The 46,505-nt window shown below is 64.6% G+C and carries 42 protein-coding genes and 2 pseudogenes (1 of these 44 running past the window's edge); 28 read left to right on the top strand and 16 right to left on the bottom strand.

Annotated elements, in window-relative coordinates:
* Positions 1-10 precede the first annotated feature (10 nt).
* A complete protein-coding gene (locus tag AC07VS_RS21370; protein WP_494751921.1) occupies positions 11-8,293 on the top strand; it encodes an Ig-like domain-containing protein in 8,283 nt (2,760 codons plus the stop codon).
* Here the strand turns inward: AC07VS_RS21370 and AC07VS_RS21365 are convergent.
* Positions 8,205-9,545: a diguanylate cyclase gene (locus tag AC07VS_RS21365; protein WP_494751920.1), complete on the bottom strand. Its 1,341-nt coding sequence runs from the start codon at positions 9,543-9,545 to the stop codon at positions 8,205-8,207. The genes AC07VS_RS21370 and AC07VS_RS21365 overlap by 89 nt on opposite strands.
* Before the next feature lie 212 nt (positions 9,546-9,757).
* On the opposite strand from AC07VS_RS21365, the gene AC07VS_RS21360 reads away from it, so the two are divergent.
* Complete coding sequence (locus tag AC07VS_RS21360) at positions 9,758-10,582, top strand: undecaprenyl-diphosphate phosphatase (RefSeq protein ID WP_494658216.1); 825 nt, start codon at positions 9,758-9,760, stop codon at positions 10,580-10,582.
* Between the two features lie 194 nt (positions 10,583-10,776).
* Here the strand turns inward: AC07VS_RS21360 and AC07VS_RS21355 are convergent, their stop codons facing one another.
* The 8 genes from AC07VS_RS21355 to xisR form a co-directional block, all read right to left on the bottom strand.
* Positions 10,777-11,067: a type II toxin-antitoxin system RelE/ParE family toxin gene (locus AC07VS_RS21355; protein WP_494751919.1), complete on the bottom strand. Its 291-nt coding sequence runs from the start codon at positions 11,065-11,067 to the stop codon at positions 10,777-10,779.
* The gene (locus AC07VS_RS21350) at positions 11,055-11,345 is read right to left on the bottom strand and encodes a CopG family ribbon-helix-helix protein (protein ID WP_494658214.1); all 291 of its coding nucleotides are present in this window, start codon (positions 11,343-11,345) and stop codon (positions 11,055-11,057) included. The genes AC07VS_RS21355 and AC07VS_RS21350 overlap by 13 nt, the downstream gene beginning before the upstream one ends.
* Before the next feature lie 110 nt (positions 11,346-11,455).
* Positions 11,456-12,292, bottom strand: a complete 837-nt coding sequence (locus AC07VS_RS21345; protein ID WP_492348060.1) for an alpha/beta fold hydrolase — start codon at positions 12,290-12,292, stop codon at positions 11,456-11,458.
* A gap of 28 nt (positions 12,293-12,320) precedes the next feature.
* Positions 12,321-13,148: a proteasome-type protease gene (locus tag AC07VS_RS21340; RefSeq protein ID WP_492348061.1), complete on the bottom strand. Its 828-nt coding sequence runs from the start codon at positions 13,146-13,148 to the stop codon at positions 12,321-12,323.
* On the bottom strand, positions 13,145-15,754 hold the full coding sequence (mutS, locus tag AC07VS_RS21335; protein WP_494751918.1) for a DNA mismatch repair protein MutS: 2,610 nt from the start codon (positions 15,752-15,754) through the stop codon (positions 13,145-13,147). The genes AC07VS_RS21340 and mutS overlap by 4 nt, the downstream gene beginning before the upstream one ends.
* Positions 15,755-15,774: 20 nt before the next feature.
* The gene (locus AC07VS_RS21330) at positions 15,775-17,022 is read right to left on the bottom strand and encodes a tyrosine-type recombinase/integrase (RefSeq protein WP_494751917.1); all 1,248 of its coding nucleotides are present in this window, start codon (positions 17,020-17,022) and stop codon (positions 15,775-15,777) included.
* A gap of 16 nt (positions 17,023-17,038) precedes the next feature.
* Positions 17,039-17,257, bottom strand: a complete 219-nt coding sequence (locus AC07VS_RS21325; RefSeq protein ID WP_494751916.1) for an XRE family transcriptional regulator — start codon at positions 17,255-17,257, stop codon at positions 17,039-17,041.
* 124 nt (positions 17,258-17,381) lie between these two features.
* Positions 17,382-17,585 (bottom strand): excisionase family protein, encoded by a 204-nt coding sequence (xisR, locus tag AC07VS_RS21320; protein WP_494751915.1) that lies wholly within the window; start codon positions 17,583-17,585, stop codon positions 17,382-17,384.
* Positions 17,586-17,891: 306 nt separating this feature from the next.
* Here xisR and AC07VS_RS21315 point away from each other — a divergent pair.
* The 3 genes and pseudogenes from AC07VS_RS21315 to AC07VS_RS21305 form a co-directional block, all read left to right on the top strand.
* Positions 17,892-18,050 (top strand): annotated as a pseudogene (locus tag AC07VS_RS21315) (restriction endonuclease); the annotation flags it as partial.
* A gap of 149 nt (positions 18,051-18,199) precedes the next feature.
* Positions 18,200-19,162 (top strand): YaaC family protein, encoded by a 963-nt coding sequence (locus tag AC07VS_RS21310; protein WP_494751914.1) that lies wholly within the window; start codon positions 18,200-18,202, stop codon positions 19,160-19,162.
* A gap of 13 nt (positions 19,163-19,175) precedes the next feature.
* Entirely contained in the window at positions 19,176-19,709 is a 534-nt protein-coding gene (locus AC07VS_RS21305) for a hypothetical protein (RefSeq protein WP_494751913.1), read from the top strand.
* 216 nt (positions 19,710-19,925) lie between these two features.
* Here the strand turns inward: AC07VS_RS21305 and AC07VS_RS21300 are convergent, their stop codons facing one another.
* A complete protein-coding gene (locus tag AC07VS_RS21300) occupies positions 19,926-20,684 on the bottom strand; it encodes a hypothetical protein (RefSeq protein WP_494751912.1) in 759 nt (252 codons plus the stop codon).
* Between the two features lie 94 nt (positions 20,685-20,778).
* Here AC07VS_RS21300 and AC07VS_RS21295 point away from each other — a divergent pair, with 94 nt between their 5' ends.
* Positions 20,779-21,090, top strand: coding sequence for an HU family DNA-binding protein (locus AC07VS_RS21295; RefSeq protein ID WP_494751911.1), 312 nt, complete (start codon positions 20,779-20,781; stop codon positions 21,088-21,090).
* Between the two features lie 104 nt (positions 21,091-21,194).
* Positions 21,195-21,647 (top strand): helix-turn-helix domain-containing protein, encoded by a 453-nt coding sequence (locus tag AC07VS_RS21290; protein ID WP_494751910.1) that lies wholly within the window; start codon positions 21,195-21,197, stop codon positions 21,645-21,647.
* A gap of 51 nt (positions 21,648-21,698) precedes the next feature.
* Here the strand turns inward: AC07VS_RS21290 and AC07VS_RS21285 are convergent, their stop codons facing one another.
* Complete coding sequence (locus tag AC07VS_RS21285; protein WP_494751909.1) at positions 21,699-23,150, bottom strand: hypothetical protein; 1,452 nt, start codon at positions 23,148-23,150, stop codon at positions 21,699-21,701.
* 130 nt (positions 23,151-23,280) lie between these two features.
* On the opposite strand from AC07VS_RS21285, the pseudogene AC07VS_RS21280 reads away from it, so the two are divergent.
* Positions 23,281-23,411: pseudogene (locus tag AC07VS_RS21280) on the top strand (DUF3363 domain-containing protein); the annotation flags it as partial.
* 204 nt (positions 23,412-23,615) lie between these two features.
* A complete protein-coding gene (locus tag AC07VS_RS21275) occupies positions 23,616-24,851 on the top strand; it encodes a GDSL-type esterase/lipase family protein (RefSeq protein WP_494751908.1) in 1,236 nt (411 codons plus the stop codon).
* Between the two features lie 525 nt (positions 24,852-25,376).
* On the opposite strand, the gene AC07VS_RS21270 is transcribed toward AC07VS_RS21275, so the two are convergent.
* On the bottom strand, positions 25,377-25,826 hold the full coding sequence (locus AC07VS_RS21270) for a MarR family winged helix-turn-helix transcriptional regulator (RefSeq protein WP_494751907.1): 450 nt from the start codon (positions 25,824-25,826) through the stop codon (positions 25,377-25,379).
* 67 nt (positions 25,827-25,893) lie between these two features.
* Between AC07VS_RS21270 and AC07VS_RS21265 the strand changes: the two genes are divergently transcribed.
* Genes AC07VS_RS21265 through AC07VS_RS21255 form a run of 3 tightly spaced genes read left to right on the top strand, consistent with a single transcriptional unit; the run spans position 25,894 to position 27,619 of the window.
* Positions 25,894-26,265 (top strand): VOC family protein, encoded by a 372-nt coding sequence (locus tag AC07VS_RS21265; RefSeq protein ID WP_494751906.1) that lies wholly within the window; start codon positions 25,894-25,896, stop codon positions 26,263-26,265.
* A 23-nt stretch (positions 26,266-26,288) separates the two neighbouring features.
* Positions 26,289-27,185: an SDR family oxidoreductase gene (locus tag AC07VS_RS21260; RefSeq protein ID WP_494751905.1), complete on the top strand. Its 897-nt coding sequence runs from the start codon at positions 26,289-26,291 to the stop codon at positions 27,183-27,185.
* Positions 27,182-27,619: an EVE domain-containing protein gene (locus AC07VS_RS21255; RefSeq protein WP_494751904.1), complete on the top strand. Its 438-nt coding sequence runs from the start codon at positions 27,182-27,184 to the stop codon at positions 27,617-27,619. The genes AC07VS_RS21260 and AC07VS_RS21255 overlap by 4 nt, the downstream gene beginning before the upstream one ends.
* A gap of 31 nt (positions 27,620-27,650) precedes the next feature.
* Here the strand turns inward: AC07VS_RS21255 and AC07VS_RS21250 are convergent, their stop codons facing one another.
* A complete protein-coding gene (locus tag AC07VS_RS21250; RefSeq protein ID WP_494751903.1) occupies positions 27,651-28,952 on the bottom strand; it encodes a hypothetical protein in 1,302 nt (433 codons plus the stop codon).
* A 396-nt stretch (positions 28,953-29,348) separates the two neighbouring features.
* Here AC07VS_RS21250 and AC07VS_RS21245 point away from each other — a divergent pair, with 396 nt between their 5' ends.
* The 5 genes from AC07VS_RS21245 (at position 29,349) to AC07VS_RS21225 (ending at position 34,840) form a co-directional block, all read left to right on the top strand.
* A complete protein-coding gene (locus tag AC07VS_RS21245; RefSeq protein ID WP_494751902.1) occupies positions 29,349-29,738 on the top strand; it encodes an ATPase in 390 nt (129 codons plus the stop codon).
* Positions 29,739-30,303: 565 nt separating this feature from the next.
* Positions 30,304-31,134 (top strand): DUF932 domain-containing protein, encoded by an 831-nt coding sequence (locus tag AC07VS_RS21240; protein ID WP_494751901.1) that lies wholly within the window; start codon positions 30,304-30,306, stop codon positions 31,132-31,134.
* A gap of 98 nt (positions 31,135-31,232) precedes the next feature.
* Positions 31,233-33,275 (top strand): ParB/RepB/Spo0J family partition protein, encoded by a 2,043-nt coding sequence (locus AC07VS_RS21235; RefSeq protein WP_494751900.1) that lies wholly within the window; start codon positions 31,233-31,235, stop codon positions 33,273-33,275.
* 221 nt (positions 33,276-33,496) lie between these two features.
* The gene (locus AC07VS_RS21230; RefSeq protein WP_494751899.1) at positions 33,497-33,946 is read left to right on the top strand and encodes a thioesterase family protein; all 450 of its coding nucleotides are present in this window, start codon (positions 33,497-33,499) and stop codon (positions 33,944-33,946) included.
* Between the two features lie 588 nt (positions 33,947-34,534).
* Positions 34,535-34,840, top strand: a complete 306-nt coding sequence (locus tag AC07VS_RS21225; RefSeq protein ID WP_494751898.1) for a DUF736 domain-containing protein — start codon at positions 34,535-34,537, stop codon at positions 34,838-34,840.
* Positions 34,841-35,307: 467 nt separating this feature from the next.
* On the opposite strand, the gene AC07VS_RS21220 is transcribed toward AC07VS_RS21225, so the two are convergent.
* On the bottom strand, positions 35,308-36,282 hold the full coding sequence (locus tag AC07VS_RS21220) for a hypothetical protein (RefSeq protein WP_494751897.1): 975 nt from the start codon (positions 36,280-36,282) through the stop codon (positions 35,308-35,310).
* Positions 36,283-36,402: 120 nt separating this feature from the next.
* Here AC07VS_RS21220 and AC07VS_RS21215 point away from each other — a divergent pair, with 120 nt between their 5' ends.
* Complete coding sequence (locus AC07VS_RS21215; protein ID WP_494751927.1) at positions 36,403-36,576, top strand: DUF2958 domain-containing protein; 174 nt, start codon at positions 36,403-36,405, stop codon at positions 36,574-36,576.
* Positions 36,577-36,608: 32 nt separating this feature from the next.
* Here AC07VS_RS21215 and AC07VS_RS21210 read toward each other — a convergent pair whose 3' ends face one another.
* The gene (locus AC07VS_RS21210) at positions 36,609-36,896 is read right to left on the bottom strand and encodes a helix-turn-helix domain-containing protein (protein ID WP_494751926.1); all 288 of its coding nucleotides are present in this window, start codon (positions 36,894-36,896) and stop codon (positions 36,609-36,611) included.
* A gap of 241 nt (positions 36,897-37,137) precedes the next feature.
* Between AC07VS_RS21210 and AC07VS_RS21205 the strand changes: the two genes are divergently transcribed.
* The 9 genes from AC07VS_RS21205 to AC07VS_RS21165 all read left to right on the top strand — a co-directional run bounded on the left by AC07VS_RS21205 (position 37,138) and on the right by AC07VS_RS21165 (position 44,445).
* Positions 37,138-37,485: a DUF2958 domain-containing protein gene (locus tag AC07VS_RS21205; protein WP_494751896.1), complete on the top strand. Its 348-nt coding sequence runs from the start codon at positions 37,138-37,140 to the stop codon at positions 37,483-37,485.
* 228 nt (positions 37,486-37,713) lie between these two features.
* On the top strand, positions 37,714-38,526 hold the full coding sequence (locus AC07VS_RS21200) for a DUF2285 domain-containing protein (protein ID WP_494751895.1): 813 nt from the start codon (positions 37,714-37,716) through the stop codon (positions 38,524-38,526).
* Positions 38,527-38,626: 100 nt separating this feature from the next.
* Complete coding sequence (locus AC07VS_RS21195) at positions 38,627-38,947, top strand: helix-turn-helix transcriptional regulator (protein WP_494751894.1); 321 nt, start codon at positions 38,627-38,629, stop codon at positions 38,945-38,947.
* 21 nt (positions 38,948-38,968) lie between these two features.
* Positions 38,969-39,850 carry a replication initiator protein A gene (locus AC07VS_RS21190; protein WP_494751893.1) on the top strand — a complete coding sequence of 294 codons (882 nt, stop codon included), beginning with the start codon at positions 38,969-38,971 and terminating at the stop codon, positions 39,848-39,850.
* A 280-nt stretch (positions 39,851-40,130) separates the two neighbouring features.
* Complete coding sequence (parA, locus tag AC07VS_RS21185) at positions 40,131-40,772, top strand: ParA family partition ATPase (RefSeq protein WP_494751892.1); 642 nt, start codon at positions 40,131-40,133, stop codon at positions 40,770-40,772.
* The gene (locus AC07VS_RS21180) at positions 40,769-41,023 is read left to right on the top strand and encodes a chromosome partitioning protein ParB (RefSeq protein ID WP_494751891.1); all 255 of its coding nucleotides are present in this window, start codon (positions 40,769-40,771) and stop codon (positions 41,021-41,023) included. Before parA ends, AC07VS_RS21180 begins: the two co-directional genes overlap by 4 nt.
* A complete protein-coding gene (locus AC07VS_RS21175; protein WP_494751890.1) occupies positions 41,020-41,604 on the top strand; it encodes a DUF2840 domain-containing protein in 585 nt (194 codons plus the stop codon). Before AC07VS_RS21180 ends, AC07VS_RS21175 begins: the two co-directional genes overlap by 4 nt.
* Positions 41,601-42,137, top strand: a complete 537-nt coding sequence (locus tag AC07VS_RS21170; RefSeq protein WP_494751889.1) for a S26 family signal peptidase — start codon at positions 41,601-41,603, stop codon at positions 42,135-42,137. Before AC07VS_RS21175 ends, AC07VS_RS21170 begins: the two co-directional genes overlap by 4 nt.
* Before the next feature lie 328 nt (positions 42,138-42,465).
* The gene (locus AC07VS_RS21165) at positions 42,466-44,445 is read left to right on the top strand and encodes a DUF3363 domain-containing protein (protein WP_494751888.1); all 1,980 of its coding nucleotides are present in this window, start codon (positions 42,466-42,468) and stop codon (positions 44,443-44,445) included.
* Positions 44,446-44,507: 62 nt separating this feature from the next.
* On the opposite strand, the gene AC07VS_RS21160 is transcribed toward AC07VS_RS21165, so the two are convergent.
* Positions 44,508-45,419 (bottom strand): LysR substrate-binding domain-containing protein, encoded by a 912-nt coding sequence (locus AC07VS_RS21160; protein WP_494751887.1) that lies wholly within the window; start codon positions 45,417-45,419, stop codon positions 44,508-44,510.
* Positions 45,420-45,930: 511 nt separating this feature from the next.
* Here AC07VS_RS21160 and AC07VS_RS21155 point away from each other — a divergent pair.
* A protein-coding gene (locus tag AC07VS_RS21155) for a M24 family metallopeptidase (protein ID WP_494751886.1) crosses the window boundary here: on the top strand, positions 45,931-46,505 show its 5' portion. 568 nt of this gene lie beyond the right edge of the window; only the first 575 of its 1,143 coding nucleotides appear in the window; it begins with the start codon at positions 45,931-45,933; the stop codon falls past the right edge of the window.

Raw genomic sequence — 46,505 nt, 5'->3', positions numbered from 1 at the left:
CAGCAACCCGGTGCAGGCCCGCTTTGAGCCGGGTGAACCGGTGGCCAGTGCGTCGCGGGTCAGCATCAGCGCGGGCCCCAAGCTGGCCAATGGGGTGGACAGCTACACGATCACGGCCAGTGCCTACGACCCCCAGGGCAATCTGGGCAACACCACGGCGACCACCTTCAACTTCAGCCCGGCACCCGCCGGCGCCAGCCTCAGCGCCAGCAGCTGTGTGAGCGCCGCCAGCGGCCCCGGCGCGGGCACCTGCTCGGTCACGCTCACCGCCACGGTGGCGGGCAGCTACGCCATCACGGCCAGCCTGGGCGGCACGGCGGTGGGCGGGACCAACCCGGTCACGGGCGTGTTTGTGGCCGGTGCGGCCACGGCGGCCAGCTCACGGGTGGCGATCAGCGCCGGCCCCAAGACCGCCAACGGGGTGGACGCCTACACCCTGACCGTGAGTGCCCTGGACGCCAACGGCAACCTCAGCAGTGGCAGCAACACCTTCACCTTCAGTGCCCCGGCGGCCGGGGCCAGCCTGAGCGCCAGCAGTTGCAGCACCACCGCGGGCGTGTGCTCGGTCACGCTGACAGCCACGGTGGCCAGCACGTATGCCATCACGGCCAGCCTGGGGGGCACGGCGGTGGGCGGCAGCAACCCGGTCAGCGGGGTGTTTGGGGCGGGACTGCCCACGGCGGCCCATTCACGGGTGGTGATCAGTGCCGGGCCCAAGACGGCCAATGGCAGCGACAGCTACACCCTGACCGCCACGGCCCTGGATGCGTACGACAACCTCAGCAGCGGTGGCAGCAGCACCTTCACGTTCAGCAGCCCCGGCGCGGGGGCGGCACTCAGTGCCAGCAGTTGCACCACCACGGCGGGCACCTGCTCGGTCACATTGAGCGCCACGGTGGCCGGCAGCTATGCCATCACAGCCAGCCTCGGCGGCACGGCCGTGGGGGGCGTGAACCCGGTCACGGGGGTGTTTGTGGCCGGTGCCGCCACGGCAGCGGCCTCGCGCATCAGCCTCAGCACCGGGCCCTTGCCGGCCAATGGCAGCACGGCTTACACGCTGAGCGTGACCGCCTACGACGCCCAGGGCAACCTGGCTGTGGGCAGCAGCACCTTCACCTTCAGCAACCCCGGCACAGGGGCGGCACTCAGCGCCAGCAGTTGCAGCACCACGGCCGGCACTTGTACGGTCACGCTGACGGCCACCGTGGCGGGCAGCTATGCCATCACGGCCAGCCTGGGGGGCACGGCCGTGGGCGGCAGCAACCCGGTCACGGCGGTGTTTGTGGCCGGTGTGCCCGCGGCCAGTGCCTCACTGCTGGCCATTGATCCGGGGCCCAAGACGGCCAATGGCAGCGACAGCTACACCCTCACCATCACGGCCAACGATGCCCAGGGCAACCTGAGTGCGGGCAGCGCCACGACCTTCAGCTTTGACACCCCCCAGCCCGCCAGCGGAGCCTCGTTGAGCGCAGGCACGTGCACGACGGCCACCAGCGGGCCGGACGCAGGCCGTTGCAGCGTGAGCCTGAAGGCCACCACGGCAGGCAGTTACAGCGTGCAGGCGCGGCTGGATGGCCGTCTGGTCGGAGGCAGCAATCCTGCCACGGCAGTTTTTGTGGCCGGCAGCCCCGGTGCGGCGGCGTCCAGGGTGGACATCAGTGCCGGCCCCCGGGTGGCCAATGGCCTGGACAGCTACACCCTGACCGTCCGTGCGCTGGATGCCAATGGCAACCTCAGTACCGCCGGCAGCAGCAGCTTCACCTTCAGCGCGCCTGCGGCCGGGGCCAGCCTGAGTGCCGGCAGTTGCAGCACCACGGCGGGCACTTGTTCGGTGACGCTGAGCGCCACGGTGGCCGGCAGTTACGCCATCACGGCCAGCCTGGGCGGCACCCCCGTGGGCGGCGGCAACCCGGTGACCGCGCTGTTTGTGGCCGGGGCGCCCACGGCCGCCAGCGCCCGGGTGGCCCTGAGTGCCGGGCCCAAGCTGGCCGACGGGGTGGATGCCTACACCCTGATCGCCAGTGCCCTCGATGCCAATGGCAACCTCAATGGCGCCAGCGCCATCACGGTCAGTTTCAGTGCCCCAGGGGCCGGGGCGAGCCTGAGCGCAGGCAGTTGCACCACGGCCACCAGCGGCGCAGCCGCCGGCACCTGCACGGTGAGCCTCACGGCGACGACCGCAGGCAGCTACCCCGTCACGGCCAGCCTCGGTGGTACCCCCCTGGGGGGCAGCAACCCGGTCACCGCCGTGTTTGTGCCCGGACCGGTGTCGGCCGCGGGCTCGCTTGTGAGCATGGACCCGCCTGGGCCTTTGACGGCCGATGGTGTGGCGGCCTACACCCTCACGGTGCGGGCGCAAGACGCCCGGGGCAACCTCAACAGCAGCGCGGCCGTCACCTTCGCGTTCAGTGATCCGGGCCCGGGCGCCGTGCTGAGTGCCAGCACTTGCAGCACGCCCACCACCGGCGCCGCGGCAGGGTCTTGCTCGGTGAGCTTGCGCGCCACGCTGGCTAGCGTCTACAGCGTGAGCGCCAGCCTGGGGGGGGCCGCAGTCGGCGGTAGCAACCCCGTGAATGCCCGCTTTGTGGCCGACGTGGCCGTGGCCGCCAGCGCGCGCGCCAGCATCGATGCCGGCCCCAAGCTGGCCAACGGCAGCGATGCCTACACCCTCACGGCCAGCGCCACCGATGCGTTTGGCAACCTGGACAGCAGTCAGCCCTACACCTTCAGCTTCAGCCCGCCGGGGGCGGGGGGCGCCCTCAGTGCCTCCACCTGCACCACGGCCACCAGTGGGGCGGCGGCCGGCACTTGTTCGGTCAGCTTGAGCTCGACGGTGGCGGGTGCCCAGTCCATCCGGGTGAGCCTGGGCGGCCAGGCCCTGGGGGGCACCAACCCCTTGGTGGGCACTTTTGTGGCCGGGCCGGTGACCCCAGCCAGCGCCCGCGTCAGCCTGAGCAGCGGCCCGCGCACGGCCAACGGCAGCGACGCTTACACCCTCACCGCCCAGGCGCTGGATGCCTACGGCAACCTCAACACCGGCGCCAGCCTCAGCTTCAGTTTCAGCAACCCGGGCGCGGGGGCCAGCCTGAGCGCCAGCAGCTGCACCACCAGCGCCGGCACTTGCTCGGTCACGCTCACGGCCACGGTGGCTGCCAGCTACAACATCACGGCCAGCCTGGGGGGCAACGCGGTGGGGGGAACCAATCCGCTCACGGCGCTGTTCGTGCCGGGACCGGTGTCTGCCGCCAGTTCAACCCTGGCCATCGACGCCGGCCCCAAGACGGCCAACGGCAGCGACGCCTACACCCTGAGCGTGAGCGCCCGCGATGCCCAGGGCAACCTGGTGAGCACGGGTAGCCAGACCTTCAGTTTCAGCGTGACCGGCAGCGGGGCCAGCCTGAGTGCCAGCAGTTGCAGCAGCAGTGGCGGCCAGTGCAGTGTCACGCTTCGTGCCACCGTGGCGGGCAGCTACAGCGTCACGGCGAGTCTGGCGGGCACGTCGCTGGGCCTTGGCAACCCGGCACAGGCGGTGTTTGTGGCCGGTCCCGCCACGCCAGGCAGCTCGCGCATCAGCATCACCCCGGATGGCCCCAAAGCCGCCAACGGACTCGATTCCTATGGCATCACGGTCAGTGCCCTGGATGCCCAGGGCAACCTGGTGACGGGCACGGCCAGTACCTTCACCTTCAGCAATCCGGGCCCTGGTGCGGCACTCAGTGCCAGCAGTTGCAGCACCTTGTCGGGCAGTTGCCAGATCCAGATCACGGCCACCGTGGCCGGCGCCTACCTGGTGGGGGCCAGCCTGGGGGGCACGCCGGTGGACGGCGGGCATCAGGTGAGTGCCAGCTTCCAGGCGGGTGCCGTGACAGCGGGGGTTTCCAAGGCCTTGATCAGCGCTGGGCCCAAGATTGCCAATGGGCTGGACGCCTACACCGTGAGCGCCGAAGCCTATGACGCGCTGGGCAACCGGGTCACGCTGAACCCCGTCAGTTTCACCTTTGCGTTGGAGGGGGCACCCAACGCCGCCACCCTGGGCGCGGCCAGTTGCGTGACCCCCACCACCGGAGCAGACGCGGGTCGCTGTGGGGTGAGCCTGGTCGCCACCCGTGCCGATGCCTACCTGGTGCATGTGCGGCTGGACGGCGAGGGCCTGGGCAACCCGGTGGCACACAGCCCGGTCACGGCGGTGTTTGTGGCCGACAGCCCCAGCGCCGGGGCGTCCCGGGTCAGCCTCAGTGCGGGGCCCAAAACCGCCAACGGCAGTGACGCCTACACCCTCACCGCCACCGCCTACGACAGCCAGGGCAACCTGAACAGCGCCAGTACCACCGTTTTCAATTTCGGTGCCCCGGGGGCGGGGGCCAGCCTGAGTGCCAGCAGTTGCAGCACCACGGCGGGCGTGTGCTCGGTCACGTTGACGGCCACGGTGGCGGGCAGCTATGCCGTCACGACCAGCACCGGCGGGGTGCCGGTGGGCGGCAGCAACCCGGTCACCGGGGTGTTTGTGGCGGGACTGCCCACGGCGGCCCAATCACGGGTGGCCATCACCACCGGCCCCAAGCTGGCCAATGGGGTGGACAGCTACACACTCACGGCCACGGCCTACGATGCCCAGGGCAATCTGAACACGGGCAATGCCACCGTCTTCAATTTCAGTGCGCCTGCGGTCGGAGGCAACCTCAGTGCCAGCAGTTGCAGCACGGTGGCCGGGGCGTGCTCGGTCACGCTGACGGCCACCGTGGCGGGCAGCTATGCCATCACGGCCAGCACGGGCGGCAGTCCTTTGGGCGGTAGCAACCCCGTCAGCGCGGTGTTCGTGGCCGGTTCACCCACCGCCGGGGGCTCTCGGGTGGTGATCAGCGCCGGCCCCAAGACGGCCAACGGCACCGATGCCTACACGATCACGGCCAGCGCCTACGACGCCCAGGGCAACCTGAACACGGCCAGTGTCAGCAGCTTCAGTTTCAGTGCCCCAGGCGCGGGGGCCAGCCTGAGCGCCAGCACTTGCAGCACCACGGCGGGCGTGTGCTCGGTCACGCTGACGGCGACAGTGGCCGGCAGCTACGCGATCACGGCCAGCCTGGGTGGCACGGCGGTGGGCGGTAGCAACCCGGTCACCGGGGTGTTCGTGGCGGGGTTGCCCACGGCGGCCCAATCACGGGTGGCCATCAGCGCGGGGCCCAAGCTGGCCAATGGGGTGGATGCCTACACGATCATGGCCACGGCCTATGATGCCCAGGGCAACCTGAGCAGCTTCAACAGCACCACTTTCAGCTTCAGCGCGCCGGGCACGGGGGCCGGCTTGAGTGCTGCCGATTGTGTGACTGCGCTCACAGGCCCTGGTGCGGGCACCTGCTCGGTCACGCTGAGCGCCACCGTGGCCGGCAGCTATGCGGTGAGTGCTGACCTGGCGGGCCAGGCCCTGGGCGGGAGCAACCCGGTCACGGGTGTGTTTGTGGCTGGCGCGGCCACGGCAGGCAGTTCGAAGGTGGCGATCAGCGCGGGCCCCAAGACGGCCAACGGCACGGATGCGTACACGATCACGGCCAGTGCCTACGACAGCCAGGGAAACTTGAACAATGCCAGTACCACCGTTTTCACTTTCAGTGCCCCAGGCGCGGGGGCGAGCCTGAGTGCCAGCAGCTGCAGCACCACGGCGGGTGTGTGCTCGGTCACGCTGACGGCCACGGTGGCCGGCAGCTATGCCGTCACGGCCAGCACCGGCGGGGTGCCGGTGGGTGGCAGCAACCCGGTCACCGGGGTGTTTGTGGCGGGGCTGCCCACGGCGGCCCAATCACGGGTGGCCATCACCACCGGCCCTAAGCTGGCCAATGGGGTGGACAGTTACACGATCACGGCCAGTGCCTACGACCCCCAGGACAACCTGAGCAGCTTCAACGGCACCACCTTCAGCTTCAGTGTGCCGGGCACAGGCGCCGCCTTGAGCGCTGCCGATTGCGTGACCGCGCTCACAGGCCCTGGTGCGGGCAACTGCTCGGTCACGTTGACGGCGACGGTGGCGGGCAGCTACGCCATCACAGCCAAGCTGGGTGGCACGGCGCTGGGGGGCAGCAACCCGGTCACGGGCGTGTTTGTGGCGGGCACGGCCACGGCGGGTAGTTCGAAGGTGGCGATCAGCGCAGGCCCCAAGACGGCCAATGGCAGCGATGCCTACACGATCACAGCCAGCGCCTACGACGCCCAGGGCAACCTGAACACCAGCAGTGTCAGCAGCTTCAGTTTCAGCGCGCCAGGCGCGGGGGCCAGCCTGAGCGCCAGCAGCTGCAGCACCACGGCGGGTGTGTGCTCGGTCACGCTGACGGCCACGGTGGCCGGCAGCCATGCCGTCACGGCCAGCACCGGCGGGGTGCCGGTGGGCGGCAGCAACCCGGTCACCGGGGTGTTTGTGGCGGGGTTGCCCACGGCGGCCCAATCCCGGGTGGCCATCACCACCGGCCCCAAGCTGGCCAACGGGGTGGACAGTTACACGCTCACGGCCACGGCCTACGACGCCCAGGGCAATCTGAGCAGCTTCAACGGCACCACCTTCAGCTTCAGCGTGCCGGGTTCAGGGGCCGCCTTGAGCGCTGCCGATTGCGTGACGGTGCTCACAGGCCCGGGCGCGGGCAGCTGCTCGGTCACGTTGAGCGCCACCGTGGCTGGCCGCTATGCGGTGAGTGCTGACCTGGCGGGCCAGGCCTTGGGCGGGAGCAACCCGGTCACGGGTGTGTTTGTGGCCGGCGCGGCCACGGCAGGCAGTTCGAAGGTGGCGATCAGCGCAGGCCCCAAGACCGCCAATGGCACGGATGGCTACACGATCACGGCCAGCGCTTACGACAGCCAGGGCAACCTGAACACGGCCAGTGTCAGCAGCTTCAGTTTCAGTGCCCCAGGCGCGGGGGCCAGCCTGAGCGCCAGCACTTGCAGCACCACGGCGGGCGTGTGTTCGGTCACGCTGACGGCCACGGTGGCCGGCAGCTACAGCGTGACGGCCACGGTGGGGGGGGCTTGGGTCGGTGGGACGAATCCGGTGATTGGGGTGTTTGTGGCCGGGGCCGTGACGGCGGGCTCGGCACGCGTGAGCCTCAACGCGGGGCCCAAGGCCGCCAATGGGGTGGATGCCTACACGCTGACGGCCAGCGCCCTGGACGCGCAGGGCAATCTGAACAGCAGCAGTGCGATCAGCTTCAATTTCAGTGACCCCGGCCCCGGGGGCAGCCTGAGTGCGAGCAGTTGCAACACCGTGCTCACTGGCGCCACAGCGGGCACTTGCACGGTGAGCTTGACGGCCACGGTGGCGGGCAGCTACAGCGTGACGGCCACCGTGGGTGGCATCAACGTGGGCGGCAGCAACCCGGTGACCGGGGTGTTTGTGGCGTCAGGCATGGATGCAGGTCAATCGCGGGTGAGCATCACCCTGACCGGTGTGAGCAAACTGGCCAATGGTGTGGATTCGTACACCATCACGGCCAGCGCCTATGACAGCCAGGGCAACCTGAACACCTGGCAGCCGCAGACTTTTGCGTTCAATTGGCGCGAAGGGGGCGTGACGCGCGTCTTGAACAACCGGGCCTTGAAGCAGGCCGTGGGCGCCCGGTCGGCCAACCAATGGACGGCCCTGAGTGCGGCGACCTGCACCACCGCCACCAGCGGCGCCCAGGCCGGCAGCTGCTCGGTTACGCTGAGCTCGACCCTGGCGGGGTGGTTCACGGTGCTCAGTCAGATCGGCGGCGTGGCGGTGGGCAATCCTTCGGGAGGGCAGGTGGCGGCTCAGTTTTTGGTGGGCCCGGCGGTGGCGGCCAACTCGCTGATCACCATCAGCCCAGGCAGCAAACAGGCCGATGGGGTGGACACGCACACCGTGACCATCACGGCACGGGACGCCTTTGACAACGTGCAGGCGGAGGTGTCGACCCTGTTCACCTTCAGCCCGCCGGCGGTAGGGGCCACCCTGAGCGCCAGCAGTTGCAGCACGATGACCACGGGGGCCGATGCGGGCAGTTGCTCTGTGACGCTGAAGGCCACGACACCAGGCACCTATGCCGTGGCGGGCAGCACGGGGGGGCAGCCCGCGGGCAGCCCGGTGCAAGGGCAGTTTGTTGCGCCTACGGCCGGGGCGGTGACTGCGGTGCCCACCTTGAGCGAGTGGGCCTGTGTGGGCTTGGTGCTGGGCCTGGGCTTGCTGGGGGTGGCTTCAGGGGGCCTCAATCGTCGGTCGGGTCGCCGGCCAGCCAGACCTGGTTGCGTCCCTTGTTCTTGGCCAGGTACATGGCTTGGTCGGCGCGGCGGATGAGGTACTGGGGGTCGGGGTGCTGGTCGTAGAGTGCCACCCCGATGCTCACGGTAAGTCCGATGTGGCGCCCCTGGCCGATCAGGAATTCGGTGTCGGCAAAGCGTTGGCGCAGGTTCTCGGCAATGCGCAGACTGGCTTCGGCGTCCACCTCCACCAGCATCACCAGCATTTCCTCGCCGCCGTAGCGGAACACGAAATCGCCGTTGCGCACCCCATTGAGCAGCAGCGCTGCTGCCTGTTGCAGCACCAGGTCGCCCGCATCGTGTCCATGTTCGTCGTTGACCCGCTTGAAGTGGTCCACATCGACCAGCAAGAGGGCAAAGCGCTTGCCCTGGCTGTTGGACAGCGCGATTTCGCGGCTCAGCACGGAGGGCAGAAAGCGCCGGTTCAGCAAGCGGGTCAGCGTGTCGCGCCCGTTCTCCACCTCCAGTTGGTGCTCAAACAGGCCCGACAGGAAATATTTCAGGTTGTCCAGCTCCTGTTGCAACTCCAGTACCAGTCCGGCGGCATGGTGCGCTGAGTGATCGGCCCCGGCCAGCCGGGGCAGTACGGTGGCGTCGATGCGCTCGATGCTGTCCCGGATCTGCTCCATCTCGGGTGCTCCCTCGAACAGGGTGGCCGCCTTGTGATGGAACCACAGCCCGAACTCCGAAACGCCCAGACGCGGCAGCACGCTGGGCCTGGGAACACGGTGCAGGGAGAACATCAGCTCTTGCCCCCACTCGAGCAAGACGGAGCGCTGCTTTTCGCGCTCGACAGACATGTTCTGGCCCAGTGAGAACAGGCGATAGGCCTCGTCGTTGCGGGCCCCGCGCTGAGAATTGCGCAAAAAGGCTTCGGTCATCAGCTCCAGTGCCATGTCAAGCAGTTCGCTGACATAGGCCACGGCCTGGCGGTGCAAGGGGTCGTCCTGGCGGCAAGCCGCATCCAGCCGCTCAAACAGGGCGCGCTTGAGCACCCGCGCGCCACGCGCCACCAGATGGATGGGCAACTGGATGCGTGCATGCACTTCGCCCACATGGCGCTGCAGCGCCACGATGGCGGCCGGGTCGCTCATGGGATGGGCCAGTACCTCGCAAATCCAGCGTTCCATCGAGGCCTGCAGGCGTTGGTGCACGATGTCGTGGTTCAGGAACCGGGCGGCCTGGGGATGCCCCTGCATGCTGTCGTAGAAGTGCTGCGCCAGCTCAACGCAATGCGCCTGCGCCAAACTGGCGACCAGGTCGCGGCAGGCCATGGGCGCCGTTTGCACGGCCTTCGCCCATTCCTGCTCGGGAAGGTCGTTTGTGGGGCTGGAGTGAGCTTGCATGGGTGACGAGAACCGACGGCCATAGGGGCACGATTGGTTTCTTATCTGCTTGGTTTGTAACGGCATGCAAGTATAAGCAGGTGCTCCGGGCCTGCTGTCAGGGGATTTATGCTGCACTGCGGCGATAATTTCGAGCTGCACTGAAAGGGAAATTCGTGGATATCGTTTTGCTGGCCAAGGCGGCCATCATGGGGGTGGTGGAGGGGTTGACCGAGTTCCTGCCGATCTCGTCGACTGGCCACCTGATCCTGGCCGGAGCCCTGCTGGGCATGGATGACGACAAGGCCAAGGTGTTTGATATCGCAATCCAGACCGGCGCCATCTTCGCGGTGGTGATGGTGTACTGGCAAAAGATCCGCGACACCGTTGCGGCCCTGCCGGTGTCCATGCGGGCCCGTTTGTTCGCCTTCAATGTGCTGGTGGGCTTTTTACCGGCCGTGGTGCTGGGGCTGCTGTTCGGCAAATTCATCAAGGCCCACCTGTTCACGCCTGAGGTGGTGGCCAGTACCTTCATCCTGGGGGGGCTGGTGATCCTGTGGGCCGAGCGGCGTCCCCAAAGCGATGCCCATGTGCAGAACGTTGACAGCATGACGGCCATCGATGCCCTCAAGGTCGGCTTGGTGCAATGCCTGGCCATGGTGCCGGGCACCAGCCGAAGCGGTGCCACCATCATCGGCGGCATGCTGTTGGGCCTGAGCCGCAAGGCCGCGACCGATTTTTCGTTTTTCCTGGCCATCCCGACGCTGATCGGGGCTGGGGTCTACAGCCTGTACAAAGAGCGGGCGCTGCTGTCGATGGCCGATCTGCCCCTGTTCGGCGTGGGCCTGCTGTTCTCGTTTGTCAGCGCCTGGCTGTGCGTGCGCTGGTTGCTGCGCTACATCAGCACCCACAGCTTTGTGGTCTTTGCCTGGTACCGCATCGCCTTCGGCATCGTGGTGCTGGCCACCGCCTGGAGCGGTCTGGTGCATTGGGCGGCGTGAATGTAGGCCCCCACGGTCGTGCACTTCGTGTCACTCCCTGCCCCCCGAGGGGGCCGCAGGCCGCCTTGGGGCGGCCCGGCGCCGGCCTGACCGCTTCGTTGCAGGCCGGCTGAAGCGGGGAGGAGGGCCAGCCCGCCGTCGGGCGGCGGCGCCTCGGGCAGAGCTTCCTGGGCGTGCACTTTAGGCACAGGGTGTCAATAACCCGCTTCCTTTTGATGGCGAACGGCGAGCAAGGTGACTCTTTCCGGTCCCAGGTGATATCGGACCAGGTAGCCGCTGCTGCCAAAGTCAATGACCAACTCTCGGAACGGTGCTGGCATGCCCTCAATGGGGCGGCCAACACCAGGGTGTTTGATCAGCAGCCGCACGCTCTGGCGGATTTTTTGCACCGCTCGGTTGGCAGCATCCGTGTTTTTGGGGCGGAGGAACTGGTGGAGTCGTCGCACGTCACTCAGTGCGGTCTCCGACCAGATCAGGTCCGGCATGCTGGTGGATCGACGTCATGGCCTGCCTCAAGCTGGGCTAACCAGGCGTCTGCTTCAGCGGCGGTGAGGTGCCGCCCTGTGCGGCAATGATCTTCCCAGGCGGTCAGGGTGTCTTGTCGGAAGGCTTCGCGCCGTTCCTCGCGATCCACGTACTGGATGATGGCATCGTGCACCAGGCCCTGAGGGCTGAGGTGGCGCACTTCGGCCAGGCGCTCCAGGCGGGTTCGGATGTTCTCGTCGATCTGGATCGACACGGCGCGAACCGTCTCAACAGTCATGGCAGCCTCCATCAAAGCAGCACAAAGCAAGACATTACCATGCCGATCGAGGCCATCGAAAGATCGGCTTTTCGCCATCGATCAGACGCTGAGATAGCGTTGATCGGTGGTCAGGCCTTGGCGGTTTCGAGGTTGCGCAGGCTGGCCTCGATGGCGGCGGCGGTGGCCAGGGGCTTTTCCATGGGGAAGAGGTGGCTGCCGTCGAGCATCATGATGCGGCCTTTGACCACTTTTTCAGTCATGGTCATGCCCACTTGCTGCATCTCTTGTGAGGCCAGGCCGCCGATGAAGGCCGCCGGGCAGCGCAAGGGGTGGCGGGTCAACAAGCCGTCGAGGTTGTGCGGCAGGGTGTTGTAGATGGCGGTTTCCACGTCGCGGTCGAAGCACAGCACGCGGCGCAGGCCTTGCGGGCCGTCTTCGTCGCGGGTGCCGTGGGTGATGTAGTCCTCAAGCACCTGCGGGTCCCAACGCGCGAAGGCCTTCTTGTGCTGGAAGTGGGCCAGGGCTTCTTCGGCGCTGGCCCAGGCGTTGCGTCGGCGCCGGCTGATCTTGCCGGGCGACACAGAGCCAACCAACTGGGTCTGCTTGATCACGCCCAGTGCATTGGCGCGCCAGCCGCCCAGCAGCGGTGAGTCGATCAGCAGCACGCCCTTGACACCGTGTCCCCCCAGTTTGGGGTGCCTGGCCGCGGCCATCACACTCAGAAAACCGCCCAGCGAGTGGCCCACCAGAAAGGCGGGTTCGCCGGCCTTGGTGATCTCGCGCTCGGCAAAGTCGGCCAACTGCTGCACCAACTGCGGCCAGTTGCTGGTGACGGGGTAGCGCTCGTCGTGTCCGAACTGTTCCAAGGCCTTGACCTTGAAGCCGCGTTGTCGCAACTGCTTGAACAAGACCTGGTAGGTGCTCGCCGGAAAGCTGTTGGCGTGGGAGAAGATGATCAATGACATGGATGCCGTGGTGCCCAGAAGGGCCGCTTCAGATCAGCTTTTCCTGCGGGGTGGCGATCTTGTGCAGCGGCTTGCTGCGCGGGCTGTGCACCATCAGCGGCACCTCGGTCTGGCCATCACCCCACATCGGGTCTTCGATGCTGTCGAACACCTCACGCAGCTTCTGGCCCCAACTGCCATGGACCATGCGGAAGTAGGGGTTGTTCTCGTCGATGCAGATGACCTTGTCGGTCTTGAACTGGTGGGCGTCGTACACCACCAGGTCCAGCGGCAGGCCCACCGACAGATTGGACTTGAGGGTCGAATCCATCGACACCAGGGCGCATTTGGCCGCCTCGTCCAGCGGTGTGGTCGGGGTGATGACGCGGTCGAGCACAGGCTTGCCGTACTTGGATTCGCCAATCTGGAAGTAGGGGGTTTCGGGGGTGGCTTCGATGAAGTTGCCGGCCGAATAGACCTGGAACAGGCGCATGCCTTCGCCCTTGATCTGGCCGCCGAAGATCATCGACACGTTGAACTCGACACCGGCCTGGCGCAGCGAGGCGGCATCGCGCTCATACACCCGGCGCACGGCCGAACCCAGCACGCGGCAGGCGTCGAACATGCTCTTGGCGTTCCAGATGGTGATGGGCTCACCGCCTTCATGGTCCTTGAGCTGCTCGACCTGCAGGATCTCGCGGATGGACTGCGAAATGCTCAGGTTGCCGGCCGACAGCAGCACCATGAAGCGATCGTCCGGCTTTTCATAGACGATCATCTTGCGGAAGGTGCTGATCTGGTCGAGACCGGCGTTGGTGCGCGAATCGGACAGGAACACCAGGCCCGCATTGAGTTTGATGGCGACGCAATAAGTCATTGGGAAGACGCTAGTTTTTTCAGGGAGTAGATCAGGTCCAGCGCCTCGCGCGGACTGAGGGTGTCGGGGTCGATCTCGGAAAACCTTGATTCTAAGGCGCTGGGTGCTATGGATTCAGTAGCTGGTGGCGGTGCAAACAGGTCGACCTGGGCCTGCGATTCGCTGGCCCGGAGCTCCAGTGCCTCCAGGGCATGGCGCGCATGGTGCAGCACGGCCACGGGCATGCCTGCCAGACGGGCCACCTGGATGCCGTAGCTGCGGCTGGCCGGGCCGTTCTGGATCTCATGCAGAAACACGATGTCCGAGCCCGACTCGGTGGCGCTCACGTGCACGTTCACGGCCTGGTGGTGTTTGGCCGGGAATTCCGTCAGCTCGAAATAGTGGGTGGCAAACAGCGTGAAGGCCTGCGTGCGGTCGTGCAGCTGCGTGGCAATGCCCGAGGCCAGTGCCAGGCCGTCGAAAGTCGAGGTGCCGCGGCCGATCTCGTCCATCAGCACCAGGCTGTGGGGCGTGGCGCTGTGCAGAATCTGGGCGGCTTCGGTCATCTCCAGCATGAAGGTCGATTGGGCGTTGGCCAGGTCGTCAGCAGCACCGATCCGGGTGTGGATCGCGTCGATGGGCCCGAGGCGGCAGGCCTCGGCCGGCACATGGCTGCCCATGCTGGCCAGAAGCACGATCAATGCCACCTGGCGCATGTAGGTCGATTTACCGCCCATGTTGGGGCCGGTGATGATCTGCATGCGCTGACGCAGGCCCAGCCGGGTGTCGTTGGCAATGAAGCTGCCGCCCGAGGTCTCGGCCAGCCGGGCCTCGACCACCGGGTGGCGGCCGCGGGTGATGTCGATGCAGGGCTCTTTGGCAAACACCGGGGCGTTCCAGCCCAAGGTCAGGGCGCGTTCGGTCAGGGTGCACAGCACATCCAGCGTGGCCATGGCGCGCGCCACCCGGCTCAGCGCCGGCACGTGGGCCTGCAAGGCGTCCAGCACCTGCTCGTAAAGCCATTTCTCGCGCGCCAAGGCCCGCTCTTGGGCCGACAGGGCCTTGTCCTCGAAGGTTTTCAGCTCGGGGGTGATGAAGCGCTCGGCGTTTTTCAAGGTCTGACGCCGGCGGTAGTCGGCCGGCACCTTGTCGAGCTGGCCCTGGGTGACTTCGATGTAGAAACCGTGCACTTTGTTGTATTGCACGCGCAGGTTGGCGATGCCGGTGCGTTCACGCTCGCGCACCTCCAGTTCGACCAGAAAGCTGTCGGCATGGTCCTGGATGTGGCGCAGCTCGTCGAGTTCGGCGTCAAAGCCTTCGGCGATCACGCCGCCGTCGCGCACCAGGGCCGCGGGCTCGGGCTGGATGGCGCGTTGCAGCAGCGCGGCGCATTCGGGCGGGGCCTGCAGCTCGGTGGCCACCTGGGCCAGGGTGCCGTCGGGCCATTGGCCGATGCGGGTCAGGCCCTCGGCCTTGATCAGCGAGACCTGCAGGGCCACCAGCTCACGCGGGCGCACCTGACGCAAGGCAATGCGCGCGGTGATGCGTTCCACATCGCTGCTGCCCTTGAGCTGGGCGCGCAGCGCGTGCCAGGGGCCGGCACCGTTGCTGCCCTTGAGCACGGCAATCGCGTCCAGGCGGGCCTGGGCGATGCTGCGGTCGCGCGGGGGCTCCAGCAGCCAGGTCTTGAGCAGGCGACTGCCCATGCCGGTCATGCAGGTGTCCAGCAGCGAGTAGACGGTGGGCGAATCCTCCCCGCGCAGGGTCTTGACCAACTCCAGATTGCGCCGGGTGGTCACCGGCAGCTCGATCAGTTCGCCGCTGCGCTGAACACGCAGTGCGCGCAGGTGGGGCAGGGACCGGCCCTGGGTGTGCTCGGCGTAATTCAGCAGGGCGGCGGCGGCGGCATGGGCCTGGGGCAGGTCTTCGGCGTGCCAGGTGCTGAGGCTGGCCACTTGCAGCTGCTCCAGCAGCTTGCGCTGGCCCAGGGCGGCGTCAAACTGCCATTCGGGGCGCTGGCTCATCGGCAGGCCGGCGGTGGCCCGGGCCTGGCGCAGGCTTTGCTCGAAGCTCGGGGTCACATCGGCACTGAAAATCAGTTCGCTGGGCGCGATGTGCGCCAGCCAGGCCTCCAGTTCGTCACTGGCGCATTCGGCCAGGTGGATGTCGTCTTGCGTGACGCTGAGCCAGGCCAGGCCGCAGCGGTTGCGCGGGCCCTGGTGCACCGACAGCAGCACGGCATCGGCCTTGTCGCCCAGCAGTTCGGCATCGGTCAGCGTGCCGGGGGTGACCACGCGCACCACTTTGCGCTCGACCGGCCCCTTGGCGGTGGCCACATCGCCCACCTGCTCGCAGATGGCCACCGACTCACCATGGCGGATCAGGCGCGCGAGGTAGTTCTCCATCGAATGGAAGGGCACACCGGCCATGACCACGGGCTGGCCGGCCGATTGGCCGCGCCGGGTCAGGGTGATGTCGAGCAGGCGTGCCGCTTTTTCGGCGTCGTCATAGAACAGCTCATAGAAGTCGCCCATGCGGTAGAACAGCAGCGTGTCCGGGTGGTTCGCCTTGAGGGCGAAGTACTGCTGCATCATGGGGGTGTGCGCTGAGTAGTCTAATTTTTCCATTTAAATCAACTACTTAGCGATCAGGCTTGCAGTTCTTGGGGTAATTTTGGTGTAATTTGAGTCATGTTTTGCATGCCCTCCCAGATGCGCTCAAGTTCTCTGGAAGACTCCGTATCAATCCAGCGGCCGTAGACTGTGACGAGCATGGAATAGTCCATGTGGCCCATCTGGTTGGCGATGAAGGCAAGGTTGCCCCGTGCTGTGAGGTTCCAGCAGGCGAAGGTGTGCCGGGTCTGGTAGGGCGGACGGGGACGGATCTTGGCGCGCCGGACCATGTTGATCCACTTGGTGTTCCAGGCGCTGGGAACGAAGTAGTCGTTGACGACTGCCTTGCGCGCCTGCGTCTTTGGAGACAACAGCACGCGCACGTGGTCGATGCGCGATTCATGGCGGTTCAGCCACACAGTCAGATCGGCCGCTTCGCGCTGCTCGGCATCGGCGACCAGCACCTTCAAGGCATCGCGCGCCGGTGGCTGCAACAGCACGGTGCGCTCCTTCTTTGTCTTGGGCACCTTGAACGTCACCGATTGCGTTATCGAGCGGCGCACGGTGATCTTGCTGAAGTCCGGCGCTACGTCTTCCATCGCCAGGGCGAGCAGTTCGCCCGGCCGCAGTCCGGCGTAGATGGCCACCGTCACCGCGGCCTTATCGATCGGATGCAGGCAACCCTTCTCGATCAGCGCCAGGTATTCCTCGTAAGTCAGAGGGTCGGGATCCTTGATGCTCTTTGTGAAGCGTGTGCAATGCTTGCCGAGTTCACCGCAATAGTGGTTGTTCTCGCACCAGTAGAGGAAGCCGGAGAAGGTCGCCAGATAGTGATTCACTGTAGAAACGGCACGCGTTGCGATCAGGTCCACGCGCAGTTTCTGGATATCCTCGGGCAACAATGAATCTACCAGGCGATTGCGACCGAGCGTGTCTACGCAGACGTCGAGCGCGACCTCGTAGCGCGATTGTGTCTCCGGGGTGATGTCCACTGCCTTGAGGGGCTTGTACCGGTCGCACAGCTCGCCCACGCGCTTACCGGGCGCCGTGCTTGCGGCCGAGCGTGCGTGAGGGAAGAAGTCAGCTTCGTTGTAGCTGCCGTTCCTCAGCGCGAAAAGAGCTGCGCTGCGCAGGCTGACGGCGTGCTTGATGTTATTACGGGTCGGCTCCAGCCGAAGCGTGTGACTGTGGCGGGCGCGCTTGAACATGAAGAAGACGCGGATCGAATTTCCGCGTACCTCGACGCCGGGGTACTCCGTGTTTGTTGCCGCTGCTCTCACCATCTGCTTACCTCACTATTCAGTTCTCCGCTTTGCCATCGAGTGGCCACTGGCCGGTCTTGAGCATGAACAGCTCGAACAATCCGGGGGGCATAGCTCGATCGCCGGCCTCCCATTGCTGCCACCCACGTAGCGATGCCTGCACCAGGTGGGCAGCCTCGGTTTGCGTGAGTCCCATGACAAGGCGGGCTTTGCGAATGGCGTCGGGTTTGGGGCTGTGAGGTTTCGGGTCGTTCATGCGCCGGCAGCGAAGCCCGATCCGCTGGCGCGGCCGGGAGGTACTACAACAGAAAATTATACGCTCATTGAGCGCATGGATTTTTCTCTTTGGCTCGACATTGCGCCCCCGTTTCCGACGGGGCTCAAAAGGCTTTGGCGAGGGCATCGCTTTCGACCCAGCGCTCAAATTCGCGGAGATTCACGAAGATTCGACCGTCCGGCGCCCTGCGCCAGACGCGCCCTTCGATCCAGGTGCCGCCCTTGATCTTGTGCCGCACGGCGTTTTCGCTGTAGCCCGTGATCTCAGCGAAACGCTTGATGAGTACCCATTGGCCGGCATAGCCCATGACGATGACCTCCGCTCAAGAAGGCCATCGAAGCAGGGAAGGGTGGCGGCCTTGTCTGAGGCAAATTGTCCGAGGTGGCGCACCCAGGCAAAACCCACGTAGGCGTGTATGAGCGCGGAAGGGCGTGGGAGGACAGCGAATTACTCAAGGCTACCGGCTTTGGGTGACGCGAGTCCAACTGCTTCATGCGCCTAGCGACTGATGCACCGTATGGGGCATACCTTTCGATTCGTTTGTCGAACGCTCTTCGGACTTGTTGCAGAATGCTTATTCAATCTGACAATCGGCGGTTTCGGAGGGGAAACAATGGCGAGACGGCGCAAATCCAGCACGGCCAAGGACCTCATGGATCTGGTGGCCTTGCTGCCCTGGTGGGCGGGCGCGGTGTTGGCGCTCGCCAGCTACTGGGTGCTGCATGCCATTGCCACGCGTCCACTGCCTGCGGCGCAGTCCGCTCAGCAGGTCAGAGGGTGGGACAGCCAGTTCTGCTATCTCAAAACTTCGACTGCTTCACACTGCAGCACAATTTAAATATGCCAACGCTCCGGGTAAATGGTCGTGACGCAGGACCTCACAAGGCCACGGTTAATCCAAGTTTGGGCGCACGGACGGTGTTGACAAACAGCCACTGGGAGTACGTTGCACTTTGGCTTCGCCGCGAGCGCAAGACTGACGCGCTCTTCTACTGGCAGCAGGCGCAGGTGTTCGCGAAAGCGGCGGAAGGCATGCCGGTCGCATCTGCGCCACTGCTCTTCTACTACTCTTTCATGAATGCCACTAAGGCGCTCTTGGCGGCTAAATCAGTCGCATTTGACGAACACCACGGGGTTCGTGCGCACAACATGCGAGCGGCCTCAAGCAAAATCGCACTATCCAATGAGGGCGTTCGGATCATGCAACGGGGCGTTGCCCCTGCGCTCTCGCAATACCTACAGGAAAGCGAAGCAAGCGACAGGCATAGTCTGGAAGATCTGCTATTCAACCTTCCATGCATTCACCGAACGTTCTGCTTGACGTATAAGAACCAGAAGGATCTTTTCATCCCCTTGACAGATTGCCGGATTGAATTTGACCCTGCAAGCAATTCGTCATTCTTCTCTGCGAAGCTGTCCAAGGACTTCGCGGGTGCCTCGTTCATACGGAGGCTGCCACCTTCGCTTGTCGCGGATCCCGTTGCTGCGGATGGCAGAACAATTCGATCCGTCGCGACGGCCCCGATTGCGCAGCCGGTGGCAGAAACGGCCGCCGAGTTGGGGGCTCTCGGCGCATTGTTGCGAACGCTTCGACCAGATCTGAACTACATCGCCGGTGCTCAGACACTCTGGTACGCAAAGGGGTCCGTCGCAGGTCCATCCCGGCTCAAGAGATCGCCACTGACCTGCACATTGTTGGCCATGCACCGGTTGAGCGAGATCTGCCGCTATCGGCCGATGGAACTCGCATCATTTATGAATGGCCAAAAGAACTGGCTCTTAACGGAGTTCATTCGCATGTCCCCGCCACAGTTTTTAGATGAAATGGCCGCCGAGCTCACTGGTCAGCAATTCATGGTCCCCAATGTTCGACCGGCAACCTGATCTGAACTTCGACATGAAAATCTATATCGCCTGCGGACTGACACACGTACCAAGAGAGGACTTCAGCGCCTACGTTGAACTCATAGAGGGGCTGGCTGAGCGACTTGCGTTTCGAGGCACGTTTGAAGTTAAGTACGCTCTCCGAAACAGCGATCCCCAGCTCGCTGAAAAGCCGTTCGCAGATCGAGCGCGTTTGTGCTACTTGTGGGACAAGGAGATGGTCGAGTGGGCGGACGTTGTTGTTGCCGAAGCAAGCTATCCCTCCACCGGTCTTGGTATTGAACTGCAGATTGCAAGCTCTCGAGCAATCCCCATCGTGCTTGCTTTCAAATTGGATGAAAGCCATCGAGCCAAACCGGTTCAGTACAGAACACCAGACCATCACATCCACAATCTTCAACTTGGCGAAGGTTATGTGTCGCTAATGGCTCTTGGCCTGCCTAGCCTGTTTAAGGTCTTGCCATATCAGAATGCAGAAGGTGCCTTCACGACGGTCGCAGATGCAATTCGCACATTGGCTCTACCGACGCAAGTCGGTGAAGCGTAGTGTCAGCGTCCACGATGCTTGGGTTCAGTTCGGCGGTGCGCCGCAGCTTTAGCGCACTTAGCGATGCAGTTCGTGCGCCAAGTCGCGCATATGTCTCTCTCCCTGCAAGGCCTACAGTCCCCATTCGGGATGACGTCTGCGGTGCTGCACTTGCCGATCAACTCCCGGGTTACACCTGAAGCCAAATCCCGTAACACAGAGCAAAACCTTCCTGCCTTAATTCCATGCGCCCGTGATGGTTGCGTACTGCAGGATCCGGCCGCGCTGAGGCTGACGTAGGCAGTAGCCCAAGGCCGCGTCATAAAGTGCAACGGCAGGCAGCAAGGCCTGCGTGATGTCGGCCTGTGTGGCCTGTACACCGAACTGGCGTTGGAGGGAAAACTGGCTTTCATCGTTCACTTCGTTCTCGTAGTACAGAACCAGTTGTTCAAACGCCGACGCCTGCTTGGCTTTGTCTACATTCCCGAAGACGCAGGAAGTGAAAAATGTTGCACCGGAGCGGGTCACTAGCCGTTCGACCATATAGCGGTGGTCACGCAAGAGGTTCGCGAAGCAGTCTCGCTCGTGCGCGCCCCAGACATCGAAATCCAGGGCGAGGAAGGGAGCCGTAATGCCCGCTCGGGTCTCGTAGCCACGACACAGGGCCAACGAGACTGCCAAACCGGTGGAATGAGAGCCTTTGGGGTCGGCAGGTATGGGTAGCTGGAGTCCCTGATCTTCATAGTAACTGTTGGGCGGTCGCAGACGGAATTCGACTATCGAAACCATAGGCTGCCTGGCCGACAGAAATTCCTGCGGAGACTCTCGCAAGACCCTGGCCGGCACGATCGGCTTGATGGCTTCCATCAAGTCGTCGGCGATTGGTATGAGGCGTCCGCCGAACTCCGCAACGGCGCCCGGCCAGCGTTGCAGGTCCATGGCGAAGGACTTGGACGGCAGCGTGGTTTCAATTAGTTCGAGAGTTTCTTTGAGCATGGCAAAGGGTGTGAGTCCTCCGGCTAGTCGAAGGGAAGAGAGGACTGCCTTGCATATAAACTGTGCCTCTCTATTGCAACAGCACTTTACATCTATGAACCGTGCCGAACTCGTTGAAATCCTCGCCTCCAAGAATGACCTGCCCAAGACGGCCGCCAATGCCGTGCTCGACACGCTGATCGAGACCGTGCAGACCGCCGTGAAGAAGGGCGACGTGGTGCAGTTGGTCGGCTTCGGTACCTTCAAGTCAGTCAAGCGCGCTGCACGCACCGGCAAGAACCCCGCCACGGGGGCTGCCATCAAGATCCCCGCATCCACTGTGCCAAAGTTCGTGGCCGGCGCTAAGTTCAAGGCCGTGGTGGATCCCAAGGCTGCCAAGCGCAAGGCCGAGAAGGCCGGAAAGTAAATCGCCAGGCCTTACTCCTCAAGCCGTCCGATGGCACTGGCCTTGGGCGGCTTTTTTTGTTGGGGCTGCTACGCTCCACGCCATCCATAGTTCAGGTTGAAACGATGACAGCTTTCTCCGAGGCATTCCGGGCCGAGGTCCTGCGCATGGCGCGCAAGGAGATCAAGGGCGAACTGGGGAGCCTGCGCAAGACCGTCACGGCGCAGCGCTCTGAGATCGCGGCGCTTAAGCGGGACGTCAAAAACCTGGTGTCCCAGGTCAAGGCATTGCACAAAGCGGCAGGGCGGCAGGTCGACAATGGCAAGGCTGTTGCCCAGGACACTGACACTCCGGCGCGCCGTAAGCGCCGCTTCCGGTTCGACGCGCAGGCGTTGGCGGCCAAGCGCGAGCAGTTGGGTATCTCGCAGCAAGCCATGGCGGCGTTGCTGGAAGCATCGACGCTCTCTGTGTACAAGTGGGAGAGTGGGAAGGTGACACCGCGTGCTGCACAACTCGAGCGCATCCGGGTCATGCTGAAGATGGGCAAGCGCGAGGCGTTGGCTAAGCTGCAAGCATGAGACGCACGGCATTTGGATAATCGGCAACGCGCGCGTATTGACCGGATGCGCTCAACTGGAGCTTGATGCGACATCACTTAGGCGTTGGCTGATTTGTTCGACCAGAATCGCCGCTTCGTTTCGGCGGATGGCGTGCTGCGAATGTGGCCTGGAATCGATGATGTTTGCCAATTCACCTGGGCTGACAAATCTGTAGCTGTCTGGTGGTTTGTTGCCCGTCAACTCGGTGATTTCCAGTTTGAGGCTCATCAGTGTCGAGTGACATTGTCGGCAGATCCGAGGTGCCACGGACCAAGCGCCTCTCGCGTTGTTACTGGTCAGGAAGAACACGAGCTTACCTTTGTCGCCTATGTAGACGATCTGCTGTTTGCCGCGTCCGCACACTGGGCATGACCAATCGTCTGCGACTGAGTCCCAGGCCAGCGCGAAGGCTTCTTCCGAGCGCAGCATGGCGAGATAGTTTGGCGGCAAGGGCTGGCCGGGTTTCTGTGTGGTGGTGCGCCATCGTGCGAGATTGCGGTCGGACTTCTTCGGTTGCGGCCCAAGGGCCTTGTAGAGCGCTTCGGTGGACACCCAGTCCTTGATCATGGCGTCACCGATGCGGTTGGCGTAGCCGAGAACAGGGATGGGCTGGGCTCTTCTCTTGTGAGGCTCGTACCAATGGGTGTCCGTGGCTGCGGCACGAGCGACCGCGTTGATCAGTTTCATGCGCAGTTCATAGGCGGGCCGGGCTTCCTCCCATGTGTGTCGGGCTGTTGCCGCATCGACGTAATGCGGCTGATGCTCGCCGCTTTGAATGAACCGGCGAATCTGGCCGATGGAGAATGAGAAGTAGGGCGGAGCGGCGACCAGTTTCTTCGCGTCGGCGTCGGCGTTGTTGCAGTCCTCGCAGACCAGCACCTCTTCGTAGGCGGCAAATGCATGGCCCATCCGCTCGACCAAGCGAAATCCGTTGATCTGCTCGACGTCAGTGCCCGATCGCGCAAAGGCAGCATGAAACGCGGCCTGCAAGGCTTCGCCCATGTGATCGTGATGGATCACCAGCTTGGCCAGGATCTGATGCTTCTTGCCGATCCGAGAGACCTGGAACTTCGAGCGGCCGCAGCACGGGCATGTCCAGTCCTGGGAAGAGCCTATCCAGTGGCTGTTCATCTCGAAGTCGTCTACCCCGTGGTGATCCTTGATCTTCAGGGATGTCGACGACTGAACGCCGTCGAGGCTGGTGATCTCGCCGGTGTTGATGCATTCGACGAGGAGGGCAAGTGCTTCCTCTCGCTGGGCTTGCAGTTGCTCGAGGTCGGAACGTCTTTGCGTGGAACACCATCGCGCGAATTGACTGGATAGAAATAGAAGATCTTCGGCCATCGGTGCTTTTTGTAAGAAGTCCAATTGCAGACATCCTAATGGGGCATCCCGGTGTTCTGTCATCAGGCTCACGGGCAGCACCCCGCGTTTTGTGCTGAATGGCGGCCATCCGGCTGTGATCCCTTGCATCTTTGGCATGCGTGTTCGGCAGTGCTGTCGCGCCCGGGCCCGTCAGGGTTCGGGATTGGCCGCAGCATGTAGCTCGTTGTCCGGTGGCGTGTTCACCGACCGTCAATGCGGCTGAAGCGGAGCATCCCCGCCAGCATCTGGTGTGGGGTTCTCGTTGGTGCCGTGGAAATCCGTGATCGAGAGCGGCTGGGTCAACAGCTCGCCGCTACAGCGTGGGGCGTCGGTGTTTCTTGGGAAGTTGGTCGGCAGAGGGGAATGTCGATCACCTGATGCACAGCGACATCTCCGGGTTACCCCGAGGTCAATGTGTAAGGGGGCTTATATTAATATCAGTGCACTGACACATTGTCAGATCCAACTCTATAAGGACAGGAGACATGTATGCCCCGAACTGAAAGCAATTCTCAAGCGACAAGGAATGTGCTCCGGCGCGACCGGCGACCTTTAATCCACCTCCCTGTTTTGCGGATTGCCATGTTGGCATTGGTGGGAGCCACGCTGCTCTCTGCCTGCGGCGGCGGCAGCAGCGGTGACCGGGGCTGGCTCACATCGTGGGCCGCATCTCACAACCGTCCTGAGGCTCCAGCCAACCTGTCCGACAGCACTGTGCGAATGATTGTGCGGCCGACTGCGACGGGCAGCGCCGTCCGTGTACGCATTGAGAACACTGTGGGCACCACTCCGGTCACGTTCTCGGCTGCCTATGTCGGAGTGGCTGGCCCCGAAGCGACGGTCGATGGGCCGAACGTAAGAATGACCTTCAACGGCAACAGCTCGCTCACGCTGGCGCCAGGCACGCAAGCCTGGAGCGATGCCGTGAATATGCCCGTACAGTCCTTCCAGCGCTTGGCTGTCAGCCTGCATGCCAGTTCGGCAACGGCCGCGAGCGCGCATACGCTGGGTTTGACCAACAATTACATTGCACGGGGCAACTTGGCCGAATCGGGGGGGGGTACAGGCTTTAGCCCCGTGAACCCGGTCTTGGAGGGCACCTCCGTCTCGGCATACCCGGTGTACTGGGTTGGTGCAGTGGACGTTCTGTCCAGCACGCGCAGCACAATCGTCACCTTGGGCGACTCCATCACCGACGGACGGTGCAGCACGACGACCAATGGTGGCGCGTTGGCCGGTGGAGTCGTGGTGCTGGACCAGTATCAGCGCTGGACCGACATCCTGGCCAACCGCCTTGCGGCGCTCCCCGAAGACCAGCGAAAGGCCGTGGCGAACGCGGGCATCTTGGGCAACCGTGTTGTGTTACCCGGCGGTTTCGGGCCGTCGGCGCTGGAGCGCCTTGACCGTGATGTGTTGGCACTTTCCGGCGTGAGTCATGTCATATTTTTTGAAGGTACTAACGACATATTGGGCGGCGCCTCGTCGGCATCGCTGATTGCCGGTTCGCAACAGGTGCTGGATAGACTTCGAGCACGGAGTCTGAAAGTGATTGCGGGAACCATCATTCCGCGCGGTGCCGCAACCGGCGGATTCACGGCGGCGCAGGAGCAGGTGCGGCAAGAGGTGAATGCCTGGATCCGCACGTCCGGACGTTTCGACGGTGTCATTGATTTTGACGCGCTCATGGTCGGCGGAGGGAAGTCTGCGACGGGCGCTGAGATCATCAAGCCGGAGTTCAACTGCGACAATGTGCACCCCAACGCGGCAGGTTACGCCGCAATGGGCAATGCGATAAACCTGGATCTGTTCAAGAATTGAGAGCACTGGACTGGCGTGAGCGTGCCCGTTTCGCAAGCGGGTAGCTCCGCGCAGGTGCGCCGTCTCCAGCTTCATCTGCCATCGTGCGTCACCTTGTCAAATGTGGCGACATCAATAGCGAAGTATCGTGGGTGTCGAGAACTGTGGCGTGAAAACTGGCAACGGGGATTTCAGGCCAAACTCGCTGTCTGGCAACGATACCGTGTAGGCTTGCGAACCGTTCCGCTTTGCGGCCGTCATCGGCGCGGGGCCCGAATTCGCGGCCTGTTCCAACGCCGGCCTGATTGGAGGCACAACCGCCAACGCTGGGTCGAGCAAGACCTCCACCATTGCTGCGACGGCCTGCCTTCGGCGGCAAATGCCGGTGATGAAATGTCCGCGTCCCCGGTTCTGCAGACGGTGGCAGCTAAGCTTCTTCCTTGATCTGTTGGGACACACGGCATTTACTGTGCGCCACCCGTGTGCACCGCGCGGTTTCGCGAAACTCAGAGCGGGCACTCCACCCATGTCATCGCCAGGCACCTTTCAACGCAGTGCGTCTGCGAAGCGACGGAGCATCGCGGCAACCGTCTGAGGGTCGAAGGGCACCGCAGCATCCCGTAGGCGCATCTCCACCTCGAACACTATGCCAGAGGCCGCCTTCTGGGCAGCGCGCCCACTCGCTGTCAGTTCGGTCGTTTGAATCCGCCCGTGCTCGGGGTGTGGTGTCCTCTTGATGAACCCGGCCCGTTCGAGGGAGACCAGAATTCCTTGCATGGTTTGCGGCGTGACAAAGGCGCGCCGCGCAAGCTCGGCGTTCGATGCGCCCGGCTCGACTTCAAGAAAGGTCAGCACCGCATATTGCGGGGTCGTCAACCCGATCTGCTGAAGCGCGGCATCCATGTGCGTTCTCAGCGCTTGTTGCGCCAGCTTCAACGAGAAGCCGATCGTCGCGTATGCATCGCCCAGCTCGTTGCCGGATACTTTGCTTGCCATTATCAGTGTCCTTATATTAATATCAGCACCCTGTCATCTTAACTTTGGTCACTCAAGGAGTCCAGTCATGCCTCATCTCATCGGTCCCGATTTCATTGGTATTCAGATCGAGGACCTCGATGCTGCACGCACCTTCTACACCGAGGTCGTCGGCCTGAAGCCAGCAGCCATGAGCCCGCCCGGTGCGGTTGTATTCGATACGAAGCCGATCCCGTTCGCCGTGCGCAAGCCGATCGACGCACTCAAGAACCTGGATGGTCTGGGCGAGGGCATCGCGCTTTGGTTCGGCTGCGACGACGCCGACGCACTGCACGCCCTTCTCGTGGAGTGCGACGTCCAGATCGTTTTCGCGCCGAAGGATGGGCCGTTCGGCCGCTACTTCGCGTTTCGTGATCCGTTCGGCTACACGATCACCCCCCACACCGTCGGGCGGTCCTGAGCATGGCCGCCAGGAAAACTGAGATGACGACGGAGTCTGGTCAGACACGGCTGTTCGTTACGGGCTCGACGGGCCAGCTTGGACGCTTGGTGATCGGTGAACTGCTCAAGCGGGTCTCGCCGGCTCGGATCGTGGCGGGCGTCCGGTCTTCCGATCATGAGGTCGCCAAGCAGTTTGTCGCCCTAGGCATCGAAATCCGCGTCGCAGACTATGCGCAGCCCGAGACGCTTGTCGCAGCGTTTCATGGGATCGACCGGCTGTTGCTGATCTCGTCCAGTGCGGACGATGGACGCCTCGCTCAGCACGAGAATGTCATCAACGCGGCCAAAGCTGCGAAAGTAGGGCTGCTGGCCTATACAAGCCTGCTTCATGCCGATACATCGGCTCTCGGCTTCGGTGAAGACCATCGCCGGACCGAAGCGATCCTTGCGGCGTCAGGTGTTCCCTATGTCCTGCTTCGACACGGGTGGTACATGGAGAACCACATGCACCTCATTCCATCCGCGCTTCAGTACGGTGCAGTGCTCGGCTGCGCAGGCGAAGGGCGTTTCTCGACGGCTGCGCGCGGGGACTTCGCCGAGGCCGCTGCCGTCGTGTTGACGTCCGAAGGCCAGGCCGGCCGCATCTATGAGCTGGCCGGTGACGAGAGCTATACCCTGGCCGACTTCGCCGCCGCGATCTCGGCCGCCGCCGACAAGCCTGTCGCCTACAGGGACATGCCCGAGGCCGACTACAAGCGCATGCTCATCGGCATGAAGCTTCCCGAGGCCGTCGCCGAACTGATCGCAGACGCGGACACGGGCGCGTCGAGGGGCGCACTGGAAGATGGAGGCCGGCAGTTGAGTGCGCTGATCGGCCACCCTACCGCTGAGTGGCGTCAGGTCGTCACGCAGGCATCAAGTGCAGGTGACAGGCCATGACCTGCTGGATCGGTGTTGCAAGCCGCGACCATGTGAAGGCGGCCATTGAAGGAGGCTTCGCCCAAGCCGGTCACGGCAAGATGGCGCCGGTAAAACGCCTGAAGCGCGGCGACCTCCTCCTCTATTACTCCCCACGGGAACGGTTGAACGCGGGCGAAAAGGTGCAGGCGTTCACCGCGATTGGCCGGGTGGAGGACGACGAGCCGCATCGGGCCATCCAGAGCGAGTGTTTCGAGCCTTTCCGTCGCAAGGTCTTCTACTATCAGGCGCAGGACGCAACGATCAGGCCGCTACTGCAAGAGCTCAAGCTGACGCGCGGCCACTCGGCCTGGGGTATGCTGTTCCGGCGTGGCCTGTTCAAGATCGACGAAGAGGACTTTCGCATCATCGCGCGCGCCATGGGCGCTGCGCTGCCACCAGAACTGGTCTCATGATGCTGTCCAAGGCGACGGAATCCCTGCCTGTCTAGTCTCTTGCTCGAAATCGCTCCGGATCGAACTGCGTCAATATCCGGGTCACCTCTGCCTCAGTGCTTCGCTCCAGAGCAAACAGATCTTTGACTCGGTTGTAGGCGCCGGTCAGAAAAGTCAGCTGCGCTTCCGGACTCCAGTCTTGGCTCTGCCTGATTTCGCGGGTGTCATTTCGCCGGGACGGTGTCCGATCGCTTTGCCATTCAGAGAACCACTGAAGATCCTTGACGCCGAAGAGTCCCGCCTCGACCCGGCGGGTCTTTAGCGCCTGGAAACGGTCCATTACTGCCATCGCCTTGCGCAGCAACTGTGACCACTGCCCCAGCATCGGGTGGTCCCTGAGCAAGAGTTGACCTTGGTGCGCGGCGATCACACTGCCATGCAACATCCAGAACTCACCGGTATCCGTGAAGAACATGGTCATGTTGGTGGAGGACGGCTCGCCCGACTCCATCTGGCCAGTGATCCAATAGCGAACATATCCCTCTTCTGTCGCTCCAAAGTTTCCACTGCTTGCACTATCGCTCGGCGCTTCGACGCTCTCGGGTTGATTCAACTTGGCGATGTCAGAAACCGATGGCGCGCCGTTCTTCCAGCCAGCAGGGATGATCCGCATGAAGGCGCGCGGAACGTCGGGCATCGCGACCGTCTCGCGTCTTGCTCCTCCAAAGGCGTCGTTGTGCGTTAGCGTGTCGCCAGCCGAGGCCCAGACGGAGTAGTTGTTTGCCTTTGGCTCCGTGCCGGCAATCTTGGCTGTGGCCGCGAGGTCATCGGCGTGTTCCTCAAGATTGGTCTGCAGGGCTTCCTTGAGTTCTTTGACGAGCTTCGATCGAACCGCCGCGCGGGTTGGTTTGTCGGCGGTTTCGCTCAGCACGAACGTGACGACACGCCGTTGACGGATATCGAAAGGAAGATCTTCGACCTTCGCGCCGCTCGCCATGTTCAGGATTCCAATGACGCGCTCCCAACCGGGTCGGTGCATTGCCCATCCCAGTTCGATCATCACGTTGGGGTTTGGAAGCCACTTGCCGTCTGGAGATTGTGCGATGGGGGTGAGGTCAGCGACGAACACCGCCGCATCTGCAATCTTGTTGAGAATCGTGGTGGCGATGTCGGCCATGCCACGCTCGCCCTTGGTGTCGTGGTCAATTTCAGGACGGTCTGCGTCATCGACACCGAGCTCGTCGGCGACTTGGGCAATCGCATCGACCAGAGCATCGCGGATGAAATGACGGCAGGTCCTGGGTGAATAGTCGCTTTGCCAGGACCAGAATATCTTTGCAGTGTGTCCGTTCATGTCTGTCTCGTTGTCGAATGCGGCGCAGGCTTGTGTTGGCAAAGGATGACTTTTTGCCAGCCGTGCCGATTCCAAATTATGCGTCCCGGCGTCCCGCCGTCGGGCTCGCGGGCTACGCCCCACGCTTCGTGCCGAATCGCGGCCATCCGGCTTTGATCCCTGACGCCTTCGGCCCTTGAGGGCCTGCGCGCTGCGCTTACCTGTCCGTGCCTTCGTTGGAGGGTGGTAGGCGGTCTTGCTGTCCCCTTCACCGTATCACGGCGTTCGCGCCGTCAAGGGCTGCGCGCGCCTTGCGTGCTGGCGTCCTGGCGGCCGTCTTCGACCCTGTGACTGCTTGCGCTGCGCCGTGACGGCGACGGTTCCGGGCAATTCCGCCCGAGCAACCGGAGAAAAGTCATGAACGACAAATCGCATGTTTCGCTCGAACAACACGTCTGCCTGGTCTGCGGCGTGCCTTTCGACACCGGCGCCATCCTGCTGAACAAGCGCCTGCGCGCGAGCATGGAGCGCCACACGGCGACAGGCTGGGGTCTGTGCCCTGAACACCAGAAGCTGGCCGACGAAGGCTTCGTCGCGCTGGTCGAATGCGATCCGCAGCGCAGCGGCTCGCCGGGTGGTCGGCTGAAGCCAGCGCAGGCTTATCGCACGGGCCGGCTGGCCCACATCAAGCGCCATGTGTTCACCCAGGTGTTCAACGTGTCGCTCGAGGCCAACCAGGCTTGCGTCTTCGTCGAGCCGGGCGTCATCGAGCAGTTGCAGGCGATGGTGCCGCCGGCGTCGAGCTGATCGCTCAAGGAGGCGTCACGCGTCGCACTCGCTCGTGCGGGCGCGGCGCTTTTTCATTGCTGCGCCTCTTGGCGAAGTCTTCGGCCCCGGCGGGGCCTGCGCGCTGCGCTTGCCTCCAGGGGATCGGCCATGTGGCCCATCCCCGCCGCGCTGTGCTTGGCGCCCCTTCAAGACCGACGACCAGGCTGCGCCTGATCGTCCTTCGCGCCTGGCGGCGCTGCGCGCTTCGCTTGCGTGGTGTCGGCGCCGAGAGCGGCCGTTGCCGCAGTCGCCGTCTTTCCTGAGCCCATCACCTTGTCCGCGACTGTAGCCCGTGGCCGGTGTCCGTCAAGGCGCGCCGGGCCGTGTCCTCGCTGCGCTGCGGGCCGCCCCACACCCGGCGCTTGTTTCCTTGACGGCCCCCGTCCACGAGCTCCCTTTCGTCGCGGGCGATGAACTCAGGAAAGACGGTGGCAACGAGGCCGACCTGGTTCTTTGCGCCGACCCCACCGGAAGTCCGAAGAGGGCTCTGAATCTAGGAATCCGGTGGGGCTTTTTCAACAGCCAACTTCATTGGGGAAAGACCATGCAACTCGCTTCCCGTTTCGCACCGCGTTCGCCGGTGCTGCGTTCCGAACATCCTTTGTCGGATGACCAGATCAGGGCCGTGGCCCCATCCATTTTCGCCGACGCTCCCCACGCAAGCCGCTCCGAGCGCTACAGCTACATCCCCACCGCCACGGTGCTGCACAAGCTGCGCGGCGAAGGCTTCCAGCCCTTCATGGCGTGCCAGACCCGCGTGCGGCAGGAGGGGCGGCGCGACTACACCAAGCACATGCTGCGGCTGCGCCATGCCAGCCAGATCACCGCCCGGGGCGTTGCCAACGAAATCATCCTGCTCAATTCGCACGATGGCACCAGCAGCTACCAGATGCTGGCGGGCGCCTTCCGATTCGTCTGCGAGAACGGGCTGGTGTGCGGCGACACCGTGGCCGATGTGCGCGTGCCCCACAAGGGCGACGTGGCCGGGCATGTCATCGAGGGCGCTTATGAAGTCCTGGACGGCTTCGGCCGCGCGCTGGAGTCCCGCGAAGCCATGCAGGCCGTCACGCTGGACGACGGCGAATCCCTGGTGTTCGCCCGTGCTGCGCTGGCTCTCAAGTACGACGACGAGAGCAAGCCCGCGCCCATCACCGAAACGCAGGTGCTGACGCCGCGCCGCTTCGACGACCGCAGCCCTGACCTGTGGAGCGTGTTCAACCGCACGCAAGAAAACCTCATCAAAGGCGGATTGCAGGGCCGCGCCACCAATGGCCGCCGTCAGAGCACCCGCCCCGTGCAGGGCATCGACCAGAACCTGCGCCTGAACCGCGCGCTGTGGCTGCTCGCCGATGGCATGCAGCGCCTCAAGGCCTGAACCCCGAACCCCACGCGGAGAGGCTTCACGCCAACAAGGCCCCTCCGTTTCTCTCTCCCGTTGGCTTGCCCGTCTTTCCACTCGATAGGAGTTTCATCATGAATACCGCTACCCTTCACGAAACCACTGCCATCGCTGCCGCCGTGCAGACCGTGGCCGCCATCGGCGCGGGCCAGAACCTGCTGTTGATTCCGCTGTCGCGGCTGCGCCCGTCCTCGCGCAACGTGCGCAAGAGCGGCGGCACGTCGATTCCCGAACTGGCCGCGAGCATCGCGCGCGTGGGCCTGCTGCAAAACCTCACCGTGGTGCTCTCGCCCGATGGCGAGCATTACGAAGTGGTGGCGGGGCGCCGCCGCCTTGCCGCGCTCAAGCTACTGGTCAAACGCCGCAAGCTCGCCAAGGACCACGAAGTGCCGTGCCTGCTGGTGCCCGATGCCGCAGCGCGCACCGTGAGCTTGACCGAGAACGTGCAGCGCGAGGCCATGCACCCGGCCGACCAGTTCGAGGCGTTCGCTGCGCTCATCAAGGAAGGCCGACCCATCGAGGACGTGGCGGCCGATTTCGGCGTGACGCCGCTGGTGGTGCAGCGCCGCCTCAAGCTCGCCAACGTCTCGCCCCGGCTGCTGGCCGACTACCGGGCTGACGCCGTGACGCTCGACCAGTTGATGGCCTTGGCCATCACCGACGACCACAAGGCGCAGGAAGCCGCGTTCTACGATTCGCCGCAGTGGCAGCGCAGCCCCGATGCGCTGCGGGATTACCTGACGCAGGAGGAAATCGACGCGGGCCGCGACCCGATGGCCCGGTTCGTCGGGCTGGACGCCTACGAGCAGGCGGGCGGCGGCGTGCGCCGCGACCTGTTCGCCGACGAGCAGAGCGGCGTGTTTCTGGCCGATGCCGTGCTGCTGGACGCACTGGCCCGCGACAAGCTCGCTGCCATGGCCGAAGAAGTGCGCGCCGAAGGCTGGGGCTGGGTGGAGGCCGTGCCGCGCGCTACCTATGCTGACCTTCATGCGTTCCAGCGCGTGCGCGCCACGCGCCGCGAGCCGGGCAAGGCCGAGGCCAAGCGCATCGCCAAGTTGGAAGCCGAGCAGGCCAAGCTGCAGGATCGGCTGGACGACGAGAACGAAGCCATCAGCGACGACGAGGCGCAGGCGTTGCAGGACGCGATGGACGCGATCGGCGACGACCTCGACGCCATCGAGCGCAAGCTGCTGGTCTACCCGGTGGGCGTGGTGCCGATGGCTGGGGCCGTAGTGTCGCTCGACTCCGAGGGCGCCGTGGTGGTGCATCGCGGGCTGCTGCGCGAGGATGAGGCCAAGGCATTGCGCACGCAGCAGCGCGGCGCAGAAGCCGAGGACGATGCGCGCGAGACTGGCGCTCAGGAGCAGACCAAGGGCGATCCGCCCTCGCCGACGATCTCCGAGAAGCTGGCACGCTGCCTGTCGGCGCACCGCACCGCCGCCTTGCAGGCCGAGGTGGCACGCCATCCGCATGTCGCTTTGGTGGCTGTGGTGCACCGGCTCGCGCAGCGCATCGTGCTGGAGCGGCACCACGGCTCGCCGCTGAATATCAGCGCCGACCCGCAGGACCGGCTGGAGCAGCACGCTCCGGACGTGGCCGAGGCCCCGGCTGCCGTGGGCATGCGCAAGGTGCGCGAGGCCTGGGCGCAGCGCCTGTCCGTAGACTCGGAAGCGCTGTTCGCCGAGTTGCTGGCAATGCCGCAGTCCGAACTGCTGTCGCTGCTGGCGGTGTGCGTCGGCTTCACAGTCAGCGCCATCACGTCGCGCGAAGGTGACCGGCCCGCCGCGCTGCTTGCGCAGGCCGTGGGCCTGGACATGGGCCAGTGGTGGACGCCCACTGCTGCGGGCTACTTCGAGCACGTGTCCAAGGCCAAGGCGCTGGAAGCGGTGCAGGTGTTTGCCCCGGGTGAAGTGCACCGGCTCGCCAAGCTCAAGAAGGCACAGATCGCCGCCGAGGCCGAGCGGCTGGCCGCAGGCAGCGGCTGGCTGCCCGCGATGTTCCGTGCGCCGGAGGCCGTGACGGAAGCCGCTGCAACGCAGGACGAGGCACAAGAGCTTGCGGAAGTGGCCGACGACAAGAGTGTCCAAGAGGTGCAGGCATTGGCCGAAGCCGCCTGACACGGCATGCCCCGGCTGACCTTTCGGGGTTGGCTGGGGCTTTATTTCGACAGCGCGACGCGCGCGGCAGATCTGCCGCGCGCGTTTTCACATCCAAGACCGCCGCAAACCCGCCGCAGCGCGCCAGGGCACGCTGCGGCGGGTTTGCGGTGAGGCCGCTGCACGGGAGCATCAGTGGATCGGAGGCATTCGCTCCTCCGGTCATCACCGCACCCATAACCATGAACCATGAAGCAGTCAGCGCGGTCTTCTTCGAGGAGTCCTACATCGTCCCGGCCGACCAGACGGCACGGTCTCTTTTCTCGCGGCTGCCGCACGGCCGCGACTACGCGGAGCAATTGATCGAGTGCTTGGCGACTGGTTACCTGGTCGCGGTCATCGAGTCGGTGTGCATCCGCGAGGTGCAGCGGCTCACAGACGCCGAGGCGGAAGTGCTGGTCGGGCGGTCCATCCGCATCGACCACCTGGGGCCGATCCCGCCAGGTTCGCCGCTGCGGCTGCGAGGATGGATCGAGCGCCTCAGCGACCGCAGCGTCACCTTCCTCGTGCGTGCGCACGATGCGCATGAGGTCGTCTGCGAAGCCGTCGTTACCCTCGTGGCGACGTCACGCCAGAACATCGAGTCTCGCATCACCGCCAAGGTCCGTGCGCTGCGCGAACTGAGGTCATGAGCCGTGCCGGGTGGTGCAAGTAGGAGTGCGCCAGTCTCGCTGGGGCCGCCGGTCGAGATCCGGTTGAGGCACGTGCGATCCCGACACCAGCAGCCGCCTTCGATGAGGCCGGGGCCGGGTTCTCACGCCGGGCCGGTTCGCCTTGCTCTTTCAAGCCGCGCCGCCGCTGCCGGCGCCGATGCCTGGGAGCGTTTCGCTCGCATTGGGGAGCGACCGTGACGGCGGCAGGGTGCGGATGGTGCCGGCGGTGTTCGTGGAGAGACGGTGCGTTGGCCATGACCCCTTGCGATGGCAATCGCGCCCAGGGCGGCCTTGGCTTGTCGTGAATCCTGGCGATGCACCGGCTGTGCCTCGGGCTTCATGGCTGCAACCGTCCGGCCCGAACAAATTTCCCCACCTTTGTCACTGCGTTCGGCGGCTTCCTCGCGAGACAAATTTCTTCGGGCACTCCCGGTCCTCTACGCTGTTGCGGCTCCTTCGCTCCGCTGCACTGCGCTCCGTGGTGCAGCCCGCCCGTGCCTCGCCCTATCGGATCACCGACAAGGCCGCGATGGGCGCGACCAGTCAGCCACCGTAAGGAGTTTCATCATGGCCAACATTGGCACCTTCACCGCACAGAACAACGGCTTCAACGGCACCGTCCGTACTCTGACGCTCAACGTCAAGGTCAAGCTGGTCCCCAACGACAAGGAGAGCGAGCACGCTCCCGACTACCGCATCGTCGCCGGCAACTTCGAGATCGGCGCGGCGTGGAAGAAGATCAGCAAGGCGGACCGGCCCTACCTGTCGGTGACGCTCGATGACCCGTCGTTCCCGGCGACCATCTACGCCCGCCTGGTCGAGGCTGAGGACGGCACGCACAACCTGATCTGGTCGCGCAGCAAGGGCGACTGACCACCGTCCACACCAGCGCCCCGCTCACCGGCGGGGCGCTGGTTCGTTTGCCGGTCGCAGCTCGCGGCCGGACTCATTGGCACCGCCCCACATCGGCGGCTTTCCGCAAAAGTGGCTTCGTGGCTTTGTTCCTGCAAGGGAAGCCGCTTTTGATCGCTTGTGCTTTCCCACATGCGCATGGAATCGCCAATACGACTTCGTGCTTGCGTGGATTCGTGAGAAAGCGGATTCGGGGCTTCGTGTCTTTCAATGAATGCGGATTCGAGCGTTCGAGCTTCCGCACGGAACCGCGAAGCCGGGCGTCCCTCGGCGATGCCGGGCGATGCACAAGTACGGATATTGTTCTTTCAGCCTTTCCAACTCGACATCGATCCGATCATGCCGCTGATTGCTGCTTAAGAAGCGGACATTGGGGCTTCGGCTGGACAATGAGTTCGGCGCGGCCTGTGAAGTTCGCTTGCGCCGTCTTACGGGACTCGGCCAGAGCCGTCGAATCGCATCAACGAGACCTGGCATTTGTCAGAGGTTGGCGACGGACTCAAAATCAAGACGCATCGACGTAGCGGCGCTCCCTTGGCTGCGAGCCAATTTACTAGAGGACGTGTCTTTGGCTTCAATTTTTCGGGAAGCATCGTTGTGAGCGAAGTGCTAAGCGCACCACCACGAGCGAGTTCAGGCAATATGTCGGCCAAGGCGCCAATCGCAAGATCGGGGATGGCCGCGAGATCCTCAATTTCGCGACTTCCGTTATCGCATGCTGTCGTCCCGATTCGACAGTGACCCAGAAGGTGGGGAATGTAGTGGCTCGACACGGAACCGAAGACATCGATGAATTCCCGTAGGCGTGTCTCGTTGGCCACGACCTCGTCCTCATCTAGAAACCACGTTAGGTCTTGACCCTGTCGGCTCAATCCGCGCATGAGCAAGCTGACCAACGAAGTGGCACGAAGTGCTCGTTCGATGCGTTCAAGCGGCCACAAGTCCAAGCGAGGGTAGTCGAGGGACTCACGGGAGAGTCGCCCTGAGTTCGAAAACATGCTGCCCAGCCGCTTGTCAACAATGACCAGGAGCAAAAGTCCGTTCAGAAAGTTTGCTGAGCTTAGAAAAGCGGGAAGGGCGCGCTGCTTTTGGCGGTCGTTGAGCCCCTTATATGACATGCGGCGCCCATCCGGCAGGTATTCGAGTCGGAGCGCCTTCTGCAATGGCAACCAATTCCGAACGGACTCACCGCCGGCAAGCAAGACACCGGTGGTCTCGTATGTCGCCTCGCGATGTTCTCCCCCGAAGTCTGTCGCCACGAACAACTTTGGATCGTTGCGCAGATTCGGCAGCGAGCCCGGATCTGCGAGTTCGTACTGCGCCAGCTGCCGGCTCACCGAATTCATCAGGGCTAGACGAGCGTCGTCGTCATGCCACCAGACCGTCGGGATCGCTATGGACATTCTGAGATTCCTATCGGTGAACGGATCGGTGCAAATTTAAAGAACTAGAAGGGCGTGGGTGAATCGGGCAGACGAGTTGCGCGCATGTCTGGACATACCGAGGCGCATTCATAGTACGGCCTGTGCGACCTGGATCAGGGGTTCCTCGAACTAGAGCGGCTCAGCTTGGGCGAGCCGGCAGCCGTGCGTGCCCCACTCGAGTTGCCGGTTGAGCGCGACCTGTACTTCCGTGCCGGGAACCGGCTCTGCACTTGCACGCGCGAGGCGCACTTGGCCGGGCGCATGGTGACATAGCGAGCCAAAGCAGGGCGCCGCTGGCGGCGTCCTCAATCGTCCGGGACTTCCTCCAAGCCGGCCAATTCGCGCTGCACGCGCGCGAGCAACTTGTCCGCGCCTTTGGCATCGAGACCATAGGCCAAAGCCAGCAAGGTCAGCGGATGCACCTGCATAACCTCGCACAGCTCGTCTACCTTGCTGAGCGTCGGGTTCTTGAGGCCCCGTTCGAGCGAACTCATGTATGTGCGGCTCGATACGTCCGAGAATGCTTCCTGGCTCAGGCCGCGGGATTTTCGGAGGGATCGGAGTGCAGTTGGAAACGAGTTCTTTGGCGTCATCAATTGGACTTGGGGCAAGTCCAAGATGACATCGCATTGAAATCTATAGGGCTACAATCTATAGGGCTCATTTTGCGGGTTGACCCGCTTGCAATTCCGCTGGCCCGCTTTATGCTGGTCTTCTAAATCCAGTCATGATGGCACGCACCAGACCCCGTTCGGCGATCGCTGCGCTTGCGCTGCGACTCGCCTTCCCCGCCGCACTGCTTCCGGGTGGCCGTTCCGCCCGGCGAGGGTGTCGATGACCGCGCTCATCACGGAAGAGCAACGTCGTCAGTTGCTCGACAACGGCAACGCAGCGGCCTGCGGCACGCAGGCCGATCCCTGGCCGGTGGTCAAGCTATTCACGCCGGATGCGCACGCCACCTGGCTGCTCGTGCAGCTCAATCCGCGCGACGAAGACATGGCCTACGGCCTGTGCGATCTCGGGATTGGGGCGCCGCGGTTAGACCACGTGCGCCTGTCTGACCTGCAGAGCATCCGCGGCCCGCGCAACCTGCCGGTACTGCGCGACACACACTTCGTGCCGCAGCGCCCGCTGTCCGAATACGTGCGCCGCGCTGAGGCCGATGGCTCGATCAACGATTGAAGTGGGCGGCCCCGCCGTTGCATGGCTTCCGGCCGCTGCAGGCGGGCTCCCCCGTATCATGGATGCAGCGGCACAAGGGCGGCCGCACGCGGCATCGCCTGCTATTCATTAGCTACATCCAACATCGAGACAACGACACTGCCGTACTGATGGACCTTTCCCGCGAAGCCGTTGAGGCTTCGCCGGACCGCTGCCCGTGGTGCCACCTGCAAGCAAGGAGGTTTCGTCATGGGCGCACGCACGAACGAATGGCATCCGTCGGCCGCATATCTCTATGTCGTGATGCTGGATGGGCCGGCATTGGCGTGGGAGTACCTGCGGCGCAATCCGGGCTACCGCGCCAACTACAGCCTGCTTGCGGGCGGCAGCGATGACGAAGCCGGCCACGCGGCGCGCTGGGGCCTGCGCCTGCTCGAAGACCCCGCGCGAGATGCACGCCACGCGCAGCCGGCCTGGCTGCCCGATCCGGACGGCCTGCCGCAACTCCACCCCGACGCGGCCGCCGCGCCCGATATGCCCGATGCGCCGGTCTTCGCGCTGTGGCGCATGCCGGGGCGCAAGCAGCTCGCGCATGACGGCCAGCGCCTGCTGCTGACGGCCTACCGCCCGGAGAGCACGCTGCGCGCGGCGCTCTCGCCTGCGCTCGAGCACGGTATGGCCTATGCCTACGGTCAGGCGGCCGGCGCGCGACTGCGCGAGCGCTGGCGCGCCGCAACCGCCACGATGGAGCGCTTCGACGGCTACTACGGCCGTGACGCTGCGCGGCCGGCCGACCATGCCCACGTGCATGGTCGGCCCGACCGCATCGCGTTGTTGCACATGCGCAGCCTGCAGACGCTGGATGGCCTCGCCGCCGGCGCCACGCAGCGCGAGATCGCCCAGGCGCTTTTCGGCGCGGCGGCGGTGGCCGAGCGGTGGCACGACTTGGGTGAGATGCGCGCTCAGGTGCGTCGGCTCGTGCGCCGCGGCCGGGCGCTCGTTTATGGCGGCTACCGGCGCCTACTCCAGGTCGAGTCTTCCGAGGACGGACGTTCGGGCTGACGCTCGAACGTCCGTCCTCAGGACGCCGTGCTTTCCTGAGACTGCCTCTATCCGGCGGCGTTTGGCCCGTCGGCGATCAGCACCGACGGAGGCCCCTTCCATGAGATCCGCTTCGCTGCGGCCGCAGGCCGCACCTTCATCGACGCCCCAGCCGGCGTCGCCCAACGCAATCACCCCGACCGCCTCGGCGCAGCTGCGCTACCTCACAAACGACGAAGCCGCCGCTTTGCTGCGGCTGTCGCCGCGCACGCTGGAAAAGCATCGCGTCATTGGTGGCGGGCCACGGTTTCGCAAGTTCGGCCGGCGCGTGATGTACGCGCTGTCTGACCTCGATGCCTGGGCCGATGCGCGCAGCTTCGAGGCAACCTGCGATCCCGAGTACGCGGAACTGCGCGCCGCCCGCAGCGACGGCGGGCGTTGACCAGCATGGACACCGCAGTCAATGGCCGTCGGGCGCGATCCGCAGCGCGAGCAGCTCGAACTGTTCCATGCCATGCCGGGCGAGATGCCCGCGCGCGACGTGCAGGACCTGATGGTCTACCCGTTCTTCTCGCTGGCCAAGGGCCGACGCACGGTACCGATCGACTTTCGCGCGGGGCCGGTGACGGTGCGCGTGGAAGGCACGGCCGAGCACGGCATTGCCACGATCTGGGATGCCGATATCCTGATCTGGGCCGCCAGCCAGATCGTCGAAGCCCGCGATGCTGGCGTGCGCAGCTCGCGGCTGATGGCCGCGACGCCCCACGAGATCCTGCGCTTCGTGGGCCGTGGCACGTCGCTGCGCGACTACCAGCGGCTCAAGGCCGCGCTCGACCGTCTGCAGTCCACCAGCGTGGCCACTTCCATCCGCCAGCCCAACACGCGGCGCCTGCACCGCTTCTCGTGGGTCAACGAGTGGAAGGAGCGCGCGGACGGGCAGGGCCGGCCGCTGGGCATCGAGCTGATCTTGCCCGACTGGTTCTATGCCGGCGTAATGGAGGACAGCCTGGTGCTGACCATCGACGCCAACTACTTCCGTCTCACTGGTGGCATCGAGCGCTGGCTGTACCGCCTGGTGCGCAAGCACGCTGGTTGGCAGCCGGATGGTTGGCGCTTCGACTTCATGCATCTGCACCGCAAGTCCGGCAGCCTGGCCCGCTTCGCGGACTTCGCCTGCGACCTGCGGCGCATCGTCGCGCGCCAGCCGCTGCCGGGCTACGCATTGACCATTCTGCGTCCCAGGCGCGGGCCGGAAGTGCTGGTCTTCGCGCCGGTGCCGTCTGCGGCACAGCTGCGCCCCGGCGGCAGCTTCAGCGACGGTGCATGGCCTGTGGACAGACGGTGAATGGGCTCGTGCTATCAGGCGTGCGCGGACTCGTGCTATCAGGCGTGGAGCGCACGTGCTATCAGGCGTGCCGTCTGACCGAAAACCCATGCCCAACAACAGCTTGCGCGCGACGTAACTTAGTACCTAACGTATTTCATAAAAACCTAACGATAAGAGGCGGCTGCGCGCTGTGGAAAATTCGCGACGGCGCACGGCATGCATCCGGCACGCATGGCGCAAAGAAAAGTGCGAGGCTCGCCAAGAAGAACGCAGAAGACAGGTCTGTCAGGAGCACGCCATGATCATCGCGCTGCTCAACCAGAAGGGTGGTGTCGGCAAGACGACGCTCGCCACGCACTTGGCGGGCGAACTGGCCTTGCTTGGCAAGAACGTGCTGCTGCTTGATGCCGACCCGCAGGGCTCGGCACTGGACTGGACGCAGCGGCGCAGCCAGAGCGGCCTGCTGCGCCTGTTCGGCACGGTCGGCCTGGCGCGTGAGACGCTGCACCAGGAAGCGCCCGAGCTCGCACGCCGTGCCGATCACGTCGTCATCGACGGCCCGCCGCGCATCGCGGCGCTTGCGCGCTCGGCGCTGCTCGCGGCCGACCTCGTGCTGATCCCGGTACAGCCCAGCCCCTACGACGTGTGGGCCAGCGCGGAGATGGTGGCGCTGATCCGCGAGGCGCAGGTGTTCAGGTCGGCGCTGCGCGCGGCCTTTGTCATCAACCGGCGCGTCAGCACCACGGTGATCGGCCGCGAGGCGCGGGGCGCACTGGCCGACCAGCCGCTGCCCGCGCTGTCTGCCGAGGTTCGCCAGCGCATCGCCTTCGCCGACAGCGTGGCCGCCGGGCGGCTCGTGCGCGAGCTGGACGAGGATGGTCTGGCAGCGCGCGAGATCGCGGCGCTGGCCGCCGAAGTGCTGCGGGGTGGCACGCCATGAAGAACGGCAAGCGTGTGTTCATTGGCGCGCGGCCGCAGGCCGATCCGCAGGCCGAAGCATGGGTGCGCAATGGCGACGGTGACGACCTCTCGGCGCTGGCGCGTGGCGAGGTCTACACCGCGCGATTGACGCTGGACGTGACGCCGGCGTTGCGCGGGCGCATCAAGGTCGCGGCGTTCACGGTGGGCATCACCGTGGCCGACATGCTGCGTGCGCTGCTGGAGCGCGAATTCCCGGAGCAACGGACATGACCTCCTCACCTGCGCCCCGTCGAGCGACCGCAGCCGCGTCGGTAGTCGTGCCATCGGACGTGTCTTCGGACACCTCGATGCACCGCTCGCTGCCCCTGCCGGCGTCGCTGCGCGCGAGCGACATACAGCTCACGCGCGTCTCGCTCGCCCACGTCGAGCGCCGCATCAACCTCTACCTGCGCTTCGGCCAGCCGTTGCGCGAGCTGCGCTTGGACCGCTGGCGGCGCTGCGCGAGCTTCGCGCCAGGCGCAGTCTTCTGCCGCGTGCGCTGGGAGTCCAATGACTACGGCACGACACGCTGGCAGCTCATGGTGCTGCAGGCCTGCACACCGGGTGAGCGCATGCAGCGCATCGCTGGCATCCGCCCGGGCGCTAGCCTGTTGCTGTGCGCGGAAGGCGAAGCACGGGTGCAGACGGTGCTGCAGCGGATCGACGCCATCGAGGCGCTGATCATCGACCCGGCAAGTGCCGCGCCCGCGCACTGGCGCACGCTCGGCAACCGCCTTGCCGCGCGCCAGCCGCTGCCGGCCTACAGCGCCGAGCGGCACGCGGCCTGGCTGCGCGGGGAGGAACTGCGATGAGCAGCCGCAGGCATCTTGGCGAGCTCGCGCTGTGCGCGGGCCTCGGCATCGCTGCGCTTGCCGCGCCGGCGCTGCACGGACCGGCCGCGCGCTGGGTTTACAACCCGAGCGACAGCGTGCCGCGCGGCTGGTATCGCATCGAGCCTTTCGATCCATCGCACCCTGCGCTGCATGTCGGCGACATCGTGCTGGTCCGGCTGCCCGCCGAGGCCGCCGCGCTTGCTGCGCAGCGCGGCTACCTGCCCGAGCGCATCCCGCTGCTCAAGCGCATCGGCGCGATGGCGCCGCAGCGCGTGTGCATCGCGCAGCGTACCGTCTACGTCGATGACGTGCCGGTGGCGCTCTCGCGCGAGGCCGACGGCCTGGGCCGCAGCCTGCCGCTGTGGTCGCACTGCCGCGCGCTGCGCGCCGGCGAGCTGTTCCTACTCAGCGCGACGAATCCGGCGTCATTCGATAGCCGGTATTTTGGTCTCATCGACGCGGTGGCCGTGCTCGGCCGCGCGCAGCCGATGTGGGCCTGGGGTGCTCAATGAATGTCGCCCAGCGTGCATCGTCGCTGCGGATCCACGTACAGACGGTGTGCACGTGCCTCACCGCACCGCCTGCGGCCGGTGCGTTTCGTCCGTGCAGGCGATCGCCGACCGACCGTCGGGGCCGGTCGCGTCAGCGATCGGCAAAGACGGAGGGCAAGATAGAAGGGGGCGGCACGCTCGGGTGCCTCGGGCCTTGTCTGCACGGGGGGTGGCGCGGCACGGCCTTCGGCCGTCCGCGTGCCGCAAGCGGCGGGAAGTGCGTGCCAGCGCTCGCGTTTCCGCGTGCTGTCTGCGCTGCAAGGCGCCTCGGTGCGCTGGAGCATGTGCAATGACGTCGCGCGACGACGACCGATTCCGCGTACTGCCGGGGCCGCCGAAATCGCCAAGAGCAGGCCAGCCTGGCGGCGGCCAGCGCTTCGTCAGTCGCGTGCTGCGTGAGGCCAGCAAGGCCGGTGCCAAGCCTTCCTTGCGGACCGGGCGAACTGGCGGCCGCAGCGCTGCCAAGCTCGGACGCGGCCACGTCGCGGCGCAGACCGCCGGCCGACGGCTGGGGCCCGGCGCGCAGCGCGTCGTCATCAAGGCCCGATACGTGGTGCTCAAGCAGGCGGGTGCGCGCTCGGTGGAAACCCACCTGCGCTACATCGAGCGCGAGGGGGTGGACCGCGACGGCGGCAAGGGCCACGCCTACGGCCCCGTCACCGACCAAGCGGACCTGGCCGACTTCGAGGAGCGCGGGCGCGGTGACCGGCATCAGTTCCGCTTCATTGTCTCGCCCGAGGACGCGCAGGAGCTCGAAGACTTGCGCGGCTATACGCGCCACCTGATGACGCGCATGGAAGGCGATCTGGGTAGCTCGCTCGACTGGGTGGCTGTCGATCACTGGAACACCGACAACCCGCACACGCACATCGTGCTGCGCGGACGCGACCAGACGGGCCACGACCTCATCATCGCGCGTGAATACATCGCCCACGGCATGCGCCAGCGCGCGTGCGAGCTGGCGACCGAATGGCTCGGGCCGCGGACGGAACGCGAGATCCGCGAGGGCCTGTTGCGCGAGGTGGAGCAGGAGCGGTGGACCAGCCTCGACCGCAACCTGCAGCAGTTGGCGCAACAGTCGCCGGATGGCACGGTGGAGCTGGAGGCCGACTCCGATGCAGCGCGTTCGCCGCGCACGCTGCTGATCGGCCGGCTGCAGCGGTTGACCGACATGGGCCTGGCCCAGCCGGATGGCATGAACCGCTGGCGGCTGCGGCCCGACATCGAGCAGACCCTGCGCACAATGGGTGAGCGCGGCGACATCGTGTGCACGATGCAGCGGGTGTTCGGCAAACAGCGGCGCGAGTTTGCTGTCTTCGCGCCGGGCGCGGGCGCGCAGCCAGTGGTCGGCCGGGTGATCGGCACGGGCCTGGCTGACGAGCTGCAGGAGCGTGGCTACCTGGTACTCGACGGCATCGACGGACGCGCGCACTACGTTGCGTTGCCGGCCGGCACCGAACTCGAACAGTTCCCGGCCGGCGCTGTGGTGGAAGCGCGCGGCGCGGCCGTAGAGCGCGCGGTGGACAAGATCATCGTCGGGCTTGCCGAGAGCGGTCTGTATCGCACCGAGCATCACCTCTCGATGCTGCGCTCGCAGCCGGTACACGGCGGCGATCCGCGAGAGACCGTGGCTGCGCACGTGCGCCGGCTCGAAGCGCTGCGCCGGGCTGGCCTGGTCGAGCGCGTGACCGAAGGCCTGTGGCGCGTGCCGGCCGACCTGCCAGCGCGAGCGCGCCAGTACGACGCACATCGCCTCTCCGGCGGCAGCGTGATGCTGCATTCGCATCTGCCGATCGAGCGGCAGGCGCGCGTGATCGGCGCGACCTGGCTGGACCGGCAGTTGATCGGCGGTGCAGCCGGCGTCGCCGACAAAGGCTTCGGCGTTGAGTTGCGCGAAGCGCTGCGCCAGCGCAGCGACTTCCTCGTCGAGCAGGGCTTGGCCGAGCGCCGCGGCACGCGCGTCGTGCTCGCGCGCAACCTGCTAGGCAGCCTGCGCCAACGCGACCTCGAAGCGGCAGCGAGTGGCATCGCCGGCGAAACCGGACTGCCGTACCGACCCGCGTTGGACGGCGCCCGCGTGTCCGGCGTCTACCGCCGCAACGTGCTGCTGGCCAGCGGGCGCTTCGCGGTGCTGGACGACGGCCTGGGTTTCACACTCGTGCCATGGAAGTCGGTGATCGAGCAGCGCTTAGGTCAACGAATGTCGGCAATTGTGCGGGGGGTTAGCGTTGCGTGGGATTTCGGTAGGCATAGGACCCTCTCGATCTGAGTCAAACGTTGTTCAGTGAGTCATCAGTAACGTGCCGGGACTCGTCATACAGATCTACGCGTCTACTTCATCACCAAGCGCGGATCAAGCTCGGTGACCGCAAAGTTGCGTAAATGTGAGATGAAGCGGTCAACGAGTTTCGATGGCAATGTTCGCAACGGCCTCAGTACTGAAAATTCAAGCGGAATCGATGGCTCGAATGGGATAAAGCTCAGGTCTCCTCCCTTGTACTCCTTCGCAGTGATTGCATCTACGAGTGCGACCCCTTGGCCTGAAGCGACGAGAGAGCAAATAGCGGCCGCAGTCTGTGTTTCCACTTGTGCTGGCTTGTAGGTCACCCCGTGAGCCGCAAACATGGCGTCTATCAACAGGCGCGTACCCAAGTGGCTAGGATGTGCGAGGAAAACCTCTCCTTCAATATCGGCCGGAACTATCAACTCGCGGCCTGATAGTCGATGACCAACGGGAACGGTGCATACGTGAGCGATCGACAGCAGGCTGTCTCCGTGCGTTCCGGTATTGCTGATAGAGAGGTTGACGATTCCGACGTCACAGCGCTGACCGATCACCATGTCCACGATCGTGCGTGAGTCATATACGCCCAATGTGACCTTGATCTCGCTGGACTCCTTGAGGAAGCTTGCGATCGCCCTCGGCATGAGGGACAGCGCAATCGATGGAGGTGCCGCGACATTCAGCGCGCCGCGCTGCTGCGTTCTTATCGCATGCGCCGTACGCGCGATCCGTTCAATACCGACCAGAGAGCGGTTGACCTCTTCGTAAAGCAACTGTGCTTCGGCGGTTGGGTGCAGCCGCCCGCGCACGCGTTCGAACAGTTGGAAGCCGACGCTGTCTTCCAGGTCGGAAAGCAAGCGGGTGACCGCGGGTTGCGAGATGCACAGCATTTCGGCGGCCCGTGTCACTGTCTGGCAGAGCATGAGGGCTCGGAAGGCTTCAAGTTGGCGCTGGCGCACGGGGACCCCCGAAAATCAATAATGTAATGTTATGGATGAGCAAAGTAATTGTATTTGATAGCTCATGGGTAAGGAGAATACTATCCAAGTACAGAGAGACAGACGGCACCAGGTAGTACATATAACGTTATGTTTGATTTTGGTGCATCCCGGGATCTTGATTGCGCTATCGCACCGTTATGGAACACCTTCATATGAAAGCCAGACACCTTGACGCCACAGCTCTCGACTTTGCGCCCCACATCGTGCGCGGCCAGTCTTCCGCACCTGCCTGGGCGCCAGCGGGGTATCCAAATGAACTCCCTACATACAAGTCGCGCATCGCCGCCGTTCAGGGTCAGCTTGGGAAGGATGGACTCGACGAAATGGTGGTGATCAAGCCCGAGCGCGTTCGCTACGCTTTCCACGCTTGTAGGGCTACAGCACAGGCCGCAAGCAATTGATCTGGTCGAACAGGTCTATGACTGTTATTCGGTCAGATTGATCAAGCGATTGCACATACGAGTAATACATGCAGAACAAAATTTCGAATCCACCTTCACATCGTGCAGATCAGATCAACCGGGTCGCAGCGCTGGCCGGAGTTCTTCGCGCTCGACAGATCGACGCCGTGATAATCGACGCCGCCGAGCACATGCGCTATCTTTTTGGCTTCTCTGCTAGCGCAGTCATGTACCAGTGCTGCATCGTCACGGCCGACGGCAGTGTGCACGGCATCGTGCGGAAGCTGGATGAGTCGCTTTTCGCGTCGGTCTCTTGGGTGAAGGATTGGGTAGCCTACGTCGACTGGGAAGACCCGTTTGACCTGCTCATCGCCGAGATCCGTCGACTGGGGCTTGCAAAGGCCACCATTGGCCAGGAGCTCGACTCCAACTACCTTACCGTTCGCGACCAACGCCGTATCGCCGCTGCACTTCCGGATGTGAGATTCGCAGACATCTCAGGCGTCATCGTAGAGATGCGCGCCCGAAAGTCACCGGCCGAAATCGAGGAGCATCGCCGCGCTGCTGCGATTGCCGACTTGGGCGTCGCCGCGATCCTTGACGCTATCACGGAAGGAGTGAGTGAGCGGGAACTCGTCGCAGT

Source organism: Curvibacter sp. GW821-FHT01G03 (assembly GCF_059422285.1).
Note: the sequence above shows the minus strand (reverse complement) of the source record. Positions and strands in the feature narration are given on the sequence as shown.

Coding starts and splice junctions, on each gene's coding strand:
- AC07VS_RS21260 (WP_494751905.1), top strand. CDS start 26,289: ATGACGACGGAGTCTGGTCAGACACGGCTGTTCGTTACGGGCTCGACG.
- AC07VS_RS21325 (WP_494751916.1), bottom strand. CDS start 17,257: ATGAACGACCCGAAACCTCACAGCCCCAAACCCGACGCCATTCGCAAA.
- xisR (WP_494751915.1), bottom strand. CDS start 17,585: ATGGGCTATGCCGGCCAATGGGTACTCATCAAGCGTTTCGCTGAGATC.
- AC07VS_RS21330 (WP_494751917.1), bottom strand. CDS start 17,022: ATGGTGAGAGCAGCGGCAACAAACACGGAGTACCCCGGCGTCGAGGTA.
- AC07VS_RS21240 (WP_494751901.1), top strand. CDS start 30,304: ATGCAACTCGCTTCCCGTTTCGCACCGCGTTCGCCGGTGCTGCGTTCC.
- AC07VS_RS21190 (WP_494751893.1), top strand. CDS start 38,969: ATGGCCGTCGGGCGCGATCCGCAGCGCGAGCAGCTCGAACTGTTCCAT.
- AC07VS_RS21175 (WP_494751890.1), top strand. CDS start 41,020: ATGACCTCCTCACCTGCGCCCCGTCGAGCGACCGCAGCCGCGTCGGTA.
- AC07VS_RS21195 (WP_494751894.1), top strand. CDS start 38,627: ATGAGATCCGCTTCGCTGCGGCCGCAGGCCGCACCTTCATCGACGCCC.
- AC07VS_RS21285 (WP_494751909.1), bottom strand. CDS start 23,150: ATGCCAAAGATGCAAGGGATCACAGCCGGATGGCCGCCATTCAGCACA.
- AC07VS_RS21235 (WP_494751900.1), top strand. CDS start 31,233: ATGAATACCGCTACCCTTCACGAAACCACTGCCATCGCTGCCGCCGTG.
- AC07VS_RS21270 (WP_494751907.1), bottom strand. CDS start 25,826: ATGGCAAGCAAAGTATCCGGCAACGAGCTGGGCGATGCATACGCGACG.
- AC07VS_RS21230 (WP_494751899.1), top strand. CDS start 33,497: ATGAACCATGAAGCAGTCAGCGCGGTCTTCTTCGAGGAGTCCTACATC.
- AC07VS_RS21250 (WP_494751903.1), bottom strand. CDS start 28,952: ATGAACGGACACACTGCAAAGATATTCTGGTCCTGGCAAAGCGACTAT.
- AC07VS_RS21345 (WP_492348060.1), bottom strand. CDS start 12,292: ATGTCATTGATCATCTTCTCCCACGCCAACAGCTTTCCGGCGAGCACC.
- AC07VS_RS21210 (WP_494751926.1), bottom strand. CDS start 36,896: ATGACGCCAAAGAACTCGTTTCCAACTGCACTCCGATCCCTCCGAAAA.
- AC07VS_RS21340 (WP_492348061.1), bottom strand. CDS start 13,148: ATGACTTATTGCGTCGCCATCAAACTCAATGCGGGCCTGGTGTTCCTG.
- AC07VS_RS21355 (WP_494751919.1), bottom strand. CDS start 11,067: ATGCCGGACCTGATCTGGTCGGAGACCGCACTGAGTGACGTGCGACGA.
- AC07VS_RS21180 (WP_494751891.1), top strand. CDS start 40,769: ATGAAGAACGGCAAGCGTGTGTTCATTGGCGCGCGGCCGCAGGCCGAT.
- AC07VS_RS21165 (WP_494751888.1), top strand. CDS start 42,466: ATGACGTCGCGCGACGACGACCGATTCCGCGTACTGCCGGGGCCGCCG.
- AC07VS_RS21205 (WP_494751896.1), top strand. CDS start 37,138: ATGACCGCGCTCATCACGGAAGAGCAACGTCGTCAGTTGCTCGACAAC.
- AC07VS_RS21255 (WP_494751904.1), top strand. CDS start 27,182: ATGACCTGCTGGATCGGTGTTGCAAGCCGCGACCATGTGAAGGCGGCC.
- AC07VS_RS21295 (WP_494751911.1), top strand. CDS start 20,779: ATGAACCGTGCCGAACTCGTTGAAATCCTCGCCTCCAAGAATGACCTG.
- parA (WP_494751892.1), top strand. CDS start 40,131: ATGATCATCGCGCTGCTCAACCAGAAGGGTGGTGTCGGCAAGACGACG.
- AC07VS_RS21225 (WP_494751898.1), top strand. CDS start 34,535: ATGGCCAACATTGGCACCTTCACCGCACAGAACAACGGCTTCAACGGC.
- AC07VS_RS21350 (WP_494658214.1), bottom strand. CDS start 11,345: ATGACTGTTGAGACGGTTCGCGCCGTGTCGATCCAGATCGACGAGAAC.
- AC07VS_RS21275 (WP_494751908.1), top strand. CDS start 23,616: ATGTTGGCATTGGTGGGAGCCACGCTGCTCTCTGCCTGCGGCGGCGGC.
- AC07VS_RS21245 (WP_494751902.1), top strand. CDS start 29,349: ATGAACGACAAATCGCATGTTTCGCTCGAACAACACGTCTGCCTGGTC.
- AC07VS_RS21300 (WP_494751912.1), bottom strand. CDS start 20,684: ATGCTCAAAGAAACTCTCGAACTAATTGAAACCACGCTGCCGTCCAAG.
- AC07VS_RS21220 (WP_494751897.1), bottom strand. CDS start 36,282: ATGTCCATAGCGATCCCGACGGTCTGGTGGCATGACGACGACGCTCGT.
- AC07VS_RS21305 (WP_494751913.1), top strand. CDS start 19,176: ATGAAAATCTATATCGCCTGCGGACTGACACACGTACCAAGAGAGGAC.
- AC07VS_RS21170 (WP_494751889.1), top strand. CDS start 41,601: ATGAGCAGCCGCAGGCATCTTGGCGAGCTCGCGCTGTGCGCGGGCCTC.
- AC07VS_RS21265 (WP_494751906.1), top strand. CDS start 25,894: ATGCCTCATCTCATCGGTCCCGATTTCATTGGTATTCAGATCGAGGAC.
- mutS (WP_494751918.1), bottom strand. CDS start 15,754: ATGGAAAAATTAGACTACTCAGCGCACACCCCCATGATGCAGCAGTAC.
- AC07VS_RS21200 (WP_494751895.1), top strand. CDS start 37,714: ATGGGCGCACGCACGAACGAATGGCATCCGTCGGCCGCATATCTCTAT.
- AC07VS_RS21290 (WP_494751910.1), top strand. CDS start 21,195: ATGACAGCTTTCTCCGAGGCATTCCGGGCCGAGGTCCTGCGCATGGCG.